The 57,671-nt window shown below is 66.6% G+C and carries 47 protein-coding genes and 2 pseudogenes (1 of these 49 running past the window's edge); 21 read left to right on the top strand and 28 right to left on the bottom strand.

The genetic code is table 11. From position 1 onward, the window contains the following. On the bottom strand, positions 1-860 hold the 5' portion of the coding sequence (locus tag RJ1_RS30015; RefSeq protein WP_073366147.1) for an ABC transporter permease. Its footprint begins 118 nt before the window's first position; 860 of the gene's 978 nt are visible here — the first part of the coding sequence; it begins with the start codon at positions 858-860; its stop codon lies beyond the left edge, outside the window. A gap of 136 nt (positions 861-996) precedes the next feature. Here RJ1_RS30015 and RJ1_RS30010 point away from each other — a divergent pair, with 136 nt between their 5' ends. Next, complete coding sequence (locus RJ1_RS30010) at positions 997-1,770, top strand: alpha/beta hydrolase family protein (RefSeq protein ID WP_073366146.1); 774 nt, start codon at positions 997-999, stop codon at positions 1,768-1,770. A gap of 40 nt (positions 1,771-1,810) precedes the next feature. Here the strand turns inward: RJ1_RS30010 and RJ1_RS47970 are convergent, their stop codons facing one another. Next, on the bottom strand, positions 1,811-1,936 hold the full coding sequence (locus RJ1_RS47970; RefSeq protein ID WP_255284908.1) for a hypothetical protein: 126 nt from the start codon (positions 1,934-1,936) through the stop codon (positions 1,811-1,813). Between the two features lie 138 nt (positions 1,937-2,074). Between RJ1_RS47970 and RJ1_RS30005 the strand changes: the two genes are divergently transcribed. Further along, the gene (locus tag RJ1_RS30005) at positions 2,075-2,371 is read left to right on the top strand and encodes an Rdx family protein (protein ID WP_073366145.1); all 297 of its coding nucleotides are present in this window, start codon (positions 2,075-2,077) and stop codon (positions 2,369-2,371) included. A 3-nt stretch (positions 2,372-2,374) separates the two neighbouring features. Here RJ1_RS30005 and RJ1_RS30000 read toward each other — a convergent pair whose 3' ends face one another. After that, positions 2,375-3,766: a WS/DGAT/MGAT family O-acyltransferase gene (locus RJ1_RS30000; RefSeq protein WP_073366144.1), complete on the bottom strand. Its 1,392-nt coding sequence runs from the start codon at positions 3,764-3,766 to the stop codon at positions 2,375-2,377. A gap of 336 nt (positions 3,767-4,102) precedes the next feature. On the opposite strand from RJ1_RS30000, the gene RJ1_RS29995 reads away from it, so the two are divergent. Next, a complete protein-coding gene (locus RJ1_RS29995; protein WP_073366143.1) occupies positions 4,103-4,774 on the top strand; it encodes a type 1 glutamine amidotransferase in 672 nt (223 codons plus the stop codon). Between the two features lie 97 nt (positions 4,775-4,871). After that, entirely contained in the window at positions 4,872-5,276 is a 405-nt protein-coding gene (locus RJ1_RS29990) for a VOC family protein (protein WP_073366159.1), read from the top strand. A gap of 4 nt (positions 5,277-5,280) precedes the next feature. Here the strand turns inward: RJ1_RS29990 and RJ1_RS29985 are convergent, their stop codons facing one another. The 3 genes from RJ1_RS29985 to RJ1_RS29975 all read right to left on the bottom strand — a co-directional run bounded on the left by RJ1_RS29985 (position 5,281) and on the right by RJ1_RS29975 (position 7,142). Next, positions 5,281-6,264: a sigma-70 family RNA polymerase sigma factor gene (locus RJ1_RS29985; protein WP_073366142.1), complete on the bottom strand. Its 984-nt coding sequence runs from the start codon at positions 6,262-6,264 to the stop codon at positions 5,281-5,283. A gap of 63 nt (positions 6,265-6,327) precedes the next feature. Then, on the bottom strand, positions 6,328-6,828 hold the full coding sequence (locus RJ1_RS29980) for an SRPBCC family protein (RefSeq protein WP_073366141.1): 501 nt from the start codon (positions 6,826-6,828) through the stop codon (positions 6,328-6,330). After that, positions 6,825-7,142, bottom strand: coding sequence for an ArsR/SmtB family transcription factor (locus tag RJ1_RS29975; protein WP_174695039.1), 318 nt, complete (start codon positions 7,140-7,142; stop codon positions 6,825-6,827). Before RJ1_RS29975 ends, RJ1_RS29980 begins: the two co-directional genes overlap by 4 nt. Before the next feature lie 192 nt (positions 7,143-7,334). Between RJ1_RS29975 and RJ1_RS29970 the strand changes: the two are divergent. Continuing rightward, positions 7,335-8,746 (top strand): annotated as a pseudogene (locus tag RJ1_RS29970) (alkaline phosphatase PhoX). Between the two features lie 32 nt (positions 8,747-8,778). Here the strand turns inward: RJ1_RS29970 and RJ1_RS29965 are convergent. From RJ1_RS29965 to RJ1_RS29955, 3 genes are read right to left on the bottom strand one after another with little or no spacing between them, the layout of a single operon-like run. Continuing rightward, a complete protein-coding gene (locus RJ1_RS29965; protein ID WP_073366139.1) occupies positions 8,779-9,234 on the bottom strand; it encodes a GtrA family protein in 456 nt (151 codons plus the stop codon). Positions 9,235-9,239: 5 nt separating this feature from the next. Beyond that, the gene (locus tag RJ1_RS29960) at positions 9,240-11,183 is read right to left on the bottom strand and encodes an MDR family MFS transporter (protein ID WP_073366138.1); all 1,944 of its coding nucleotides are present in this window, start codon (positions 11,181-11,183) and stop codon (positions 9,240-9,242) included. Next, positions 11,180-11,689, bottom strand: a complete 510-nt coding sequence (locus RJ1_RS29955; RefSeq protein ID WP_073366137.1) for a MarR family winged helix-turn-helix transcriptional regulator — start codon at positions 11,687-11,689, stop codon at positions 11,180-11,182. Before RJ1_RS29955 ends, RJ1_RS29960 begins: the two co-directional genes overlap by 4 nt. Before the next feature lie 117 nt (positions 11,690-11,806). Between RJ1_RS29955 and RJ1_RS29950 the strand changes: the two genes are divergently transcribed. Both RJ1_RS29950 and RJ1_RS29945 read left to right on the top strand, forming a co-directional pair. Further along, on the top strand, positions 11,807-12,214 hold the full coding sequence (locus tag RJ1_RS29950; RefSeq protein ID WP_073366136.1) for an ArsR/SmtB family transcription factor: 408 nt from the start codon (positions 11,807-11,809) through the stop codon (positions 12,212-12,214). Beyond that, positions 12,211-13,209, top strand: coding sequence for a cation diffusion facilitator family transporter (locus RJ1_RS29945; protein WP_073366135.1), 999 nt, complete (start codon positions 12,211-12,213; stop codon positions 13,207-13,209). Before RJ1_RS29950 ends, RJ1_RS29945 begins: the two co-directional genes overlap by 4 nt. On the opposite strand, the gene RJ1_RS29940 is transcribed toward RJ1_RS29945, so the two are convergent. Genes RJ1_RS29940 through RJ1_RS29895 form a run of 10 tightly spaced genes read right to left on the bottom strand, consistent with a single transcriptional unit; the run spans position 13,202 to position 23,091 of the window. Next, positions 13,202-14,563, bottom strand: coding sequence for an FAD-binding oxidoreductase (locus RJ1_RS29940; protein WP_073366157.1), 1,362 nt, complete (start codon positions 14,561-14,563; stop codon positions 13,202-13,204). The two genes, RJ1_RS29945 and RJ1_RS29940, sit on opposite strands and share 8 nt — an antisense overlap. Further along, a complete protein-coding gene (locus tag RJ1_RS29935; RefSeq protein WP_073366134.1) occupies positions 14,560-15,402 on the bottom strand; it encodes a sulfurtransferase in 843 nt (280 codons plus the stop codon). Before RJ1_RS29935 ends, RJ1_RS29940 begins: the two co-directional genes overlap by 4 nt. Next, the gene (locus RJ1_RS29930; RefSeq protein ID WP_073366158.1) at positions 15,399-16,118 is read right to left on the bottom strand and encodes an alpha/beta hydrolase; all 720 of its coding nucleotides are present in this window, start codon (positions 16,116-16,118) and stop codon (positions 15,399-15,401) included. The genes RJ1_RS29935 and RJ1_RS29930 overlap by 4 nt, the downstream gene beginning before the upstream one ends. Positions 16,119-16,146: 28 nt before the next feature. Then, the gene (locus RJ1_RS29925; RefSeq protein ID WP_083400654.1) at positions 16,147-17,316 is read right to left on the bottom strand and encodes an acyl-CoA dehydrogenase family protein; all 1,170 of its coding nucleotides are present in this window, start codon (positions 17,314-17,316) and stop codon (positions 16,147-16,149) included. A 6-nt stretch (positions 17,317-17,322) separates the two neighbouring features. Continuing rightward, positions 17,323-18,381 (bottom strand): ABC transporter substrate-binding protein, encoded by a 1,059-nt coding sequence (locus tag RJ1_RS29920; RefSeq protein WP_083400655.1) that lies wholly within the window; start codon positions 18,379-18,381, stop codon positions 17,323-17,325. A 25-nt stretch (positions 18,382-18,406) separates the two neighbouring features. Beyond that, positions 18,407-19,384: an ABC transporter substrate-binding protein gene (locus tag RJ1_RS29915; protein WP_073366133.1), complete on the bottom strand. Its 978-nt coding sequence runs from the start codon at positions 19,382-19,384 to the stop codon at positions 18,407-18,409. Position 19,385: 1 nt separating this feature from the next. Further along, positions 19,386-20,129 carry an ABC transporter ATP-binding protein gene (locus RJ1_RS29910; protein WP_073366132.1) on the bottom strand — a complete coding sequence of 248 codons (744 nt, stop codon included), beginning with the start codon at positions 20,127-20,129 and terminating at the stop codon, positions 19,386-19,388. Positions 20,130-20,135: 6 nt separating this feature from the next. Then, a complete protein-coding gene (locus tag RJ1_RS29905) occupies positions 20,136-21,008 on the bottom strand; it encodes an ABC transporter permease (protein WP_073366131.1) in 873 nt (290 codons plus the stop codon). Then, positions 21,005-22,015, bottom strand: a complete 1,011-nt coding sequence (locus tag RJ1_RS29900; protein WP_073366130.1) for a ketopantoate reductase family protein — start codon at positions 22,013-22,015, stop codon at positions 21,005-21,007. The genes RJ1_RS29905 and RJ1_RS29900 overlap by 4 nt, the downstream gene beginning before the upstream one ends. After that, positions 22,012-23,091 (bottom strand): LLM class flavin-dependent oxidoreductase, encoded by a 1,080-nt coding sequence (locus RJ1_RS29895; RefSeq protein WP_073366129.1) that lies wholly within the window; start codon positions 23,089-23,091, stop codon positions 22,012-22,014. Before RJ1_RS29895 ends, RJ1_RS29900 begins: the two co-directional genes overlap by 4 nt. Positions 23,092-23,509: 418 nt before the next feature. Between RJ1_RS29895 and RJ1_RS29890 the strand changes: the two genes are divergently transcribed. Beyond that, positions 23,510-24,088 (top strand): CGNR zinc finger domain-containing protein, encoded by a 579-nt coding sequence (locus RJ1_RS29890; RefSeq protein ID WP_073366128.1) that lies wholly within the window; start codon positions 23,510-23,512, stop codon positions 24,086-24,088. A gap of 125 nt (positions 24,089-24,213) precedes the next feature. Here the strand turns inward: RJ1_RS29890 and RJ1_RS29885 are convergent, their stop codons facing one another. Both RJ1_RS29885 and RJ1_RS29880 read right to left on the bottom strand, forming a co-directional pair. Next, positions 24,214-26,556, bottom strand: a complete 2,343-nt coding sequence (locus tag RJ1_RS29885; protein ID WP_073366127.1) for a glycoside hydrolase family 65 protein — start codon at positions 26,554-26,556, stop codon at positions 24,214-24,216. Positions 26,557-26,558: 2 nt separating this feature from the next. Continuing rightward, positions 26,559-27,284 carry an HAD family hydrolase gene (locus tag RJ1_RS29880; protein ID WP_083400760.1) on the bottom strand — a complete coding sequence of 242 codons (726 nt, stop codon included), beginning with the start codon at positions 27,282-27,284 and terminating at the stop codon, positions 26,559-26,561. A 145-nt stretch (positions 27,285-27,429) separates the two neighbouring features. On the opposite strand from RJ1_RS29880, the gene RJ1_RS29875 reads away from it, so the two are divergent. From RJ1_RS29875 to RJ1_RS29865, 3 genes are all read left to right on the top strand, one after another. Then, positions 27,430-27,966 (top strand): ester cyclase, encoded by a 537-nt coding sequence (locus RJ1_RS29875; RefSeq protein WP_073366126.1) that lies wholly within the window; start codon positions 27,430-27,432, stop codon positions 27,964-27,966. A gap of 110 nt (positions 27,967-28,076) precedes the next feature. Continuing rightward, entirely contained in the window at positions 28,077-28,568 is a 492-nt protein-coding gene (locus tag RJ1_RS29870; protein ID WP_073366125.1) for a chromosome condensation regulator RCC1, read from the top strand. Between the two features lie 170 nt (positions 28,569-28,738). Continuing rightward, on the top strand, positions 28,739-29,872 hold the full coding sequence (locus tag RJ1_RS29865) for a glycosyltransferase (protein WP_073366124.1): 1,134 nt from the start codon (positions 28,739-28,741) through the stop codon (positions 29,870-29,872). Positions 29,873-29,899: 27 nt separating this feature from the next. Here the strand turns inward: RJ1_RS29865 and RJ1_RS29860 are convergent, their stop codons facing one another. Next, positions 29,900-30,646: an alpha/beta hydrolase gene (locus RJ1_RS29860; protein ID WP_073366123.1), complete on the bottom strand. Its 747-nt coding sequence runs from the start codon at positions 30,644-30,646 to the stop codon at positions 29,900-29,902. Between the two features lie 190 nt (positions 30,647-30,836). On the opposite strand from RJ1_RS29860, the gene RJ1_RS29855 reads away from it, so the two are divergent. The 8 genes from RJ1_RS29855 to RJ1_RS29820 all read left to right on the top strand — a co-directional run bounded on the left by RJ1_RS29855 (position 30,837) and on the right by RJ1_RS29820 (position 40,448). Then, complete coding sequence (locus tag RJ1_RS29855) at positions 30,837-31,208, top strand: hypothetical protein (RefSeq protein ID WP_073366122.1); 372 nt, start codon at positions 30,837-30,839, stop codon at positions 31,206-31,208. Between the two features lie 526 nt (positions 31,209-31,734). Next, positions 31,735-33,249: a sugar transferase gene (locus tag RJ1_RS29850; protein ID WP_073366121.1), complete on the top strand. Its 1,515-nt coding sequence runs from the start codon at positions 31,735-31,737 to the stop codon at positions 33,247-33,249. Next, positions 33,239-34,357 (top strand): glycosyltransferase family 4 protein, encoded by a 1,119-nt coding sequence (locus RJ1_RS29845; RefSeq protein ID WP_240319932.1) that lies wholly within the window; start codon positions 33,239-33,241, stop codon positions 34,355-34,357. Before RJ1_RS29850 ends, RJ1_RS29845 begins: the two co-directional genes overlap by 11 nt. Then, on the top strand, positions 34,354-35,463 hold the full coding sequence (locus RJ1_RS29840; protein ID WP_240319933.1) for a glycosyltransferase family 2 protein: 1,110 nt from the start codon (positions 34,354-34,356) through the stop codon (positions 35,461-35,463). The genes RJ1_RS29845 and RJ1_RS29840 overlap by 4 nt, the downstream gene beginning before the upstream one ends. Then, the gene (locus RJ1_RS29835; protein ID WP_073366119.1) at positions 35,460-36,869 is read left to right on the top strand and encodes an O-antigen ligase family protein; all 1,410 of its coding nucleotides are present in this window, start codon (positions 35,460-35,462) and stop codon (positions 36,867-36,869) included. The genes RJ1_RS29840 and RJ1_RS29835 overlap by 4 nt, the downstream gene beginning before the upstream one ends. Next, positions 36,866-37,960 (top strand): glycosyltransferase, encoded by a 1,095-nt coding sequence (locus RJ1_RS29830; protein ID WP_073366118.1) that lies wholly within the window; start codon positions 36,866-36,868, stop codon positions 37,958-37,960. The genes RJ1_RS29835 and RJ1_RS29830 overlap by 4 nt, the downstream gene beginning before the upstream one ends. A gap of 72 nt (positions 37,961-38,032) precedes the next feature. After that, on the top strand, positions 38,033-39,190 hold the full coding sequence (locus RJ1_RS29825; RefSeq protein WP_143048943.1) for a polysaccharide pyruvyl transferase family protein: 1,158 nt from the start codon (positions 38,033-38,035) through the stop codon (positions 39,188-39,190). 7 nt (positions 39,191-39,197) lie between these two features. Continuing rightward, the gene (locus RJ1_RS29820; protein ID WP_170008910.1) at positions 39,198-40,448 is read left to right on the top strand and encodes a lipopolysaccharide biosynthesis protein; all 1,251 of its coding nucleotides are present in this window, start codon (positions 39,198-39,200) and stop codon (positions 40,446-40,448) included. A 9-nt stretch (positions 40,449-40,457) separates the two neighbouring features. Here the strand turns inward: RJ1_RS29820 and RJ1_RS29815 are convergent, their stop codons facing one another. Further along, entirely contained in the window at positions 40,458-42,290 is a 1,833-nt protein-coding gene (locus tag RJ1_RS29815; protein ID WP_073366115.1) for a DUF4012 domain-containing protein, read from the bottom strand. A gap of 410 nt (positions 42,291-42,700) precedes the next feature. Here RJ1_RS29815 and RJ1_RS29810 point away from each other — a divergent pair, with 410 nt between their 5' ends. Then, a complete protein-coding gene (locus RJ1_RS29810; RefSeq protein WP_073366152.1) occupies positions 42,701-53,470 on the top strand; it encodes a non-ribosomal peptide synthetase in 10,770 nt (3,589 codons plus the stop codon). A 5-nt stretch (positions 53,471-53,475) separates the two neighbouring features. Here the strand turns inward: RJ1_RS29810 and RJ1_RS29805 are convergent, their stop codons facing one another. Both RJ1_RS29805 and RJ1_RS46885 read right to left on the bottom strand, forming a co-directional pair. Further along, positions 53,476-53,787: a hypothetical protein gene (locus tag RJ1_RS29805; RefSeq protein WP_073366114.1), complete on the bottom strand. Its 312-nt coding sequence runs from the start codon at positions 53,785-53,787 to the stop codon at positions 53,476-53,478. Positions 53,788-53,833: 46 nt separating this feature from the next. Next, positions 53,834-53,992 carry a hypothetical protein gene (locus tag RJ1_RS46885; protein WP_162850369.1) on the bottom strand — a complete coding sequence of 53 codons (159 nt, stop codon included), beginning with the start codon at positions 53,990-53,992 and terminating at the stop codon, positions 53,834-53,836. Between the two features lie 186 nt (positions 53,993-54,178). On the opposite strand from RJ1_RS46885, the gene RJ1_RS29800 reads away from it, so the two are divergent. After that, entirely contained in the window at positions 54,179-54,628 is a 450-nt protein-coding gene (locus RJ1_RS29800) for an SPW repeat protein (RefSeq protein ID WP_073366113.1), read from the top strand. A gap of 79 nt (positions 54,629-54,707) precedes the next feature. Here the strand turns inward: RJ1_RS29800 and RJ1_RS29795 are convergent, their stop codons facing one another. From RJ1_RS29795 to RJ1_RS47965, 3 genes and pseudogenes are all read right to left on the bottom strand, one after another. Beyond that, positions 54,708-55,898: a TerC family protein gene (locus tag RJ1_RS29795; protein WP_073366112.1), complete on the bottom strand. Its 1,191-nt coding sequence runs from the start codon at positions 55,896-55,898 to the stop codon at positions 54,708-54,710. 125 nt (positions 55,899-56,023) lie between these two features. Then, a complete protein-coding gene (locus RJ1_RS29790) occupies positions 56,024-57,517 on the bottom strand; it encodes a gamma-aminobutyraldehyde dehydrogenase (protein ID WP_073366111.1) in 1,494 nt (497 codons plus the stop codon). Continuing rightward, positions 57,514-57,671: pseudogene (locus RJ1_RS47965) on the bottom strand (aspartate aminotransferase family protein); the annotation flags it as partial. The pseudogene RJ1_RS47965 and the gene RJ1_RS29790, both read right to left, overlap by 4 nt.

Here is a 57,671-nt window from a genome sequence, read left to right as displayed (position 1 = left end):
GTGTCGATGCCGATCACGATCCACTCGCCGATCCCGTGCCAGCCGAAGATCGTCTCGGTGAACGTGGCACCCACCACCAGGGCCCCGAATCCGTAGGCGAACAGCGTCGCCATCGGGATCAGCGCCGTCCGGAGCCCGTGCTTGAGCAGCGCCGCCCGACGGGTCAATCCCTTCGCCCTGGCGGTCCGGATGAAGTCGCTTCCCAGAACATCGAGCATCGCGTTGCGCTGATACCGGCTGTAGCCGGCGATGCTGCCCAACGCCAGCGCGAACGTCGGCAGCACCAGGTGCTGCACCCGGTCGACCAGCTGCGGCCAGAAACCGGTGATCGTGCTGGCCGAGGATTCGCCGGTGTACAGGAAGATCTGGCTGCCGGTGGCCGAGTTGATCTGGAGAGCACCGTATTTCAGGAGGGTGGCGACGAGGAACACGGGTGCGCTGAGAATCAGCAAAGACACGACGGTGCTGAAATAGTCGCTGAACTTGTACTGCCGGATCGCACCGGCGGCGCCGATCAGCACCCCCAGCACGGCGCCGATGACGGAGCCGAGGATCAGCAACCGCATGCTCACCAGGATCCGGCGGCCCAGCTCGTCCGACACCGGCTGTCCGGTGATGGTGGTGCCGAAGTCGCCGTGGACGACCCCGCGGAGCCAGCTCGCGTACCGCACCGGAATCGGCTCGTCCAGATTCAGTTCGGCGGCTTTCGCGTCGATCACCGACTGCGGTGGCCGGGGGTTGCGCTGTTCCAGGCTGTCGAGCGGACGGAACGTGAGCGAGGCGAGACTGAACGTCAGGAACGAGGCCAGCAGCAACAGCACAAGGTAGTTGAGCGCTCGTCGGAGCAGGAAGCCGGTCATCGGTCCCCCTCGCAGGTAGGGCTCAACCCACGAATTATAGGAGCGCGCCGCCGGGGTTCTGCTCGACTCGGCGAAACCGGTGCCGGGCCCGGTTCGTTGCCACGCGCGTCCCGTCGCCGCTTGTTAGCGTGACGGGGTGACAGTTCGTGACCAGCCGGGCGAACCGCTGACGCGGCACACGGCGCAGCTCACGAGGTACGACGAGTACGCGGTGACGGTCCCTCGCTCGGGTGATCCCGCGCTGGTGGCGGTGCCGCAGGGGGTGACGCCGTCGGCTGTCGTGTACTACCTGCACGGTCGTACGGGCGACCAGCGGTCGATCGACGACCGCGCCGGTCTGCGGGACGGACTGCTCGACGCCGGCTACGTCGTCGCCGCGCCCTACCTGCACGGTGACCTGTGGGGAAACCGGCGCGCGCAGGATGCCGTCGTCGCGCTGGACGAGTGGGTCTCACGCCGGTGGCCGGTGTCAGTTCGGTTCGTGATCGGAGAATCGATGGGCGGCAACGCCGCCGCCAACGCCGTGCGCCTGCGGGAGGCCGCGTGGGACGGGGCGGTGCTGATCGCCCCGTCCCTGTCGCTGCGGGCGGTGTGGGAACGGGGTGAACACGGACGCGACACCGTGCGGGACGCGTTCCGGTTGTCGGCGGACGGTCACGACCTTGAACCGAAGACCGCGGGCTGGGACGCCGTCCGGCACGAGCCGAGAGATTATGCCGGAGTGCCGATTCGGGTGTACGCGTCGAGGGAGGACGAAGTGGCGAACATCGCCGGCGTCACGGGACCGTGGGTCGAGATGCTGCGGCGCGGCGCGGGCGCGGTCGAGTTAGTCGAGGTGAGCGGCGCACACGTCTCCGAAGACCACTTCCGGGCCGCGGAGGTCGTGGAGTTCTTCGGTGCCCTCCGGTGAACCCGGGGGAGACCTTCGCGGAGAAGGCCTCCCCGGCCGTTCAGACCTTGGTCTGGTGCGTGGTGTCGAGGCGGAAGATGTTGGTGAAGAAATCCTTGACGGCCTGGATCTTCTCGTTGGTCAGTTCGATGGCGTGGCGACGCGATTCTTCGAGCGCGGTGGACATGGCGGCTTCCTTTCGTCGAGGGGGCACAGCATGGCGATCGACAGTGTGCCTCAGGATCCTGACGTCCGCATGACGAACAGGTGTCGCGCGTGCAACTCGAACAGCAAGCGGCGGAGTGCGTTCGGTTAACCTGGCACGATGACGACGAGCAGCGCGCACGGCCGGGTCGCGATCACCTACTGCACTCAGTGCCAATGGCTGTTGCGTGCAGCGTGGATGGCGCAAGAACTACTCGGCACCTTCGGGCAGGAACTCGGCGAGGTCGCGCTCGTCCCCGGCACCGGAGGAATCTTCCGGATCACCGTGGACGACGAGCTGATCTGGGACCGCAAGGAGCAGGGCGGCTTCCCCGACATCACCGTGCTCAAGCAACTGGTGCGCGACCGCGTAGCGCCCGAGCGCGATCTCGGGCACAGCGATCGCAAGAGTCCCTGAGGGTCAGATTCCGACCGCGCGCTCGAGGGCGCGCAGTTCGTGTCCCAGCCGGGCGGGGATCGACTTCAGGTCGGGCACCGCGCTCCGGCACCCGGTGACCCCGAACGAGATGATGTCGTCGTTGCTGGTGCAGGTGATGTTCAGGCCCTGACCGTCGACGGGCACCGACAGGGGGTAGATCGCGTCGAGCCGTGCGCCGTTCCAGTACAGCGGGGAACTCGGGCCGGGGACATTGGAGATGATCAGGTTGAACGGCGGACGCACCCGCGAGTTGTGGCCGAAGAGCATGCTCGCGCCGATCGGGGCGGCACCCAGAGCGCTCATGGCGAGGATCTGCGTGGCGCTCATCGAGCCGTACGCCTCCTTGCCTTCGCGCATGGACGTGCGGATGGTGTCGAGTCGATCCGCCGGGTCGGGCAGGTGCGTGCCCAGGTTGCACATGAGCACCCCGATGTTGTTGCCGTTCGACGCGTCGCGCTGAGCCTTCAGCGACACCGGGACCATCGCGATCAGCGGATCCGAAGGCAGGGCCTCCTGATCCTCCAGGTAGCTGCGCAGAGCTCCCGAGGACATCGCGAGGACGACGTCGTTGATGGTGGCGTCGGACAGCTTGGCGACGAGCCGGAGACGTTCGAGCGGCCACGACTGCGCCGCGAACTGGCGGGCGCCGGTGATCGGCACGTTGAACGGGGTCTTCGGCGCGGACAGGGCGAGCGGACCACCCTGGTCGCGGAACGCGCGGGACACGGTTCCGGCGAGCGCGGGCACGAGTCCGGCCACCTCGCCGACGGTGTCGCGGGCGGTGCGGAAAGTGGAACCGGCCAGGCCGGACAGGCTGAAGCCCTTCGACGGCGTCCGCTCCGGGCGCGGGCCCCGCGGCTGCCACGGCGCCGGCATGTCCCGGTCGTCCGAGTTCTCGCTGAGTGCCTGCCGCAGCATCTTCATCGCGGTGACGCCGTCGGCGACCGCGTGGTGGATCTTGGTGTAGACGGCGAACCGGCCGTCGCTCAGTCCCTCGATCAGGTGCATCTCCCACAGCGGGCGGCTGCGGTCGAGAAGCGACCCGTGCAGCCGGGAGCACAGCGCCATCAGCTCGGCCTCGCCACCGGGGGCGGGGAGGGCGTCGTGCCGGATGTGGTGACCGAGGTCGAGATCGTCCACGGTCTCCCAGCTCCACTGACCGAGCGAGGAGAAGGAGCGGTGCGCCCGCTTGGCGAGCCGGGGGGTGACGATGCCGTCGCCGTCGGCCAGCGCGCGGTCGAGCATCGCGCGCATGTCGTAGGTGTCGGCGCCTTCCGGAAGCTGGAAGATCTCCACGCCGCCGACATGCATCGGATGCTCGCGGGACTCACCGAGCAGGAACATCGAGTCGAGGGGTGACATGGGGAGCGGCATCTAAGGCCCTTTCCATCCCGAAGACGTCTTCCCGGATCGCGGGAGGGGTCGTCTGTGGTCTGAGGTAACGGGAGATGGTGACGTTCCGTTTGTCAGGGACCACCACCGGATAACTAATTGATATGGGACGGGTCACGAAAGAGTGACGCTCGTATTTCTACAGGTTTCGGGTGAGCCATGCCACTAGACAAGCGTCCAGTTGAGGGGGTGTCATTCGGGTGACCTACACCGAAAATGAACTCCGTGTGAACATCCCAATTTTGTGCACTCAGTGCGGAATTCGTCGACTGTAAAGGAGGATAGGGCCGAAAGTCCCTTGTTGGTAAGAATTGTCCCATGAACAAGCCATGGGCAGTCGTCAAACACGTGTCGTTCGAAGGGCCGGCGCTCGTCGGTACTCTGCTGGCAGAGCGGGGAATTCGGTACATCGAGTACCCCATGTACCGAGCGTCGGAGCTTCCGGCCGTTCACGACATCGGTGGCCTCGTGGTGATGGGCGGTCCGATGGGCGCACTCGATGACGTTACCCACCCGCAACTTCCGCGAGAGCGAAACTTCATCAAAGAATTTGTGGAAGCCGGACTCCCGATGCTGGGAATCTGCCTCGGCGCGCAACTTCTCGCCGCCTCGTTCGGTAGCGCGATCCGCCGGGGGCCGAGCCCGGAGAACGGTGCCGGGACGGTGACGGTGACCGAGGACGGAACGCGCGACCCCGTCTTCGGTTCGGTCGGAGCCGAGGTGCCCGTCGTCCACTGGCACGGCGACACCTTCGATCTCCCGGACGGCGCCGTCCGGCTCGCGGGCACTCGCCTCTACGAGAATCAGGGCTTCGCCATCGGCCACCGAGCGTACGGCTTGCAGTTCCACGTCGAACTGACCCGCAGGCAACTGTCGGTGATGCAGGACCACATGCCGCCGGGCACCGCGCCGTCGGGGGAGCACATGGACGACGTGGAGGCCGCCGGGCGAATCATGATCGGCTCGTTCCTCGACCTCGCGACGAGCTGAGGAGAATGCGGGAGCGATCGCCGATGAGTTTCGCGCGCCGCCGCGGTCTGTATCGATGACCTTCCGCACCGAGCGGAACCCGAGAAGGAGAATGCACATGTCCCGGATGCTCTTCGTGAACCTGCCGATCAAGAACCTCGACGCGACCAAGACGTTCTTCGGTGGACTTGGCTTCGAATTCGACTCCACCTTCAGTGACGATTCCTGCACCGCGATGGTGATCAACGACTCCACCTCGGTGATGCTCCTCGTCGAGTCCCGGTTCAAGGACTTCATCGAAGGCGGCATCTGCGACACCTCGAAGGCCGTCGAGGCCCTGATGTGTATCTCGGCCGACAGTCGCGAAGAGGTGGACACCCTCGTCGACACGGCGCTCGCGTCCGGCGGGACGTCGTGGGGCAAGCTTCAGGACGAAGGCTTCATGTACGGACGCGCGTTCCGTGACCTGGACGGCCACGTCTGGGAGGTCATGTGGATGGATCCCACCGCCGTCCCAGCGTAGGGGATCAGGCGGGCGGGGTCTCCGGCAGTCCGAACTTCTCGAACAGATCGACGTCGAAGAAGCAGACGACGTGGGAGACCCCGTCGGCCGTCACGTCCAGGACGTGGAGCTGAAACGGCCGGTGGACACCGTCCTCGCCGCGCATGTACAGGCCGAGCGCCGGCTGTCCGTTGGCGGCGGTGGGCACCAGACGCATGTCGCCCGGCCCCTTGGCCGGACAGTTTCCTCTGATCAGGGTGCCGATCGAGGCTCCGCCGCGGTACCAGCCGTCGAACGGGGGCATCTCCCAGACCGCCTCCTTGGTGAAGAGGTCGACGATCGCGTCGATGTCGTAGTCCTCGAACGCGGCGACGTACCGGTCGAGCAGCTCGCGCTCCTCCGGGGACTCCGGTTCGACCAGGGTGTCGGCGGTCGGTGTGGCCAGTTCGAGCTGCGCGCGAGCCCGCTGCAGCAGGCTGTTGACCGCCGTCGTGGTGGTGCCGAGTGCCGTCGCGACCTCCGACGCCTTCCACTGCAGCACGTCGCGCAGGACGAGCACGGCGCGCTGACGTGCGGGAAGATGCTGGAGGGCGGCGATGAACGCCAGCCGCACCGATTCGCGCGACGTCACGACGGTGGCCGGATCGCTCGCGTCGTCGTCGATGAGCCGGTTGGGGAGCGGTCCGAGCCACGGCACCTCGTGCCGCTCGACGAGGTCGGCGGAGGGGTCGGAGTCCGGAGCGCCCAGCCCGCTGGGCAGCGGACGCTTGGACTTGCTCTGCAACGCCGTCAGGCACGTGTTGGTGGCGATCTTGTACAACCACGTCCGCAGTGACGCCTGATGCTGATACCCGTCGTAGCCGCGCCAGGCGCGGATGAACGTCTCCTGCATCTGGTCTTCGGCGTCGTGAAGCGAACCCATCATGCGATAACAGTGGGCAAGCAACTCGCGCCGGTAAGGGTCGGCGAGTGCGAGGAAATCATTGTCGAGCGACTGCGCAGCCGTCATGGTTGGAGCTTACTGCTGCCGTCCGACAGATGTCGGTCCTCGCGCCCCGCCGACCCGGGCGGCTCAGCCCCAGTTCACCATCGGCTGCCCCGTCTCGAGGAGCGACTTCATTCCGCTGAGAACCTCGTTCCAGCCGCCGCCCGCACCCTCGGACTCCCGCCTGCCCGCGACCATTTCGGCCAGGCCCGGTGCGTTGGTGAGGTCGTGGGTGACAGTCAGTTTCGCGACTCCCGGCCGGCTCGACTGCACGATCTCGTAGGTGAGGGTGGTGAAGCCCTCCACGTTGTCGGCGTCCATCAGCATGCGCCACGTCTGGACCAGCTTCTTCGGCGGATCGGATTCGATCACCTCGCCGTCGATGATCACGTCCGGCACCCCCGGGTAGGCCTTCATCGCGTCGTCGGCGCGGGATTGGAACGCACCGCCCGATCGGAGGTCGTAGTCGACCAGGCCGCCGTAACCGTATTGCTGCGACCACTCGGGTTTGGTGATGGCGTCCCAGATCGCCTCCGGCGTCGCCTTGATGTACACCGCGTAGATCTGGATTGTGTCGGCGGTAGTCATTTCTCTTCCTCCAGTTCGGATTTCAGCTGAGCGAGCGCACTGGTGTGACGCTCGGTGTACTTGTCGATCCACCGGTTGTGGATCAGCTGTATCGGCACGGGGTTGAGATAGTGCAGCTTCTCCCGGCCGGAGCGGCGCGTGACGACGAGCCCCGCGTCCTCGAGCACGCGCAGATGTTTCATGACCCCGAATCGCGTCATCTCGACCTGCGACTCGAGCTCGGTGAGCGTCTGACCGTCGTGGGCGAACAATCGGTCGAGAATCAGGCGGCGGGTCGAATCGGCCAGCGCCTTGAAGACGTGATCGTCGTCCATGAATCGAGAATAGGTGACCATTTAGTCACATGTCAACGCCTGTGAGTACTTGTCAACCGCGGGCGGTTATCAAGTACTCACAGGCGGAAGTTCGCACGCGGTTCACGTGCGGGCCACGGTGTGTCCACGATGCAGGGGATTGCGATACCTACCGTCCGGAGGTCCCGGTCAGTCACATGGAGGTTTCAGACAGTGTCCACTGCACCACTCAACCGCCGCGATTCCTCGGTCGCACTGCGCTCACCGGGCTCGGTGTGGCACTCGCGGGCAGCGTCGACGCCCTCGTCCGTCCGGCGTTCGCGTCCGCGGCGCCGGGGCAGGCGATCGGCTACGGACCGCTCGTGCCGGATCCGAACCGCATTCTCTCGCTGCCGGTGGGTTTTTCGTACACCGTCGTGTCCCGTTCGGGTGAGACGCAGTTGGACGGGGGCGTCCCCGTGCCGAGTGATCCCGACGCCATCGGGGTGTTCGCGCGACCCGGCGGTTCCACACTCGTCACCAATCACGAGATCGGCAGTGACGAACCGTTTGGCGTGCCCGCGCTCGACGGATTGACCTACGACTCGGGTGCGCGCGGCGGCACGACCACGACCGCGGTCGGCTCGGACGGGACACGGCAGGGCCAGTACGTCAGCGTCGCGGGCACCGTGAACAACTGCGCGGGTGGCATCACCCCGTGGGGTACGTGGTTGACCTGCGAGGAGACGGAGGCTCGCGCGGGGGAGGACGGGTTCCTGCTCGACCACGGTTACGTCTTCGAGGTGGACCCGGCGAGCCAGGAGGCGAACAAGGGCAAAAGCCCTGTGCCCCTGAAGTTCCTGGGACGGTACGCACACGAGGCCGTGGCGGTGGATCCGTCGTCGAGCACGATCTACCTCACGGAGGACGCGTCGGGGCCGAACGGGCTGTACTACCGGTGGACGCCGCCGCAGGGTTTCCGTGGCGGGCCGAACGCGCTGCGCGAGCTCGCACAGTCGTCGGGCGGCGACACCGCGGGCGCTCTCCAGGCGATGGCATGCTTCCAGGGCGGAACGCACGTGCCCGACCTGTCGCAGGCCACCGAGCCGGGCACCGTGTACTCCGTGCAGTGGGTCGGTGTGCCGGACCGTGACGCGACGAGCACGTCGGTGCGCAAGCAGTTCGGGAACGACGCCGTCACCCGGAGCCGCAAGCTGGAGGGACAGTGGTGGGGCGACGGCGGCGTCTACTTCGTCGCGAGCTACGCACGGACCAGCGACGGCAGCGTCGCCGAGCACGACGGCCAGGTGTGGTTCTTCGACCCGGCGAAGCAGACGGTCACGCTGAAGCTCCTGTTCGGTGTCAATCCCGATCCCGCTGTCGACACCGGACAGTACGACGGACCAGACAACATCACCGTCTCGCCGTACGGCGGCGTGATCCTCGCGGAGGACGGTGAAGGAATCAGCCACCTCGTGGGCGTCACGGCGGAGGGTGAGCCGTTCGCGATGGCTCGGAACGAGTTGAACGACAGCGAGTTCTGCGGTCCGGCATTCAGCGCGGACGGGAAGATCCTGTTCGCGAACATTCAGTTGCCGGGGCTGACCCTGGCGATCAGGGGTCCGTGGCACCGTCCCCTGCCGTGAGTACTTGTTAACCGCGGGCGGTTAACAAGTACTCACGGGCCGGAGGCAAAGACCCAACCGCGGAGCGCGAGGAAGCGCAGGCCCCCGACGAGGGCGCTGACGGCGACGACGAGGGCGACCTGCACCAGTCCGTCGGTGCCGGGGAAGAGTGTGCCCAGGAGGGCGAGTGCGATCGTGCTGACGGCCAGGCCGAGCAGTGCGAGCGTTCCGCCTTCCCACTGGGCGACGAACCAGCGGACGCGGTCAGCCGCCCGGAAGGTGAGCCGACGGTGGAGTTCGTTGGCCAACATCGAACTGGTCACCACGCCGACCAGGTTGGCGACGAACGACCCGTACACGTCGAGGGTGAAGAACGCGAGAGCGTAGAGCACATTGCTCGACGTGCCCACCAGGGTGAACCGGGTCAACTGAGCGAGCACGCCGCCGGCCCGCCCACGTAGAGGGGGATACGTGGACGAGCCGACGGCGTCGTGGAACTGGACGATCATCTCATTCAGCGGATGAGGGCGCCGTTGCCGGTGTCCGTCATCTGCCCGCCGCCGAGGACGCCGGCCACTTGATCTTCGCTCAGTCCCAGCTCGCGCAGGCGATCCCAGACCGCGTCGAATTCGACGAGCTTGGCATTGAGATCGTTGCGCAGGCGATTGACCTCGTCGCGGATCTTCTCGGCCTCGTCGATCGCCTCCAGCGTCTGCTCCGGCTGGGGCAGGAGCATGGAGAGGAGACGGTCGCGGGCGTCGGCGCTCAACCCGGCGAAGGGCTGGTGCTGATCCGCCGGTGCCTCGTGCCTGCCGCCGCGGATGTCGGATGACTGGATCGGCGCCGTGTCGGGTTCGAGTGCGTAGTCCGGGATGGGGGCGTACTCGGGTTCCTGGACGGGCTCCTGCTCGCTCGACAGGTCGATGGTGCGACGCAGGGGGCGGTTGGGCAGCAGGATGACGGCGATCAGGGTGATGACGGCGACGACGGCGGCGATCAGGAAGATCCGGCCGGTCGCGTCTCCGTATGCGGCGCGGATGACGCCCTGGACGGGAGCGGGCATGGACGTCAGGTCCAGGCTTCCGCCACCGCTGCCCGACCCGCTCTTGATGCCGATCTTCGCGAAGCCGTCGGCCGACAGGTCGGCGACACGGGTGGCCAGCACCGAACCGAGAACCGAGACGCCGATCGCGCCACCGAAGGTCCGGAAGAAGGCGACCGAGCTGGAGGCTGCACCGATGTTCTGGACGCTGACGGTGTTCTGCACGGCGAGCACCAGGTTCTGCATCAGCATGCCCATGCCGAGGCCGATGATCGCGATGTAGGTGCCGACCAGGGTCAGGCTGGTTTCGTGATCGATGGTGCCGAGCAGTCCGAAGCCGATGATCATCAGCACGGCGCCGCCGACGACGAACGGCTTCCACTTGCCGAAGCGGGTGATGAGCTGTCCGGATCCGACCGTGCCGACGAGCATGCCGGCAACCATCGGGATGGTGAGCACGCCGGCCATGGTGGGGGTGTAGCCGCGTGAGGTCTGGAAGTACTGACCGAGGAACGTGGTGGAACCGAACATGCCGACACCGACGGCGATGGACGCGATGATGGCGAGGCCGGTGGTCTTCTCGGTGACGATCTTCAGCGGGATGATCGGCGACTTGGCCTTGGCTTCGACGAGGATCGTCGCGGCCAGCAGGAGCACACCGGCTCCGACGTACATGACCGTCTCGCGGGAGAACCACTCGTAGTAGCCAGCCTTGCCGGCGAACGAGACCCAGATGAGCAGGATGGACACACCGGCGGTCAGCAGCAGGGCGCCGAGCCAGTCGATGGAGACGTCGTCCTTCTTCTCGGTGGCGAGGTGCAGCGTGCGCTGCAGCAGGATCAGTGCGATGACGGCGAGCGGCACACACACGAAGAAGCACCAGCGCCAGCCGAGGGGGCTGTCGACGATGACGCCGCCGAGGATCGGGCCGCCCGACATCGACACGGCCATGACGGCACCCATGTAGCCGGAGTAGCGACCGCGCTCACGGGGCGAGACGATGGTGCCGATGATGGCGACGACGAGGGCCGTCAGACCACCCATGCCGATGCCCTGGATGACACGTGCGGTCAGCAGGATCGGGACGTTGTGCGCGAAGCCGGCGATCACCGAACCGATGACGAAGATGACGATCGCACTTTGGACGAGGACCTTCTTGTTGAACAGGTCCGCGAGCTTGCCCCAGATCGGGGTGGAGGCGGCGTTGGCGAGCAACGCGCTGGTGATGACCCAGGCGTACGCGGTCTGCGTGCCCTTCAGGTCACCGATGATCGTCGGAAGAGCGGTGGCGACGATCGTGCTGCTCAGCAGTGCGGTGAACAGCGCCGCGAGCAGGCCCGTGAGGGCTTCGAGGATTTGTCGGTGCGTCATGGCCGTCGTCTCTTCAACCGGCGGCCGAGTCTGTGTTTCGGTCATACGCTGTGTGTTCCAATCGGGTTCGAGCTCGTGACGATCCGGTGTTCTGGATCGAAGAGTGTTTCCTTCAGGTGCCGGATGGACTCGAGGGCAATCGCTGCCTCGGTCTCGTTCCACCCGGTCATCAATTTCTGCATTCGTTCGGCCCGCTGTGTTCTCACGTGCTTCACGTACGCCATTCCCTCCGGCGATACGCGTATTCGAAACGCGCGTCCGTCGGCGGGGTCCGAGTGGCGGGTGACGTAGCCGACGTCCACCAGATCGGTGATCTGGCGACTGAGTGAGGACTGGCTGACACACAGCTCGGTGGCGAGTTCGTTCTGCCGGCATTCCCCCCGAGCCGCGAGGACGAGGAGGACCCCCGTCAATGCGCGCGGGATGTGACCGTCGCCTTCCGACACCAGGGCATCGCGAAGCACGCGGCCGAAGAGGAAGACCTCGTCGATGAGCGCTTCGGTGGTGCCCAGGGATACGGACGACACGGAAGGCACTGACGAGACGGACATGGCAACCCCTGAAGGACGACTTACTTGATGCAAGCAACTATATACATCGTTAGTGCAAGCAAGTAAGTCATTTCGGTGTCTGATGCATCACAAAACGAAGTGACCTATTATCTGCGTATGAATGCAGATAAGCGTGCTTGTCGGCGCCGGCTCGACGAAGACCAAGTAGGGCTGGTGGTCGAAGTGTTCCGCATGCTGGCTGACGCCACCCGGGTGCAGGTGCTCTGGCAACTCGTGGGCGGCGAACTGTCGGTGAACGAGCTCGCCGAACGGGTGGGGAAGCCGGCGCCATCCGTCTCGCAGCACCTCGCGAAGCTTCGGATGGCTCGGTTGGTGCACACGCGCAGGGAGGGCACCTCCATCTATTACAGCGTCGCCAACGAGCACGTGCAGCAGCTGGTCACCGACGCCGTGTTCAACGCCGAGCACGCGGGCCCCGGCATCCCCGGGCACCACCGCGCCACCAGCGACCTGCAGGTCATCCACGAGAGCACGGGCCTCGCCGCGGGAGGAGAAGGCTCGTGAACGGTCACGACCATCCGCATAGCCACGGCCACGGCCATCCCGGCGGGGTGCGCGGGGCGTTCCGTGAGATCTTCGCCCCGCACAGCCACGACTCCGCCGACAGCGTCGACGACGCACTCGAGGCGAGTGAGATCGGTATCCGGGCGGTGAAGATCAGCCTCGTGGCGCTGGGCGTCACGGCCCTCGCCCAGGTGATCGTGGTGGTGCTGTCCGGTTCCGTCGCACTCGCCGCCGACACAGTCCACAACTTCTCGGACGCGCTGACGGCGGTCCCGCTGTGGATCGCGTTCGCCCTCGGCCGGCGGGCGGCCACCCGGCGGTTCACGTACGGGTACGGCCGGTCGGAGGACCTCGCCGGCCTGTTCGTCGTCGCGATGATCGCGTTGTCCGCGGTCGTTGCGGGTGTGGAGGCGACCCGGCGCCTTCTCGACCCCGTGCCCATCCACCATCTCGGCTGGGTGGCTGTCGCCGGTGTCATCGGTTTCGCAGGCAACGAATGGGTGGCGCTGTACCGCATCCGGATCGGACGGCGGATCGGTTCCGCCGCCCTCGTGGCCGACGGACTGCACGCGCGGACCGACGGATTCACCTCTCTCGCCGTGGTATTGGGCGCCGGCGGCGTCGCCGTCGGAATTCCGCTCGCCGATCCCGTGGTGGGCCTGATGATCACGGCCGCGATCCTGCTCGTGCTGAGGACCGCCGCCCGCGACGTGTTCCGGCGGCTGATGGACGGCGTCGACCCCGGACTCGTCGACGCCGCCGAACGGGCACTCGCCGCCGAACCGGGCGTCGTCGGTGTGCGGAGCGTGAAGATGCGCTGGATCGGGCACCGCCTGCACGCCGACGCCGAACTCGACGTCGACCCCTCGACCAGCCTGCGCGACGCGCACCGCGTCGCGCACACCGCGGAACACACCCTCACCCACGCGGTCCCGAAGCTGAGCACCGCCCTCATCCACGCCTACCCGGCGCACGACGTGGAGCCTGTCAGATAGCTTTGCCCGGGTTCAGGATGCCCAATGGGTCGAACACTGTCTTGATGCCGTGGAGCAGCCCGCCGACGTTCTCGTCGATCTCCTGGCCGAGCCACTGCTTCTTGAGCAGTCCGACTCCGTGCTCTCCCGTGAGGGTGCCACCGAGACGCAGCGCCGCCTGGAACACGTCGCCGGCCGCTGCCCAAACGTGCGGCGGGACCACCGATCCGGAGTCGACGACGAAGATCGGGTGCAGGTTGCCGTCTCCGGCATGCGCCATCGTGGCGACGGTCGCGTCGTGGTCGGCGGCGATACGGCCGATCTCGTCGGTCATGGCACTGAGTTGCGAGCGGGGAACGGCCACGTCCTCGATGAGTACCCGGCCGAGCCGTTCGAGGGCGGGGAGCGCGCCCCGGCGCACCCGGACGAGGGCATCGGCTGTCGCCGCGTCCTCGCTGATCTCGACGTCCCCGGACAGCGGACGCAGGATCTTCTCGATCAACCGCGCCTCGCTCGACGATCCGGGACCGTCCGTCTGCACGAGCAGGAACGCTTCGCCACGCGCGGACAGGCGGGTGCCCTCGGCGGCGTCGAGGGCCCGCAGGCACACCCCGTCCAGGAGTTCGCAGACCGCCGGTTGCAGCCCGGCGGCGGTGATGGCGGACGCCGCGGCAGCAGCCGCCGTGATCGAGGGGAAGTACGCGGAGACGGTATCGGTGGACGCCGGCGCGGGGCGAAGCCGGAGAGTGGCCTCGGTGATCACGCCGAGGGTTCCCTCCGACCCGACCAGCAGGGATGTCAGATCGTATCCGGCCACGCCCTTCACGGTGCGTCGCCCGGTGCGGACCACCCGGCCGTCGGCGAGCACCACCTCGAGGCCGAGCACGGAATCCTTCGTGACGCCGTACTTGGCGCAGCGGAGACCGCCCGCATTGGTTGCGATATTGCCGCCGATGGTCGAGATGCCCACGCTGCCCGGGTCGGGGGCGTACCGCAGGCCGACCCGGGCAGCGGCGTCGTCGATCTCGGCGGTGACCACACCGGCCTGCGCCCGGGCCACCTGGTCGAGTTCGGAGATCTCGAGGATCGCGTTCATCCGTTCGAGGCTGAGCACCACCTCGCCGTTGCGGGCAACCGCCCCACCCGACAGGCCGGTGCCCGCACCGCGCGTCACCACCGGAACCCGGTGCCGTGTCGCGAGAGCCAGCAGTTCCGACACCTGCTCGGTGCTTTCGGCGAACACGAGGGCGGTTGGGGCGCCGTCGGGTTCCCAGCCCGAGCGGTCGATGCTGTGTGCTGCCAGTGCTCCGGGATCGAAGACCGCGGACGAGCCGAACAGTGCGTCGAGTTCCTTCTCGAAGACGGTGTCGGTCATCGCGGGTCGGGACCGGTGGAGACCGGACGGCCGGGGTCGGAGGACCACTGCGACCACGAGCCCGGGTAGAGGACGGCGTCGACACCGGCCAAGGCGAGGGCAGCGACCTGGTGGGCGGCCGTCACTCCCGATCCGCAGTACACGCCGACCGTCGTGCCCGGCTCGGCGCCGACCGCGGTGAACCGCGCACGCAGCGCGTCGACACTCGCGAAACGCCCGTCGGGACCGAGGTTCTCCGACGTGGGGGCGCTGCGGGCACCGGGAATGTGTCCGGCCTTCGGGTCGACCGGCTCGGTCTCGCCCGAATACCGTTCGGCGGCGCGGGCATCGAGGAGAACGCCCTCCGTCGCGAGGGCGGCAGCTTCGTCGGCGGTCAGGGTGGGGAGCTGACCCTCGGTCAGGATGATGTCGCCGGGTGCGGCGGGGTGCTCGTCTCCGGACCGCGTCGGGAGTTCGGCTGCGGTCCAGGCGGCGAGCCCGCCGTCGAGAAGCCGCACATCCGCAACGCCGGCCCAGCGGAGCAGCCACCACGCGCGGGCCGCGGCCAGGTTGCCCGTGTTGTCGTAGGCCACGACCGGCGTGCCGGCGGTGAGTCCCCAGCGGCGGGCTGCGGCCTGCAGGTCGGCGACCGCGGGCAACGGGTGACGACCGAGCGCGGGTTCCCCGTGTGCGGCCAGTTCGGTGTCGAGGTCGACGAACACCGCACCCGGGATGTGGGCGGCCAGATAGTGCTGACGACCCTCGGTGTCACCGAGGGCCCACCGCACGTCGAGGACGGCGGGGGGAGTGTCGCCGTGCAGGGCAGCATTCAGTTCCTCGGCGGTCACGACAGTGGTCATCGCACATTTTCCTTCCTGATCAGTTCCGGAAGCTCGGAACCGACCTTGAGTGACTCGAGGAACACTACGACCGACGCCGCGACACTGCGATGGTTCAGCGAGTTCAGTACGTCGTGCCGGCCCTGCGTCACCGACAGCAGCCGGACGGCGGGGGCGTCGGCGTACCGTGCGCGGGCGTCGGCGAGGGGACTCACCGCGTCGTCGGCGCCGTGCAGCGCGAGAACGGGAAGCCCCGTCCGCGGGGTGACGCTGCGCAGTTCCGGGGGAATCCGGTCGGCCGTCAGCAGCCCGGGGGTCAGCAGGTCCGGGTCGGTGAGGCGTGCCTGCTGGGTGGGGCAGCTGGCGCGGGCGTCGATCTCGTCGTCCCAGGTCCGGGACCCGTCGCCGGCGGGCAACCCCACGAGAATCAGTGCGTCGGCTTCGACCGCGGCGTCCTGCACCAGGTGCAGAGCGCGGAGCGCGCCGACGTCGATGCCGACGAGGATCCGCGGTGACACGGCGGCCGGCGAATCGAGCTGCGCCCGCGCGTCGGCGTGCGCGTCCTCTCCGACGATTCGTACTCTGTAGCCGTCGGCGGCGAGGCGCTTCCCGAAACGCTCATACACCATCGGGCTTTCGCCGCGTCCGGGGAGGACGACGAGTGTGCCGCGAGGGCCGATTCCCTCGGGCTCGTCGAATTGTGCGACCGCCTGGTGGTAGCCGAGATCTGTACTCACTGTCACTTCGCTTTCTTCTGCAGGAAAGTCATGGTCGTTCGGTCCGGAAGTCGAGCGCGGCGCGCCCGAGAATGGAGAGTGTCGTATCTTCCTGGGGTGCATGGACACCTGCCGACTGCGCGTTCCGGAAATGGCGTTCGAGCGCATTGTCGCGGCTGAGTCCCGGGTTGCCGAGGGCACGAACGGCGATTCCGACGGCATCGGTGAGGTGACGCACGGCGAGCACGCGGGCGCCGAGGAGTTGCGTGGCGGGGACGTTCTCGCCCGCGTCGACCCGGCGGAGCATGCCGAGCACCAGGTTCTCGGCGCCACTGAGCAACAGGTCGATCTCGCCGGCGAGATCGCGGAATCGGTCTGTGGTCGCGAGGGGCCGTCCGAGGTTGGACGGGACCCGCTCGTGGGCGAATCGGTGAAACTCCTGCTGCGCCGCACGGGCGACGCCCAGATACAGTGCCGCCAGAGTGGTGTTCAGGGTTGCGTGGGCCTGGTTGTCCTGGGCGCCGGCGGACGCGTCGGTCAGCCCGATCACGTTGCCTAGTGGAACCGCGACGTCCCGGAACTCCACATCCACCGACCCACTGGCGCGGAGGCCGAGCATGTTCCAGTTGTCGCCGATCACGATGCCCTCGCTCGACGCGGGCACCACGAACGTGCCCACCCGGGTCTCCGCCTCGTCGGTGCGTGCCCACACCAGGAAGTAGCTCAGGCCGTGGGCGCCGGTCACGAACCGCTTGGTCCCGGAGAGTGCCCACCTGGACGCGGTGCGGCGGGCGGTCGTGGCGGGCAGGCCGCCGCGAGCTGGAGAGCCCAGTTCGGGTTCGACGCGGGCGGCGTTGAGAAGTGTTGCTTTCCCGTGTGATTCGCCCAGCACCTGCGCATAGAGATCCTCGGGCCACACCGGGCGTGCCGCCTGACCTGCGTGGGTGAACAGCGTCATCGCGGAGATCAGCGCGACGGACGGATCGCCTTCCCCGAGCGCCCGGAGGATGCGCGCGGTGTCGGTGGCTCCGATGTTCGCTCCGCCGTAGCGCTCACCGACAGTGGTCGTCAGTAGCCCGGCCCGGTGGACGGCGTCGATACCGTCGGCGGGGAATGCGCCGGCACGATCCGCCTCTGCCGCGAATCCCGCCAGTTCCGCCGCCACCTCGGCGAGGTCGGCGTCGGCGAGCCCGGGGTGGACGCTCTCGGCTGTCGCCATCACGCGTTACTTTCCGGCGGCAGCGGCGGGCTGCCTGTCCAGCGCTGCCGACAACTCCGCGTCGAGACCGTCCGACCACAGTTCGGCAACGTCCACCCTGCCGGGCAGCGCACCGATCTCCTGCAGTGAGTCCGCGACCCGCTGCTGGTTGGCGCGGACCTCCGCGTCCGCGACCCGGATCCCGGTGGGGCGCTGCGCCTCACCGTCGGTGATCTGCTGCAACGCGCTGTCCACGGGTTGCTTGGTGGCCGTGGCCGTGCGCTCGGCGAACTCCTGCTGGTGGCCGTCGCGGATGTACGCATACGCATCGTTCACCCGGCTCATCAGATCGGCGACCGCGGCGCGTTGGCTGGCGTTGTCGAGAAGGGCGTCGCGGACGCTCCACGGGAAGTTCCCGGACAGGATGTCCCGACCCGAGCCGATGGTCTTCGACCCGCCCTGGTGGGCGTTGATGATCGTGTTGCCATAGCTGGCGAACGCGTCGACCGAACCACCGTTGAGCGCCGCGAGGCCATCGTTGGGGAGTAGGGGCTGGGCCTGGATGTCGTTCCAGCTCAACCCGTTCTGCTTCAGCAACTCGTTGAGGAAATAGGCGGCGGTGGTGTTCTTTACATACCCGACCTTCTTGCCCTTCAGGTCGGCGACCGAGCCGAGTGGCGAATCCGGGCCCACCACCACTTCCTGCAGCAGGGTGGTGCCCGTCTGCACCGCGACCTGCTCGAACTTCACGGTGCCGCCCGCTGCGGCGAAGAGCGGCGGAATCTCACTGGACTGGGCCACGTCCAACGCGCCCGACTGCAGGGCCTGCAGTTGCTGGTCGCCGCCGGAGAAGACGGCCCACTCCACCTTGTACGGGGTGTCGGCGAGGCCCGCCACCTCGAGCGCCGACTCGATGGTGTTCCACCCGGTGGCTCCCACCTTGATCGACACGGTGGACAGGTCGACGGTGTCGGCGGATCCGGTGCTTCCGGTGTCGTTTCCGCTGGTGCAGCCGGTGAGGGCCGCCACGGTCACCATGGTGGCGGCGAGCGCAGGCCACACCCGTCCCCTACGTATGGTTCTCATGATGCTGCTCCGTTTCGGTCGGCGATCACGCCGGATACAGGTCGGTGACGGTCGTGGCGGCGACGTCGACGTTGGGATTCAATGCTCCGACGGCGTTCATGGTGTCGGCCACCTGCTGCACCGACGCGATGACGTCGGGGGTGAGCGGGGTCGTGGATCGCACACCCTGGTCGACGAGAATCCGGGCGGTCTCGAGCGGAATATTGTTCGCCTTGGCGATGGCGGCAGCCCAGTCGTCGGGGTTCTCCTGCGCCCATCGGACGGCGGTGCCGAGGCGCCCGATCAGATCGTGCAGGGCTTCCCGCTTCGCCGTGTCGGCGAGGGCTGCGTCCGTAGCACTGAGAATGCCGACGCCCGAGGTTCTTCCGTCGGTGCCGTCCACCAGCAGCTTGCCGCCGCGGGAGAGCCCGACGTTGCCGAAGATGCCGAACGTGGCCCACACGTCGATGTTTCCGCTGACGAAGGCGGCCTGCGCATCGGTGGGCAGCAGGTACTGCACGGTGACGTCGGAGTACTTCAGCCCGGCGTCCTCGAGTGCGCGCACCAACAGGTATTCGGCGATGCTGCCCCGTGCGGACGACACGGTGACGGTCTTGCCCTTCAGGTCCGCGACGGACTTCACGGAAGAATCGCCCTGCGCGATGATCACGGTGCCGGTGCCGTCGCTCTGCAGTCCGGCGACGGACTTGATCGGGACGCCGCCGCTGATCGCCTGCAGGGTGGGTACGTCGGCCGCGTACCCGGTGTCGACCGACCCGCCCTTGACCGCCTCGAACAGCGGTGCAGCGCCCTGGAACTGGGCCCACTCGATGCCGTACGGCGCGCCGTCGAGCGCGCCCGACGCCTCGGCCAGCACCTGCAGGCCCTTCACCTGGTCGCCGAGCTTCAGGGTGACACCGGAACTGTTGCTCGCGGTGTTGCCCTCGGAGCTGCACGCGCCCAGGGCGAAGACCGCCGTAGCCGCGACGAGGGCCGCGGTGATCTTTCGGATGGAGTGTGTCATGTCAGCCTGTCTTTTCGAGAGGAGTGTCGATGTCGGCGGTCACGTCGACGCCGAGCCAGCCCAGTAGACGACGCCGGTTCTGCACGAACTCGGCCGAGCCGATGTCGCGGGGGCGAGGAGTCTCCAGCCGGACTTCGTGCGCGATGTGACCGTTGTCCATCACCAGCACCCGGTCGGCGAGAAGGAGCGCCTCTTCCACGTCGTGGGTGACCATCAGTACCGCGCAGCCGTGCTTGATCCACAGGTCCGCGACCAGCGCCTGAGCCTTCGTCCGGGTCAGGGCGTCCAGTGCCCCGAACGGCTCGTCGAGCAGAAGCAACTGTGGTTCCCGGACCAGCGCACGCGCGAGGGAGACGCGCTGCGCCTCGCCGCCGGACAGCGTCTTGGGCCACTTGCCCGCGCGGTCCTCCAGCCCGACCTCCGCGAGGTAGCGGGTGGCCAGGGCCCGGTCGGGTCGTCCGGGCAGGCCGAGCACCACGTTGCGCCACACCCGTTTCCACGGCATCAGACGCGGGGCCTGGAAGCCGACGGCGCGGCGCTTCGGCACCAGGACTTCGCCCTCGATGTCGACGTCGAGGCCGGCGAGAATGCGGAGAAGGGTGCTCTTGCCGCAACCGCTGTGCCCGAGAAGAACAACGAATTCGCCTGCACTGATGTCGGTATCGAGGTTTTCGAGCACGGTGCGGTCGCCGAAACGCCGGGTGAGGCCGCGGATGCGGACCGCGTGGGTGGTGTCAGTGCTCATGGCCCGTCACTTTCCGTCGAACGAGGCTTGCCAGGACAGGAGGACCTTCGACAGCAGGCGCACCACCTGGTCGGAGATCAGACCGAGCACCGCGTAGACCACGAGGCACACCACGATGACATCGGTCTGGAAGAAGTCGCGTCCCGTGTTCATGAGGTAGCCGATTCCCGCGCTCGCGTTGACCTGTTCGGCGAAGACGAGCGCCAGCCAGGCGGTCCCGAGCGCGTAGCGCAGTCCCACGAGCGCACCCGGCAGTGCGGCGGGAAGGATGACGTGCCGGATCAGCCCCAGACGTCCGAGCCCCAGTGTTTCGCCCGCCTCGATCAGCTGGGAGTCGACGGTGCGGATGGCGCCGTAGATGTTGAAGTACAGCGGGAAGCACACGCCCAGTGCGACGAGGGCGATCTTGGGGGTCTCGTCGATGCCGAACCAGATGATGAACAGCGGGATCAGACCGACCCACGGCACCATCCGGATCATCCCGAGCGTCGAGTCGAGGAGGTCCTCGCCCAGCCGGAACAGTCCGGCGAGCAGGGACAGCACCAGTGCGACGGCGCCGCCGATGACGAACCCGACCACGACCCGCTTCGCCGACGCGAGGATGGCGTCGGGAAGCTGACCGTCCGACCACAGCGACGTTCCCCGGGAGAGCACGTCGAGCGGGGCGGCGAGGACATCGGGATGAAGCAGCCCGGTGACGGAGAAGAGATGCCACGCCACCACCACGAGGACCGGGCCGACGGCCCGCCGCACGGCACGCGGTGGGCTCCAACTGCGGCGCGGCTTGCGCGGGGTGATGGACACGAGATCCGACTCGGTGCTCGCGGTCGGACCCTCGCCCCGAACCCGTTCGGGGACGTCGGCCAGTTGCTGGGTCATGGGACGGATCCTTCGAGTCGGGCAGTTCCCACGACATCGGCGAGACGACGGCTTCCGGGTGCCTCGCGGTCGAGCGAGGCCCGGCCGAGGGCTTCCTGCAGGCGGTCGTTGACGGGGGTGGGCACGCCGTGCAGACGTCCCAGCAGCGAGATCTCACCGTTGAGGTAATCGGTCTCGACGGTGTCGGACCCGCGAGCCAGGCTCTGCCAGGTGGACTTTCGTTCGACACTGTGACCGTCGATCGGGGCGATACTCAGCCCGCTGCGGTCCTGGGTGGCCTCGGTAGCGTGGTCGGCGAGCGTGATCCCGGCGGCGGCGAGGACGGCGAAGGCCTCGGATTCGAGTGCCCCCGTGGTGGCCTCGATCTCGGTGTCGTCGGCTTCGAAGATGTCCACGGCATTCAGGAGGTTGCCGATCAGCTTGGTCGCCTTCCACCTCTGGATGTCGTCGACGACCTGGGTAGTGACGTCGACCCGGCGAAGGTCGGCGGCGATCGACTCGGCGCGGTCGTCGGCGCCGGACGGATAACGTCCGAGCCACACGAGTGCGACGGCGGGGGTGCCCGCCGCGATGACACGACCCGGCTCCACGTGGGTGCCCGGAATCCAGATGGACGCCCCATAGACGTGGTGGAACCTGCGCAGCGCGGTCCGTTCGCTCTCGATGCCGTTCTGCAGCGTGACGACCGGGACCACCCGGGCGGCGGCCTCGTCGGAACCCTCGACCGGGCGCCACGCCCAGTCGTGCAGGGCCTGATCCGCCTGCTGCGCCTTGACGGCCAGCACCAGGACGTCGCCGCGGCGCAGCGTCACTGCCTCGGGCCCGTCCACCACGTCGACGGGCACCCGGATCTCGCCTTCGGGCCGCACGTAGCGCAGACCCTCGGACTTCAGTGCCCGGTAGGTGTCGCCGCGGGCCACCAGAACGTAGTCGATTCCGTTGAGATGAAATTGTGCGGCGAGGGTGGCTCCGACGGCACCGGCGCCGACCACCACGTACCGGGTCATGCTGCACGCTCCCGGGATTCGAGCTCCTGACGCACCAGCGGCAGCACGTAGCGACCGTAGTCGATGGCGTCGTTGATGTTGTCGTAGCCGCGGATCGAGATCAGTTCGGCGCCGAGGTCGACATAGTCGAGGATCGCGGCAGCCACAGTCTCGGGTGTTCCGACCAGTGCCGTCGACGCGCCGCGGGCTCCGGTCGCAGTGGCGGTCGGAGTCCACAGTGCACGATCGTGGAGTTCGCCGCGGGCCGCGATGTCCAGAAGTCGCTGCGAACCGACGTTCTGCACTCCGCCGTCGGCCCGGACCGCGGCCGCAGCGCCGTTTCCTTCGAGCCTCGACAGAACGCGGTGCGCCTTCTCCCAGGCCAGTTCCTCGGTGGGTGCGATGATCGGGCGGAAGGTGACCCAGATGCGGGGGCGGTCGGTGCGTCCGGCCAGCCTGGCCTGCTCGAACACGGCGTCCATCTGCTCCTTCGTCTCGGCTAGAGGCTCGCCCCACAGGCCGAAGATGTCACCGAGCGCACCGCCGACGCGGTAGGCGTCGGGGGACGATCCGCCGACGGAGACGGGGATCGTGCCTGCGAGCGGGCGGATGGCGGACTGGAAGTTCTCGAAGCTGTAGTACTTGCCGCTGTGATCGAAGGGTTCCGCGGACGACCACACCTTCCGGAGGATGTCGACGTATTCCGCCGACCGCTCGTATCGTCCTGCCTTGTCGAGTCGATCGCCTTCGCGGGCCTGTTCAGCGGTGTTGCCGCCGGAGATGATGTGCACGGCGGCGCGTCCGGAGCTGAGCTGGTCGAGCGTGGCGAGGGCCTTCGCCGCGACCGTCGGGTACATGGTGTTGGGGCGCAGCGCGACCAGCGGCCGGACACGTTCGGTGTGCTGGCTGACGGCGGCGGCGACACCGAACGGATCCCAGCCCGAGGAGCCGTAGGGCAGCAGCGTGTAGTCGAAACCCGCCTCGTCGAGGGTGCGGGCGTAGCGGGCCAGGAACTTCGGATCGATGCCGGTGCTGGACGTGGGGTTCAGCTCGGTGGAGTCGTTGACGTAGCTCGCACTGATGAATTCGACAGGCAATGGACTTTCCTCAGCAGTAGTTCGCGGTGAGTGGTTCGGGGACCGCGCAGCGTAGTGCCGCGCGTGACGGGACGCGCGGCGACCAGCGGGCAGGTGTGGAATCGGTGGCCGGAAAGGCCGAGACGGAACGTGTCAGCGACAGCGACAAGCAGCGCCGACGAACGTCATGAAGTCCACGACGCGTCGGCGGGTGAGGGCGGTTCCTGCTGTCTGCACAGCCAGTACCTAACGGGATTCCAGAGTGACCTGTCAAGGGACTCACGCACTTGTGATGTGCTCAACATGATTTTAAGTCGGGCGTCCCTTCCGTTGCGGCGCATAGTTGCTCAGGGGAGTTGACTCGGCCGCAGTGGCCGGACATTGTGGGATTCTCCGAAGACCAGCGAAAGGGGAGGTCCGAGTGTCGAGACCGCCGGTGATGGAAACGAAAGATCAACGAAGACTGGGATTTCCGTTCCGATCGGGAAGCCTGTGTCTCGATTTCGTCGCAACGGTCGCCAAGCGGGACATGAACGACCGCGAGATGCTGGTGGATGCGGAGAGTCTGCAGACGTGGTTCTACGTGGCCGGACTTCCCGCGGCGCAGGAGCCGCTGGACGAGTCGCGGCTCGTCGACGCGCGTGATCTGCGTGAGGCCCTGAACACCCTGACGCGCGCGCGAGTGGACGGATTGCGGCCCGCACCGGCGGCCGTCGACATCCTCAACAGCGCAGCCTCTATCGCCACCCCCGCGCCGGTGCTCGCCTACGACGCCGGCACCGTCCGACCTGTCGATCCGGTTCCGGTGGAGTCGGTGCTGTCGGTCGTGGCGCGGGACGCCATCGACCTCTTCTCGGGCGAGTACAAGAACAGGATCAGGCGCTGCCTGGGCCACGAGTGCTCACTCTATTTCGTGGACCGGTCCAGGCAGGGCGCCCGACGCTGGTGCTCGATGGCGGCGTGCGGAGAGAAAGCGAGTTCGGCCGCCTATCGGAGACGCCACGGCGCCACAAGGTAACCGCACCGGCGCCGGGCCGGGTTCCGCGTGCCGCGGAGGCGAGAGATCGTACTGACGCTCCACTCGTTTCATCGACAGGGCTGTTTCGGCCCTGAGGAGTGGAAGAGTGACGGGTCAGTGCACTCTCAGCCCCCGCGACGCACGGGTGCCCGGCCGTACGGTTGCCGTACGGCCGGGGTGCTCGGCACTTCCGGGATCGGCCGTGTCACCGGGAAAGAGTTGAGTGTGAAGGAGTTCCCGTGGTGGGTGAGCTGAACCGGTTCGCCGGACAGCAGGCGGTAGGTGGCGGTGTTGGCGCGGATGTCCACGTGGATCTGGCTGCCCCGCACTGTTATCCGGAACGAGAGATTGACCAGCTGAGGGGGAATTCTGGGGGCGAAGGAAATCTCGCCGCTGTGGTCGCGCATTCCGCCGAATCCTGCGACACACGCCATCCACGTCCCGGCGAGTGACGCGATGTGCAGCCCGTTCTCGACGTTGGCGTGGAGGTCGTGGAGATCGGTCAGCGCGGCCTCGGCGAGGTAGTCGTAGGCGAGTTGGAGTTGCCCGACCTCGGCGGCCATCACGGACTGCACACACGCGGAGAGGGACGAGTCCCGCACCGTGAGGGCCTCGTAGTAGGCGAAATTCGCGACCTTCTCTTCGTCGGTGAAGGCATCGCCGCGCAGGTACATCGCCAGCACCAGGTCGGCCTGCTTCACCACCTGCTTGCGGTAGAGGTCGAAATACGGGTAGTTGAGCAGCAGCGGATAGTTTTCGGGCGGTGTCCCTTCGAAATCCCATTCGGCGTGGTGGGTGAACGAGTCGGATTGCTGATGCACGCCGAGGGCGAGATCGAAGGGAATTCGCATGTGCTCGGCGGCATCTCGCCAGAGCGCTGCTTCCTCGTCGTCCACATCGAGTTCGCGCGCCAGTCCGGGTCGTCTCTCGCAGGCGGCCGCCGCGTCGCGCAGATTCTTCTGTGCCATCAGATTGGTGAACACGTTGTTGTCGGAGACGGCGGTGTACTCGTCGGGTCCGGTGACACCGTCGATCCGGAACTCGCCCTGCGCATCGTGGTGGCCGAGAGACGTCCACAGCCGGGCGGTCTCCACGAGCAGTTCGACGCCGCACTCGGCTTCGAACTCCTCGTCCCCGGTCGCGGCCAGGTACCGGGACGTGGCGGCGGCGACGTCGGCCCCCACGTGGAACGCCGCGGTTCCCGCAGGCCAATATCCGGAGCACTCTTCGCCGTTGATCGACCGCCATGGGAACACGGCGCCGGCCTGCCCCAACTGGACGGCGCGGTTCTTCGCTTTGTCCAACGTCGAGTGCCGCCACCGCAGTGCGTCGCGCGCCGAATCCGGCACCGTATACGTGAGGAGGGGGAGTACAAACGTCTCGGTGTCCCAGAACGCGTGTCCGTCGTACCCCGGTCCGGTCAGACCTTTCGCGGGGATCGCGCGGGACTCACCGCGAGCACCGGCCTGCAGCACGTGGAACAGCGCGAATCGCACCGCCTGCTGTAGTTCCGCGTCGCCGTCGATCTCGACGTCCGCCGTTTCCCAGAAGGCGTCGAGGTACTCGCGCTGTCTTTTCAGCAGCGTTTCCCAGCCGGTTTCGAGCGCGCCGGCCAGCGCTCCCTCGACCTGGCCGCGCAGGGCCGGCGTCGATCGCCGCGCCGACCACCCGTAGGCCAGGTATTTCGTCACCTTCAGCCGTTCACCTTGCGGAACGTCGACGGCCACGGTGAGCCGGGCCAGGTCCTCCTCGGTCTCGATACTGCACCGCCCGCCGGCGGGGTAGTCGATCTCGTGGTCCATGCCCGCGGCCATCCGAAGTCCCGATGCCCGGGTGTGGTGTGCGAGGACGGCCCGGAAGTCGTGGGCAGCAGCGAAATCGGAGATCAGCGGGCTGTCCAGTGCGGCGGCGACTCGCGGGTCGTCGGTACGCACCGGGATGGCCTCGTTGGCGAGCAGGTCGGACTGCAGGACGAGTTCGATGTCGCCGTCGAGCGGCTCGACCTCGTAGTGGATGGCGGCGACTGCGCGTGACGTGAACGAGACGAGTCGCTCCGAATGGATCCGCACCCGGCGGCCGGTCGGGGACGTCCACTCGGTGGTGCGGCGCAGGGTGCCCGAACGGAAGTCGAGGACGCGCTCGTGGGCGGGTGCGCTCCCGTATCGCATGTCCATGGGCTCGTCCTCCACCAGGAGGCGGATGATGCTGCCGTCGGTCACGTTCACGACCGTCTGGCCGTCCTCCGGGTAGCCGTAGCCCGCCTCGGCGTAGGGGAGGGGGCGTTGCTCGTAGAACCCGTTGAGATAGGTGCCGGGGAGGCCTCGCGGTTCACCCTCTTCGAACGTGCCACGAATCCCGATGTGTCCGTTGGACAGTGCGAAGGTGGACTCGGTGGCGTGCAGTGCCTGCAGATCCAGTCCGCGCCATTTCAGCTGCCACGGTGAGATCTCGTAGCCCTTGTCGTCCATGCTCACCTCTCGAGGAGTTCGGCCAGGTCGTTCACCACCACGTCGGCGCCGTGCTCGCGAAGCGCATCTGCCTGATCGCCCCGATTGACCCCGACGACGTAGCCGAATTCACCGGCCCGTCCCGCTTCCACCCCGGACAGCGCGTCTTCGAACACCGCCGCCTGATCGGGATGGACGTTGAGTGCGCGGGCGGCTGCGAGGAACGAATCGGGTGCGGGCTTTCCGCGCAGGTTCTGCTCTCTGATGACTATCCCGTCGATGCGGACGTGGACGTAGCGACTGAGGTCGGCAGCGTCGAGTACGGACTTTCCGTTCGCCGACGATGTGACCACGGCGATCTTCAGGCCGGCGTCGTATGCGGCGCTGATGTAGCGGACCGAACCGGGGTAAGGGCTGACGCCCTCCTCCTCGATGATTGCGAGTAGCAGCCTGTTCTTGCGGTTTCCGACTCCGTTCACCGTCTCGGCGCTGGGCGGATCGTCGGGCGTTCCCTCCGGCAGTGTGATGCTGCGGGACGTGAGGAAGGTCCGGACGCCGTCGGCGCGCGGGCGTCCGTCGACGTAGTCGTAGTAGTCCTCGTCGGTGAACTCCCGGAAGTTCGGGCCCTCGCGATGCTTCAGGAACTCGTCGAACGTGCGTTTCCACGCCTTCCGGTGAAGCACGGCCGTTCCGGTGAGTACGCCGTCGAGATCGAACAAGCAGGCCGAGATCGCATCAGGCAGTCCCATCACCTCCCCGACGGTACCGACGTTGACCGCGGTTTTGCTGAGGCGCGCGCAAATCCTGTACCCGATCGACATGGGACCGGTCGTTGACTTCGGGCTGGGGGCGGTCGAATACTGAGAGTTCCCACCGACTGTTGCGGGGTGCACCGTGGACATCGAGGAACCGGCTTCGTCGGCGCAGGTGAAGTCTCTTGCCGTTCGCTCGATCGAGATCATGGCGACGGGAAGCCGCGCCGATTTCGACTCCATCGTGCATCCGAGCGCGTTCAATCGGGAGAGCGAATCCGAGCCGCCGTCGACGCGAGGGCGTGGACCCGAAGCCTTCTATGCGTCCGCGCTGTGGCTGCGTTCCGCTTTCGCCGAACTGCGATTCGACGTCGAACACGTCGTCGTCGAGGATGACCTCGCCGTCGTCCACACGATCATGCGGGGCAGGCAGATGGGGCCGTTCGTCGTCTACGACGAGCGGGGAGCGGTCACCCAGGTGTTCGCGCCCACGGGCAGGACGTTCGCCGTCAAGCAGTCGCATTGGTTGCGCGTCGAAGAGGGCCGGGTCATCGAGCACTGGGCCAACCGCGACGATCTCGGTCAGGCGGTCCAGCTGGGCTGGGTGCCGCCGACGCCGCTGTCCCTGGTGCGCAATGCGTGGGCCAAGCGGGCAGCCCGCAGGAACGCGCCGCGCTGATTCGCAGAGCGTGTCGGACGGGAGACGATTCCTCTCGATTACGCAAAAACATACCAAACGGACCGTATGTTTTGTTCGATCGATAGATACTCGAACGAAGGAGACCGTCCTTGAAACGCTCGGTGGTTATCGCCGCAAGTTGTGCACTCCTGACCCTGTCGGCCTGCGGGTCCGACACCGAACCGACGCCCACATCGGACACGTCCAGCTCGACGACCAAGGCGACAACCACCGCCGCCGCGACCACTCCGCCGACGTCGGAGGTCGCACCGCCGGTCGTCGAACCCGAGTCGAACGGTGGTGGCGGTTCGTCGGGAACCGGACAGGGCAGCTCCGGCGGGGGCGGGCAGGCTCCGGTCGCAGGTCAGCAGCAGGCGCCGGTGGTGCAGCCGCCGGCGGTGGTACCTCCGGTGGTCGAGCAGCCCGTGGTGTCGGAGCAGCCCGTCGCGGAGCAGCCTCCCGCAGGTGAGGAGACCGGCGGTGGTGAGGAGACCGGTGGTGGAGATGAAACCGGCGGTGGTGAGGAGACCGGCGGTGGAGATGAAACCGGCGGTGGGACAGGCGACGGAGCCGGCGACGGAACAGGTGACGGCACGGGGTAGGACGGATCGCCGACTGGCGGGGCGCGTCGAGCATTGCGGCGCCCCGCCAGCTGGCGCTGTACCGCCGCTGTTGACGGCCGATAGTTCGACGACAATCGTTGTGGACATGAATGTCGGGTCGCCCGCCCGAACGACACCGACGGGCTCGACCCCAGCCCAGTGGAGGCTCCATGGCACGCATCCTGATCGTCACGTGGGACGGCGGCGGCAACGTGCCACCCGCGCTCGGCATCGCGGCGGAGGCACGCAACCGCGGTCACCAGGTCCGATTTCTCGGACACGCCCAGCAACGCGAGCGGATCGAAAAACACGGTTTCCGGTTCACGCCCTACACCCATGCGCGACCCTGGCAGTCGACGACCAGACATCCCGGTATCGCGGGTGTGTACCAATCGCTCGCTGTCTTCACCGACGCCGGGCCCGGAATCGATCTACTCGAGACCGTCGCGCGCGAGCCGACTGACGTGGTGGTGATCGATTGCTTTCTGTATGGGGCCCTGCAGGCCGCCGCCGACGCGCACCTGACGCGTGTGACGCTGGTGCACACCTACTACGAGTTCATGTATCGAGGCGCGACACGTGGTACGACGCCCGTGATGGCCCGTCTGAAAGGCCAGCGGCCACTGAGGCTGTGGAAAACATCGGACCTTGCGCTGGTGACGACCGACAAGGACCTCGATCCGGCCTCCCGCCGAAGCCTGCCCGCCTGCGTCCACTACACCGGGGTGGTGCGACATCCGATGCCGTCCACGTTGACCCCGCTGTCCGAACGCGATCCGCTGATCCTGGTCAGCCTCAGCAGCCTCAACTTCGACGGACAACAGCGGGCCCTGCAGAACATCCTCGAGGCTGTCGCCGGACTGCCCGCCCATACCGTTGTCACTACCGGACCATCGGTCGACCCGGCATCCTTCACGGCGGGACCGAACACAGAAATACACGGCTACGTTCCGCACGAACAGATCCTGCCGACCGCCACGCTCGTGATCGGGCACGGCGGCCACGACACCACTATGCGCGCCCTTGCGCACGACCTGCCCCTGGTCATCATGCCGATTCACCCGGCGCTCGATCAGAAGATGATCGGCCGCAGTCTGGAGCAGCGCGGCGTCGCCCGGTGCCTCCGCAAGACGGCCGCGCCCGAACGCATCCGATCGGTGGTCGGCGAGCTGCTCGTCGCCGGACCGCACCGGGTGACCGCGGCAACTCTGGGAGCGCGGATCCGGGCTCATGACGGTGCCGTTCATGCCGCGGACCTCATCGATCGCCTGCCGATCCGAGAACGGCGCCGGGGAGTGCGATGACGCAGTAGCGATCACTGTGCCCGGGCATCAGTCCGGCAGGCTGGCGACGCGATCCGCGAGCAGCGCGCAGTACGTCCGGTCGGTGCCCGGCGCGAGCCGCGCCCAGTAGCTCGTGTGGTCGCCCCGGAACAGGTAACCGTCGACGTCGTCGATGGCCTCGGAGTACTGCTGCCAGACCGTCCACGGTCGCCACCAGTTCAGGATTACCGCCTGCCATCGGCGGGTGCGGAGCCGATCGAGGAGGTCCACCACCCACGCTGCCGGGTCGGCGAGTGAGAAGGCGGCCGATTGGTCCGCGAACGTGCGGAGCGGAGAGTTGCCCGGGCAGCAGCAGATGGCGTCCAGCGGGTCGGCGATCTGCCACACGGGCATCCCCGTGATCGGGCGTTCCCCCGCGATGCCCCAACCGGGCAGGCCCGGGGACGCCGGCCGCAGGGGGTCGGCGATCAGTCCGGCCCCGCGCACGTCCAGGGTGGGGTGCTGCCCCCGTCCCACCTCCGCCGCGACATTGCCGGCGAGTGCGGCTCCACCCGAGTAGCCGAGCAGAACAACGGGATTCGGATCCTCGTCGATCATCCGTAACAGGAGCGCGCGTCCTTCGGACAGTGCCTTGTCGAACGCCGATCCACCCGGATCGGGCACCGGGCCGTAGCTCGCCTCCCACGGCACCTGCTTGACGACGAACCGGGCGGGGTCGAGGAGTTGCGTCGTGTTGGTGAGCATGGTGACGTCGAGATCCTCGCCGATACCTCGGCAGCACAGAACGGTGATCATCCAACCTCCCACGTGAGTGGCGATGCGTGCCCGAGCACACTTTCCCACTCACCTGCGGGGGTGTCCCCTGATCGGGGGAGACGAGATTCATCCGATGCACTGCCTGATCAGGGGACAGACGTGGTCGCCTGCTCACGACAGAGTTGTCCTGTACCGGGACCAGCCGTTCACATGGACAGGAATATTCGTGATGTCACCCATCTCCAGCATCGAGGTCGCCCGAGCCCGCCGGTCTCGTCGCGTGTTGTTCGTCGGCAATCCGATTCGCTACAACGACGTGTCGCAGTGGGCGATGGTCAGGCAATGGGTGGCGCTCCACGGGCTGGAGCCGATCCGCGAACTCGACGGAGACGTGCTCTGCGTGATCGTCACGGAGGACATTCTGGACGGACGGTGTTCCGCGAAGGAAACGGACGCCGTCGAGCACGCCCGCGCGCTGGGCGTGCCATGCATCAGCGTCCACGACACCACGCTGATCTGGCAGGCCACCGCCCGAGTGCGGGCGAAGATCGGACGGTCGCCGGTAGGTGCGTCGGCGAAGCCACATCGCGACGGGGCGTGAGCTGCGCGATCTACGCCGGACCGCTCGAATTCTCGAGGTGCTCACGGAATTTCGGTGCTCGCTCCCGTTAACCGTCTCCGATTCGGTGCCGGGATCGAATACGTCGCGTAATCACGAACTTCAGGTATGAATTTCGACTGCTGGCAAGTCCCCGAGTGTGCCCAGGCGTCTTGATGCGGACTTGATCGGGTGAAAATCGTTCTGTCCGAACACCTGTGGTCAGTTTGCCGAAAATGATTGCCTCAGAACCAATTGCAGGAGGGGATAACCGCTGCTCAGTGCACCTTTAGTGCATACCGCACGGTCTCATGTCACCGGTGATGATGAGACAGGACGGAATCGCGCTGATAGCGTCCTCACTCGTTGTGAATGTTCGATGTCGCTAGTACATGGCGGTGTTCGGGGCACTTCTGGTTTTGCTCGTTGGTGACGACGGCACTGTCCGCGTCCCGAAATCCGCTGTCGTGAAACGACCGACTCGACCGTCACACTCTGCCGGCGAACGGTTCGACAGTGGAGGGGATGCATGGCGACGTTCAACTCGACTGTGGACAGGACTTCCGCTACTCATCGCGTTGCGGCAGTTCCGACGCAACGGGGGGTCGCACGCCGAGACTGGTTGGCCGTGTACATCAGGCACATTCTGCTCACCGACACACTCGTCGTGGTGGTCGCCGTGGCACTCGCGCAGTGGGTGCGCTTCGGAGGCTCCGGCACCCTCGTCGATTCGCGCACTCTGAGCAACGTGAGCTACGGCCTCATCTCGGTCGCTCTGGTGAGTTCCTGGCTCGGAATACTTGCCGTCTTCCACGTGCGTTCCCCGCGAGTGGTGGGAAGTGGCCCCGAGGAGTATCGACGCATCGCGACTGCGACGTTGCGGCTGTTCGGGCTCATCGCGATCGCAGCGTTGCTGTTGCAGTTGGAATTGGCGCGGTTGTACCTGGCCATCGCATTCCCCACCGGCTTGCTCGGTCTCCTGCTCACCCGGTGGATGTGGCGTCGCGTCCTCGCCCGCAAGCGCATCCGCGGACTGTGCCAGACATCCGTCCTCGTCGTCGGAGCCGAACACTCGGTGCGGAGTCTCGCGATGACGTTCGACCGTGGAACAGCAGACGGGTACAACGTGGTCGGGGTGTGCATCCCAGCGCACTTCCGGTCGTCCGACGACACGATCACCGTCGACGGGCGGTCGATTCCCGTACTCGGCGACGAACACGACGTCGTCGATGCCGTCGAGCGATCCGGAGCCGACACCGTCGCGGTCACGGCGACCGAGCACCTCGGCCATCGCGGGCTTCGTGAAATGGTCTGGGACCTCGAGCAGTTGGACGTCGACATGGTGGTGGCTCCCGGAATGATGGACATCTCGGGGCCTCGCCTCGAGATGCGTCCTGTCGCGGGTCTGCCCCTGATCCACGTGGAGAAGCCGCGCTATCACGGAGCCAAGCGATTCGGGAAGACCTCGTTCGATCTCATCTTTGCGATTCTCGCGTTGATCCTGGTCAGTCCGGTGATGGTGGTCGCCGCCGTGGCGGTCAAGCTGACGAGTCGAGGGCCCGTGTTCTACAAATCGGAACGAATGGGCATGGATGGCACACCGTTCCCGATGCTGAAGTTCCGGTCGATGGTCGACGAGGCCGACAAGCACAGTTCCACGCTGAGTGGGTGCAACGACGGCGCCGGAGTGCTGTTCAAACTGCGCGAGGATCCGCGTGTCACCCGTGTCGGCCGCTTCATGCGCAAGTTCAGCATCGACGAGTTGCCGCAGTTCATCAACGTGTTACGACGCGAAATGAGTGTGGTGGGGCCGCGACCTCCCCTGCGCGTCGAGGTCGAGTCCTACGAGAGCGAGGTGCATCGCCGGCTTCTGGTGAAGCCCGGCGTCACCGGCCTGTGGCAGGTGAGCGGCCGCTCGGACCTGTCGTGGGAGGACTCGGTGCGTCTCGACCTGTCCTACGTCGAGAACTGGTCGATGGTCGGCGACATGCTCATCATCGCCAAGACCCTGAAGGCTGTGGTGGCGGGTGAAGGTGCGTACTGATGGTGTGTGGTCGGGCGGCAGCGGGAAACGTCCGAAGAAGCTCATCGCCGTGCATCCCTCCGACGAGATGTACGGCGCCGACCGAGTCTTTCTCGAGGCCCTGACCGACATTCCGAGTGACTGGGACGTGGAGGTGTGGCTACCGACCGACGTCGAGTATCCCGGTAGTGAGTTGTCGACCGCCCTGGCCGAGCTGGGCCATACGGTGCGCAGGGTCCCCCTTCCGGTGATCCGGCGTTCGTACCTTCGTCTCGGAGCGTTGCCCGGCCTGCTCGGCCGCTTCCTCCGGACGGCAGGCGCGGTTGTGCGTGCTCGGCCGTCGAAGATGTACGTCAACACATCGGCGTTGGTTCTCCTGCTGCCGCTGGCGCGACTCAGCGGTGCAGCGACCATCCTGCATCTCCACGAGTTCTTGGATCGCAAGACGGCGCCCTTCGTGACTCCGTTCATGTCGTTTGCGCAACGGATCGTGTGCGTGAGCAACGCCGTCCGTCGTCCGCTTCCCGCGAAGTTCGACGAACGATCGGTCGTGGTCTACAACGGCTTCGAGTTGCCCGTGCCGACGCCCTTCGCAGGCGACGAGCGGCTCGTGTGCGTGGTGGCGAGCAGGTGGAACACGTGGAAGGGCCACGACGTTCTCCTCGATGCGTGGGACGGCCTCGAGCGGTCGGACATCGAGCTGATCGTCCTGGGCGCGCCACCACTGAACGGCGCGTCTGTGGACGTGGTCGATCGCGTGGAGAAGCTCAAACGCCCCCACAGTGTGTCGATCGTCGGTCAGACCGACGACGTCCGTTCGTATCTCGATGCGGCACACCTGGTGTTGGTGCCGAGCATCAAACCTGATCCGTTGCCGACCATCGCCATCGAGGCGATGGCGGCCGGACGTGCTGTCATGGCCAGCGACAGTGGCGGTCTGCCCGAGATCATCGGTGACGACGTGGGATGTCTGGTGCGCACGGGTGACGTGGCGGCGTGGACGCAGGCGCTCGAGGAGTTTTCGCTCGAGGACGCAACGGAACGCGCTGACCAGGCACGCCGGAGATTCGAGGCGCAGTTCGGTGTACATCGATTCCGAGACGAGATCGGTAAGGAGATATGGACATGAGCGCACCTGATGAGGCGCGCGGTGACAAGTGCACGATCTCGGTCGTGATCGTGACGTACAACAGCGCTGCCGTCATCGAACACTGCCTGGCGGCGCTCGGATCGGACCCCGCGTTGGACATCATTGTCGTCGACAACGATTCGATCGACGACACGATCGTCAGGGTATCCGACGTGTGTCCGCATGCGAGGGTGATTCGCAGTGAAGCGAACGTCGGATTCGCCGGCGGTGTCAACCGAGGCGTGTCGGAGGCGCGTGGCGATCACGTGCTCTTGTTGAACCCCGACGCGGTTGTGGACGCGGAGAGCGTCTTTGCGCTGAGTCGGGTTCTCGATTCGGATGACAGCATCGGTGTCGTCGCCCCGTTGCTCGACAAACCGGGGGAACGACTCGCGATCAGAGAATGCGGTCGGCAGCCGGACCTCTGGCGGGTGCTCTGCCACTATTCAGGCCTTTCACGATTCGCCGGGTACTCGCCGTCGGTCGAGGGTTTGTACCTTCTCAAACGGCACTCGTCCGCGGATTCGAGGGACGTCGACTGGGTATCGGGTGCGTGCATGCTGGTGCGGCGTGACACCTGGATGCGATTGGACGGGCTGAGCCGTCGGTGGTTCATGTACGCGGAAGATATCGAGTTCTGTCTGCGCGTCAAGGAATCAGGTGAACGGGTCGTCACCGTGCCCGCGGTGACCGGAGTTCATCTGATCGGCGAGAGTTCGACGACGCCCACGGTGTCGCAGGCACCCAACTCCACGGTGTCGCGGGCACCCAACTCCACGGTGTCGCGGGCACCCAACTCCACGGTGTCGCAGGCACCCAACTCCACGGTGTCGCAGGCACCCAACTCCGCCTGGGTGGTCAACATGTACGACCTGTACAAGTGGCGCATCTCCCGTACGCGATTGCAGAACATCGGCTGGAAATGGGCGGTTGCGGGTGGGTTGTTCGCGCGTTCCGCCGCCTACAGGCTACGAGCGACCCAGAGTACCGACCAGGAGAACGACTGGGGTGCAGAGTCAGTGAAGTTTCGCGTCTTCGCCAGGGATCTGCTGGCCGTCTCTTCCGCTCGGGTGACATCCGCCGGTGAGAGCAGAGGGTCACGGTGACGAGCGAGCTGGATCGGAAAGTGGTGCCCCCGGACGTATCCGCGGCACCTCGCAGCCGCAACGACCGCGTCACATTTCTGCTGGTAGCCGCGGTCGTCGCGGCGTCGTTTCTGGGTCGCTACGCGTTCGATGTGGCCGGGTTCACCGTGCGATGGGAACAAGTTGCGCCCGTTGCCTTCGTGGGGTGGTTGATCGTTCAGCCACGTTCTCGACTCGACCTTCTTCGCACACTTCGGCACCCTGTGGTACTGACCTTCTTCGCGTTCATCGTGTGGAATGCGGCGTCGAGTGTTCTGTTCTCGCCCAGTCTCGGTAAGAGTGTGGCGATCCTGGGTTGGCTCACGATCGATCTGCTGTTGCTGGCCGGTCTGATGTCGCTCGGCGCCCGCGCGGTGTGGGCGGAGAACGTCGGCATCCGGTTCGTGGTTCCCTGGGCTCTCGCCGGTTTCGCGATGTATCTCGTCGCCAACCGAACCGCGGGCGACGTGTCGTGGGGAACCAATCTCGATTCGCTCTACCACGTCTACGTCACCCGGCTGTCCGCCACGGAAGCGAACATCTATGCGGCGATACTCGTGTTCTGGACCCTGATGCTGGTTGCCAGGAAGGGGACCGATCAACGGTGGATGATCGCGGCAGCGGTGACCGTGCCGTTGGGGCTCATCGCATCCCAGACCCGCACAGCCGTGTTCTGCATGGTCATGGGACTGGCCGTCTACGTTGCCTACGAACTTGTCCGGCGCCGCCGGAACCCGACTCCGCTGAGGGGTTTCGCCTTCGGTCCTGCCGCCGTCGTCGTGGGCGTTCTCCTCGCATACGGAGCCACGACCGTACTTCCGGACATCGAGCGGCACCAGCCGGCATCGCCGAGCAGTCAAGACAGCAGGACTGACGGCTCCGACGACTCCTCCCGTCCGGCCCCGGACAAGCTGGGGGACATCGACTTCACGGGAGGCACCGTCGGATTTCGCATGGCGGTCGCGAGAGAAGCAGCCGAGGAAATACAGGGAGTCAACCTCTGGTTGGGCAACGGCACCAATACGTTCGGTCTTCGCCATGAACAGCCCGGGTCTCCGGGCGTGTCCGGGCACATCATCATGCTGCCCGTCCAGATCTTGTACGACGCCGGAATTGTCGGCCTCGGGATCCTGTGCGCATTCGGGGTGGTGGTGTGGCGTCACGTGCCGGGGCGGCGACGCCCGATCGCCGCTGCCATCGCTGCGACGTTCGTCGCGGCGGCGACTCTCACGAGCATGTTCTGGTTCAGCGTCGTCTGGATCATTGTCGCGTCACTGCTTCGTCCGTTGTCTCGGGGCGAGGACGCGGGAGAAGGGGGAGCACGGCAGAACGAGGCCGCCGAACATCAGTCCGAACTCGAGACGACAGAAATCGAGGAAAGAACATGACCAACTCAGTCGCGATCATCGGAACCCGTGGCTATCCCAGCTATTACGGAGGATTCGAAACCCTGGTACGGAGGTTGGCCCCGTACTTGGCCGACGAAGGTTGGAACGTCACCGTGTACGGGCGAGCGGGGAGCACCGAACCGGATGATCCGTTCAGGGACTTCCGAGTCGAACGTGTGACGACGCGGGGTGTCGAGTCCAAGTCGCTGAGCACACTGTCCTACGGTCTGACGTCGTGTTTGGATGCATCCAGACGCCGTCCCGACGTCGCTTTGGTGATGAATGTGGCGAACGGATACTGGCTGCCACTTCTGAAAGCGCGGGGAATTCCGACGGTGGTGAACGTGGACGGGATCGAGTGGGAGCGCGAGAAGTGGGGGCGAGCAGCGAAGTCCGCCTTCAGGACCGGTGCCCGACTCACCGCCAAGTTCGGCGACCACCTCGTGTGCGACTCCCACGAAATCGCGAGGCGGTGGCGTGACGGGTTCGGCCGCACCGGAGAATTCATTCCGTACGGCGGCACATTGCCCGACGACCTGGATCCCGTCGAGGGGTTTCCGCACCGTTCCTACGCATTGATGGTGGCGCGCTTCGTGCCCGAGAACACCGTGGGCGAGTTCTTCGATGCGGCACGGGAGTTGAGTGAACGCTGGGACGTCGTGATCGTCGGATCCTCCGGTTATGGCGGCGACTTCGACCTCAGGGCCGAAAGTCTGGCCGCGACCAACGAGCGAATCCATTGGTTGGGCCACGTCAGTGACGACGACAAGCTGTTCGCGCTGTGGCAACACGCCGGCGCCTACTTTCACGGGCACAGCGTCGGGGGCACCAACCCGGCCCTGGTTCAGGCGATGGCGTGCGGTTCACCGATCGTTGCGCGGGACACCGTGTACAACCGTGAAGTGCTTCAGGATTCTGCGACCTTCGTCGAGCCGGATTCCCGTGAGATAGCGTACGAGCTGGACCGAGTACTCTCGGACAATGCCTTGATGGATGAACTGAGTGTCGCCGCCGAACGTCGGCAGCGATCCCACTACACGTGGGATCAGGTATGCCAGAGCTATTCCAAGGTGTTGTACGGTGCCATGTGATGTGAAAGCTCGTGTGCACGAGTGACGCAGAATCAGCCCCCGCTGCGGGTCCAGGAAGCTGTGGGGAGAACAGTGACATCACCGAACGTGATCAGTGTCGGCGCATTCGACCGATTCAATTATGGTGACCTGCTGTTCCCGTTGGTGTTGGAGAGCCGTTGGCCGGCTCGGAGCAACAGCACATTGTCGCACTACGCGCTGTGGGGCGCACGGGGAAACGACTGGGGTACAGCCCGCTCCGGAAGTGCGAGGGATCTGCGGCGGTGCCTGACCGAACAGCCCCCGGCAGGGTGCATCGTCGCCGGGGGAGAGGTACTGAGCGCCACCTGGTACGACCTGACCCGGCACTCGATCCCCAGCGGATTCGACCTCGCAGTCGCCGCGCTCCATCGGACTGTCCCACGACGGCATCTCTCGGCCGCCTGTCGCGCGCTGGCGGGTGGAATGTGGCCCCTGCCGTTGGTCCCGGACGCATCGACGAGCAACCAGATGCCCGTGGTGTACAACGCCGTCGGGGCAACGAGTGTCGATACCTTGTCCGGCGGTGATCGGGCACGGGTTCTCGGCTCACTCAGGGCCGGCAAGTACCTCAGTGTGCGGGACAACTCCAGCGTCGACATCCTGCGGTCTCACGGGATCGACGCCGATCTGGCGCCCGATTCGGCGGCCATCATCGACCAGCTGTTCCCTGCACCGCCGAAACGTCCGGGAACACTGGTCTTCCAGTGCTCACGACATTGGTTGCGCGGTCACGAGGACGAGGTCGTGTCGCAACTCCGCGCCCTGTCGGAGCGGTACGAGATCAGCCTGCTGGCGATCGGTCTGGCAGGGGGCCATTCGGATCTCACCGCTCTGCGGCGCCTGTTCCGGAGGCTGTCGAAGACGACGAAGCGGGTGCGACTCGTCGAACCGGTGAACGTTCGGGACGTGGCCGCGGAGATCGCCTCCGCGGACGGCTATGTGGGCACCAGCCTGCATGGAAGTATCACCGCGATCGCCTACGGAACGCCGGTGGTGGGTCTGGATCGTATTCCCAAACTCACCGAGTACTTGGCCACCTGGGCTCCCGATTCGGCACTGCGCGACGTGGCCGCGTCGACGATCGTAGAGAGCGTGGACAAGACCCGACTCTTCGATCGCCACGAGTTGGCCGAGGTGGGACGACGTCTCAGTCGAGCCAGCGCGGCGTCGACCGACAGCATGCTCCGCACGTTGCTCGAGGCCGGCTGAGGTGAAGGTGTTCGCCGACAGGCGGCTTGCCGTTCTCGTGGCCGGCCAGTATTCGCCGCTGCTCGTTCAGTTGGTGACCGGGCCCATCCTGGCGCGCGCGCTCGGACCCGCCGACCGCGGATACCTGGGGGTGGCACTGATCCTGGTCTCGGTCATCCCGGTGTTCGCGTCGGTAGGGACACCGGCCGCCGCGAGAAGACTGATCGCGGAGGGATCCGACGTGGCGACGGCGAGGTACGCGGCGGCGCGGTCCAACCCGGTGATCTTCGTGGTGACGGTCGTCATGAGTGTTGTCGCCGTATACGTGTGGTTCAGTGGGCTCGACTCCGTCGAGAAGCTTGCGATCTTCGTCCTGCTCGGACTGTCATATTTCGGCGCAGTACGAATGACGATCCTCTCCCTCGCGGTGAGCGAAGGCAGTACGAATATCATCGCCAGATATCAGATCGTCGGCGCGTGCCTGTCGGGAATCGGGATCTGCGGTCTGGCGGTGGCCGGGCGGATCGACATCGTCAGTGTGTGCATCGTCTACGCGGTGAGTCAGCTCGGTCAGTTCGCGGCGATCTGTCGCTTTGGGCGAGGGGGTCATCGCGACCGGAAGATCGATCGGAAGTATGCGCTGAAATCCCTTCCGGGACAGATTTCGGATGTGTTGCTCATCCGGGTGGACCAACTACTGTGCTCACTTTTCCTCGGGGCGCATGCCACCGGAATCTACGTCGTTGCGTTCAGCTATGCGTTTGTGGCCTTTCCCCTGGTCCACTCTGTCGGTCTGCGGATCAGCGGGGGAAAGGGCCGCGAGGAACTGGTGAAGAACTCGGTTCGCATTCCGCTCACGGTCCTGTTCGGCGCACTGTGCTTCGGCGTCGTGTGGAGCGCTGCCGCCGTCTGGGTCGTGCCCCTGCTGTTCGGGAGTGACTATTCCGAATCAGTTCACGTGGCGGCAATACTCACGTTCGGGGTTGTTCTCTTCTCCTCGGCCACGGTGAATGTTCAGGCTGCCCTGTCGCTCGGGCGTGCACATCTGATCAGTGTGATCGGGCTTGCCGCAGTGTGCCTGGAGGTCGTGGCCGTCGTCGTCCTGGGGGACGCCAGGACGGTCACGACGATCGCCGTCGTGGGTGTCCTGGCGTCCGGTGTCTACTACGTGCTCTCGCTCCTGGTTCGGCAGCGCACCGTTCTCGGTGCACGGAACGAGGATTCGATCGAGCGGGATGGGTCCGTCGTCCCCGCCTCGGGCGGCGCCGAGCGGGGATGAGGCCCCACTTCACCCCCCGCAGTTCGGCACGTGCGTGGTCACTTTCGGATCATCGACGAGCGGCTGGACCGGCACTCGGGCTTCGCCCGGTGCGGTCGGCTCGTTCAGTTCGTATCGCAGTTCGACCGTCGCGCCCTTGGGGACGGTGACGGGAACGGTGAAGACGGGGTGTCCCAGTTCATTTCCGTGAATGGCGAACGACTGCTTGCCGTCGATGCTTGCCTTCGTCAGGGTCGCGCCGTTGGTCGAAAGCAGCGACACCATGGCGAGGTTGGTTCCGTACGGCAGGGGCTTCTCCTTGAACGTGCCTGCGACGATGCGCGGAAAGTCGGTGTCCGGTGTGTTGTTCGTGAGGCGCACGGTCACCGTCGATGTCCGTGTGTCATCTGTGCAGTCACCGGCGGTGTAGTCGATTTCGCGGTCGAGGTAGTAGTCCAGTTTGTTGCCGCCGTTGTTGTTGATCACCACGCCGGCGTACGGTGCGGGATCCTGGGGCACTGTGTATCCCAGCGTGGTGTCGGCGAGTATTGCCTGCTCTTCGGGATGTGCACTCCATACTGCGATGCGTCGCTCCCCGGCGGCCCGCCCGACGGCGTCGAGCAGGCGCTGGGGTGACTCGATCTTCCCGGTCATCTTCTCGACGACCTTGCCGGCGATGGTCTGCAGGTATTCCTTGCGGTCGGCGTTGTCGGCGGTGTAGTTGGCCTCGTCGGTGATGAATCGGGTGTAGGCGGTGGATTCGGTGAGTTCCACGACGTTGTCGGCGTCGACGACCTCCCCGTCGGGCAAGGTGACCGGGCCGACGGCCGCGAGCACGTAGCTGAGTGCCACCGGGTCGGTCGCGATCGCCCCGTCCACCCGCTGGCCCGACTCCTGCGCCCACATCGACTGCCAGATCTGGCCCGCGTACGGGAAGTGGGAGCTCAGGTTACTGTTTCGGATGTCGACGGAAGGGTTGTAGTTGCCGTACATGCTCTTGTAGTCGGCACCGAGGTCGAGAGGTCGTTTGTCGTAGGACACCTCGGTGTTCTTTCCGAGCTTCTCGATGCCCAGTTTTCCGTTGCTGGCATGGATGACGCTGTAGCCGCCGACGAGTCCGCCGGTGGCGCGGGCCTCCGCGTTGGTCTGAAAGGCCAGGAAGTAGCTGCGGGGACCGTCGAGACCGAGCATCGCCGGAAGGACGTCGGCGCCGATCGACGTGTTCTCCAGCAGTTTTGCCACGTCGTCGGTCTGATTCTGAAGTTCGGTTCGTGCGTCGTCCACGAGCCCGAGGTATCGGGCACCCCGAATGCCCTGGGCCTGAGTTGCCAGGTTTCGCGCGGCGATCGACGTCTCGTGCAGCGCGGGGGCCGCATCGCGTAGCGGCTGGAGTTGCACGCTGCCGCCCTCTCCGATCAGATCTTTCGGCGACAACGCGACGCCGGCGTCGACCGCGGGTGTGAGTACGTCACGTGTGAGCCCGACCACAACGTCGGACATCTGTTGCGCCGACTCGAACGGTGCGCCGAGCCCGGGAACGGCGGCAAGGGCACTCCACGGGGCCGAATGCAGGTTGTCCTGTGCGCCTGCGGCTCGTTCTCGAGCCTCGGACGCGGCGCGCTGAGCGCCCTCGGTGTCGCCGCCCAGCAGTGAGTCCTTGGCGAGCTGAGCATTGTCGCGCGCACCGGTGAGGTTGTGCTGGACTTGCCATGCCGAGTACCCGAACCAGGCGACGACAGCGACGGCCGCAACGCCCACACCGGTGAGTATCCGCCGTCGTCCGCTCCAGCGGCGCGGATCTTTCGGTGCCTCAGCGGGTGTCGAATCTTCGCTGTGGGAGTTGTTGGGCGACTTCGCGTCCATTCGGGTCTGCTCCTAGCTATCGCGGATGAGGTTTTTGGTCGCGTAGTTGAACTGGCGGTAGCGGTACGACGACGAGGGACGACTGCGCGACGTGTCACAGCGGCAGTTACCGCTGGCGCATTCCCGTTTCGCGCGTAGTTCGTAGACCTGCGGCACTGTCGTATTCACCTCTGTCCGTGTCTGTTCCGGTCGTCGAATCCTAAGCGTAAGTGCCGTCACGTTCCTGTTCTGCAGGTGGCAGGGGTATCCGCCTCCCGCGCGCTGCGAACGGCCTGGGACTGCGAGTAGGGTCACGGTAACGATTTGCTCTGCAACACTTATACGTAAACGACCCGTGTCGGGTTGTTCGTCACGTTGTAGATCGGGGGCAGGTAGTGGGCTCGGGGTTCCCGCGCAAGACCGCAGGTGACGTGGATTCACGTGCTTTCCCGCTCTCGCACGCCCAAAAGGGGCTGTGGTTCGCGCAGCAGTTGGACCCGAACGTCCCCATCCTCGTCGCACAATACGTCGAGCTGCGGGGACCGGTGGACGTCGGCGCGTTGAAGTGGGCGTCCGAGCAGGGGTCGTTCGACATCGAGTCACCCGGGGTCCGTCTCGTCGACTATGCGGGTGAGCCGTACCAGCTGGCGGACGAGACGATCGAGGACGAGCTCGCCTACGTCGATCTGCGGTCCCGCGAAAATCCTGTGGCCGAGGCACACCGGTGGATGGACGAGCGCCGCCGCCGGCCCATGTCGGTGTATCGGGATCGCCTGATCTCGGCGACATTGCTGCATCTCGGTCGCGACCACTACTTCCTCACCACATTCGCGCACCATCTGATCCTCGACGGCTACGGCGCCATGGTGCTGATGAACCGGGTGGCCGAGCTCTACACGCACGCCGTCGAGCGCACGGAAGCACCCCCGTCGAAGGCGTTGCCGCTGCGCGAACTGTACGAGGCCGAGGATGCGTACCCGAAGTCCCGCCGATTCGAGATCGACCGCACGTACTGGGCCGAACGGACGCAGAATCTGCCGGAACCCTCCCGGTTGACCGACCGGCAGAGCACCCCGTCGGCCGTATCGTTGCTCGCCAGCCGGGTGATGGATCCCGTCGTCGTCGACGAGATGGGTGCGCTCGCCCGAGAATGGAATTCGTTCGAGGTTCCGATAGTGGTCGCGGCCTTTGCCGGTTATCTCTCGCGAATGACGGGCAATGCGGAGGTGGTGTTGAGTCTTCCGGTATCCGCTCGGACCACCGCGGGGGCGCGTCGTTCGGGTGGCAGTGTTGCCAATGTGGTTCCGCTCCGGATTGCGGTGGATCCCCATGGACGTACCCAGGACCTGGTGCGGCGGGTGCAACTGGAATTGACGGGTGCACTTCGGCACCAGCGGTACCGGTACGAGGACATCCTTCACGACATGCGGTCGACGTCGCAGGTCAGCCGCGGCTTCGGGCCGATGGTCAACATCATGATGTTCCACACCGAGACGTGGTGGGGCGAAGTGCTCGGCGAATTGAACGTTCTCACCGCCGGTCCGGTCGACGACCTCGCGGTGGCGATCTACCCGGGAGCGGCTGGTCAGAACGTCCGCGTGGACTTCGAGGGCAACCCGGCGGTGTACGAACGCGACGAACTTGCCGGCCACCACGCCAGATTTCTGGATTACCTGGGCGGATTCGTGGGCGCGGACGCCCAGATGACGGTCGGCAGCCTGCCGTTGCTCACCCACGACGAACTCGACGCGCTCGCCCCTCTCACCGGCCCGCCTGCGGTGGCACCGCTGACGCTTCCGGACCTGTTAGACCTGACCGTGGACTCCGATTCGGTGGCGCTGCGCTGTGGCGACGCGGAGATGACGTACCGCGCTCTGCACGAGCGATCGAACCGGCTCGCACGCAGACTGCTCGCCCACGGTGTGGGTGTCGGCAACCGGGTGGCATTGATGCTGCCGCGTTCGATCGAGCAGGTGGTGGCGGTATGGGCGGTCGCGCGTTGCGGTGCGGCATTCGTTCCCGTGGACCCGGGCTACCCGGCCGAACGCGTCGCGCACATGATCGACGAATCCGACGTCACCCTCGCGGTCGCCGCAGAACCCGACGTGGTGCCTCCGGGCGTCGCATGGGTGGATGTGGCCGATGCGCCGGGAGATGGCACACCCATCGCCGATGCAGAACTGGCACACCCGATCCGGCTGGACAACGCCGCGTACGTCATCTACACCTCCGGTTCGGTGGGGCCGCCCCGCGGTATCACCATGCCCCATCGGGGGCTCGCCAATCACGCCGCCGCCTTGCGTCGTCTCTACGCAGCGAATTCGCGATCGCGGGTGCTGATGGGCGCGTCGCCTTCCTACGACGCCTCGATTCACGAACTGTTGGTCGCCGTCACCGCCGGGGCGACGTTGGTGATCGCGTCGCCGACGGTGCGCGGCGGGAAGGCGCTGGTCGAACTGCTGCGGCGGGAGCGAATCACTCACTGGACCACGACGCCGGCGGTCCCGGCGCAGATGGATCCGACCGGATTGACCGACCTCGAGATGCTCGCGGTCGCGGGCGAGGTCTGCCCGCCGGAACTGGTGGCACGGTGGGGCGCCGGCCGCACCGTTCTGAACTTGTACGGTCCGACGGAGGTCACCATCTGGGCCACCGCAACCGAACCCCTCGATCCTGGTTCCCGCCCCACGATCGGACGACCGATCGAGGGTGTCTCGGCAGTGGTGTTGGATCGCTTCCTGCAGCCGGTTCCGGCGGGGGTGGTGGGTGAGCTGTACCTGTCCGGTCCCGGGGTGGGCCGCGGATACCTGGAGCGGCCGGGCGTGAGCGCGACCCGATTCGTGGCCAACCCGTTCGCCACCGACTTGCAACGCATGTATCGGACCGGCGACCTCGTGCGGTGGTCGCAGGACCATGAGCTGGAATTCGTCGACCGTGCCGACGATCAGGTGAAGATTCGTGGATTCCGGGTCGAACTGGGCGAGGTCACCGCGGTCCTCGGTCGGCACCCCGGCGTCGACACCGCGATCGCCGTGGCACACGACCGGAACGGCGAATTGACGGTGGACGGCTACGTCCACGGGGCAGGCCTCGATTCCGAGGAGGTTCTCGCGGGGGTGGCGGAGCGGCTGCCCGGGTACATGGTGCCCTCGACGGTCACAGTTCTCGATGCTGTGCCGCTCACCCCGAGCGGCAAGGTGGATCGCTCCGCGCTGCCGATCCCGGCGCCGTACGAACGCGAGTTGCGTTATTGGGCACGGAAGCTCAGAGGTCTTCCGTCGGCTATTGCATTGCCCGCGGATCGCGACGTGTCGGTGACCGCGGGGACACCCACCGGTGCGGTTCCGTTCGCAGTGGAGCCCGGCCTGTGCCGAGTTCTGCGCAACTTGGCGGCCGAGCGCGAGGTTCCGCTCTTCACGGCCGTCCACGCGGCCATCGCGGTGATGTTGTCCGTCGTGAGCGGTGAGGACGATCTCGCCATCGGCGCGGTCCTGTCCGGCGGACCCGACGCAGTGGTCGGCCCGGAATCGGAGCCGCTGGTGCTGCGCAGCACACTCGATCCACGTCTCACATTCGAGGAGTTCCTGGCGGTCACCCACCGGACCGAGCAGGCGGCCCGTGTGCACGGCGCCATTCCGTTCGATCAGGTGGTCGACGCTGTGGGGCAAGATCTTTCGTCGTCTCGTCATCCACTCTTCCAGGTCCTGCTCACGATGGACGCCGAGGAAGGCAGGGAGTTCGACGGCCTGGATCTGGCGGTGTCGCTGCGTGGTTGCGTCGGCGGTGACGGTGACGAGCTCGCGGGGGTATTGCGCTATACGGCAGATCGTTTCGATCGATCGACCGTGGAGCGGTGGGGCCAGCGGCTGCACCGACTGCTCGAGGTGGTCGCCGACTACCCGCGCGTGACGCTGGGTTCGATCGACCTGCTGACGACGGAAGAGCGCGCCGCAGCCCTCGCGGGGCCGAGAGGTTCTGCACATCAAGCGAAGTCGTTGCCCGCGGTCTTCCGTCGACGGGTCGCTGACAGCCCCGGCGCCATCGCCGTCGATTGCGGCGAGGAGACGTTCTCCTATGAGGAGATCGACCGTCGCTCCGATCGTCTGGCGCGAGCACTGCGGTCCTCCGGGGTCGGACCGGAAACCATTGTCGCCGTCGGGCTCTCGAAACCGGTCGACAGAGTCGTTGCGCATGTTGCCGTGCTGCGGTCGGGCGCAACCTGCCTGCCGCTGTGCCCCGACCATCCCACCGAACGCATTCGGTACATGTTGGCCGACGTGGTGCCGGCGATTCTGGTCACCAGTCGCCTCGACGCCGCGGCGATTCCGCACGGTGGGCACCCGACCGTCATTCTCGACGACCTCGAACTGCACGACGATCTCGGGCCGGCGGTGTCGGAGTCGATTCACCCGGATCGGATCGCCTACGTGCTGTGCCCCGTGGGCTCCGCGCCCGTGGCGGTGACCCACGCGAATGTGGTGGCCGGTCTGCGATCGGGCGACGACAGCGACCGCGTGGTGGCGGACATCTGGGATCCTCTCGTCGGCGGCGAGGCTGTGGGGTGCGAATCCGCGCAACCCCTCCACTCGGATGCCCGGTCCCGCATCTACGTGTTGGACCGCGCGTTGCGGCCCGTCCCGCCCGGCACGGTGGGGGAACTGTATGTGGGCGGGCAGCAGGTCGCCCGCGGAGTACACCGTCGCCCTATGGCAACGGCCGAACGTTTCGTGGCGGACCCGTTCGTGCGCGATGCGACGGGGAGGGCCGCGGGAGCGCGTATGTGCCGGACCGGGTACCGGGGCCGGTACGTCGACGGGCGACTGGAGCGGCTCACCCGGGCCGGCGGCGACAACAGCCTCGCTCGGTGGCAGCGCGCGTTGCACGGGGTCGGCTCGTCGTCACCGGTGCCGACCGACCGGGCAGTCGGGGCAGGCGTCTCCCCGTCGGTCTGCGTTCACGAGTTCTCGATCGGCTCCGACCACCACGACGCCGCCGTCCGGTTGGCGCGTGGGCAGGGCGCGACGCTGTTCACGGTGTTGCGGGCGACTCTCGCGATCCTGCTCGCCCGTATCGGAGTTCACCGCGACGTCGTCGTCGGCGGCGAGGCGGGGTTGGCGGGAGATCGGGCGAACACGGTGGCGTTACGTGCCCGGATCACGCCCACGATGTCGTTTCTCGAGGTTCTCGAGCAGGTGCGTCGTTTCGATGTTGCCGCGTTCCAGCATGCGGACGTGCCGTTCGAGGCCCTCGCAGACCTCCTCGGCGGAGAACGTCCGCAGGTGTCGCTCGCTCTCGCGCCGACGTCGGATAAGGACACGACCCGGGCGCCGTTCGATCTGGCATTCACCTACGCGGAGCGCTGGTCCGATCACGCACCGGCGGGAGTGGACGGTGTCGTCACCTACACGCCGTCACTGTTCGACGCCGCGACCGTTCGTTCGCTTGCCGCGTTGTTCGTGGATGTGCTGGCCGTCGTCACCGACCGCCCCGAGATCGACGTCGGCAGTATCGGCCTCGCCGCCGCTGCGGTCCTGGACGGTGGCGAGCCCTGCGTACCGAGAACACTTGCGGAGATACTGACCGGCACTGCCCGCGACTTCCCGGAGGCGCCGGCGCTCACCGACGGCGGCGTGACCCTCACCTACCGTGACCTCGACGGGCGGTCCGACTCGCTGGCGCACGTCCTGATCGACGCGGGGGCGCGACCGGGAGCTGTGATCGCGCTCGCCCTGCCGAGGTCCGTCGATTTCATGATCGCGCTGTGGGCCATCACCAAGACCGGCGCGGCGTTCGTGCCGGTCGATCCGACGCATCCGGCGGAGCGCCTGGAGAGGGTGCTGACCGAGGCCGATGTGCGCGTCGGAGTCGGGGCGATGTCGGTGGGTGGCTCCCGGATCGAGTGGTTGCCGGTGACCGCCGGTGGACATCTGAAAGACGATGGCCCGGTGCGTGTTCCGGTGCGCCCGGACGAGGTGGCGTACATCATCTACACGTCCGGTTCCACCGGCACACCCAAGGGTGTGATGGTGCCGCACCGGGGTTTGTCTTCGCTGACCGAGGAGGCGGTGCGTCGCTACCGGGTCACGTCGCGGTCGCGGGTGCTCCACGCGTACAACCCCACGTTCGACGCCGCGCTTCTCGAGGCGCTTCTCGCGTTCGGCTCGGGTGCGTGCCTGGTGGTCGCTCCCGCGGAAGTGTACGCAGGACCGGATCTGCACCGGGTGCTGGTGGAACACCAGGTGAGTCACTATCTTTCGACGCCCGCCGTTCTGACGTCGCTGAGTACCGACGGCCTCGAGCACGTGGAGGTCGTGGCGGTGGGCGGCGAGGCTCTGCACCCGGATCTCGCCGCGGCGTGGAGCGACGGCCGCAGGATGCTCAACGCCTACGGGCCGACGGAGTCGACCGTCGTCGCGACCCTTGCCGCCGTCGACGGCCACGTGACCATCGGAGGTCCGATTGCCGGCACCACAGGCTTGGTGCTCGACGACCGGTTGCGCCGGGTCCCCGTCGGTGCGATCGGCGAGCTGTATCTGTCCGGGGCCGGTCTCGCCCGCGGGTATGTCGGTGATCCGGGACGGACCGCGGTGCGATTCGTCGCGGGCTTCGGTGGTGCCCGGCTGTACCGGACCGGTGACCTGGTGCATCGACGCGCCGACGGCAACCTGCAGTTCATCGCCCGCGTGGATCGGCAGGTGAAGATTCGTGGCGTCCGCATCGAACCAGGGGAGGTCGACGCGGTGATCACCCGGGTCGCCGACGTCGACGGCGCGATCACGGTGGCCCGCCGCAACGCGGCCGGTGCCGATGCGTTGGTCTCGTACGTGGTGCCCCGCGGTTCCCTCGATGTGGAGTTGCTACGCAAGAGACTCGAAGACGTCCTGCCGTCGTACCTGGTGCCGTCCGCGATCGTGGTGCTCGAGGCGTTTCCCCTCAACCCGTCGGGCAAGATCGACGTGAAGGCGTTGCCGGCGCCGGCACTCGAGTCGCACGTCTTTCGGGCACCCGTTTCGGCGGTGCAGGAGGCCGTCGTCGCCGTCTTCGCCGAGGTGCTCGCGGTGGAGCAGGTGGGGCTCGACGACGAGTTCTTCGCGCTGGGCGGAAATTCCCTGATCGCGACGCAGGCGGCCGCCCGGTTGGGCGAGGCGTTGGATGCACACGTCCCCGTCCGGATGCTGTTCGAGGCGTCGACGGTGGAAGCGCTGGCCGAGCAGGTGTCGTCGCTGCTGGGGACGGGCAACCGTCCCGTCCTGTCACCACGCCCGCGACCGGAGCGAGTTCCCCTGTCGCCGGCACAGCGGCGCATGTGGTTCCTGAGTCGTTTCGATCCGGCATCGCCTGCGTACAACATGCCGCTCGCCGTTCGATTGACCGGCGAACTGAACGTGCCCGCATTGCAGCAAGCGGTGCGCGACGTGCTGGAACGGCACGAGTCGCTCCGGACGGTGTTCCCGGAACACGACGGCGAACCGGTGCAGACGGTGCTGCCCGCCGAACGAGTGGAATTGGATCTGTCCCCGGCAACCGTGCCGGCGGACGCCGTGGACGCCCACGTCCTCGCCGTCGTCGCAGCCGGTTTCGACGTCTCGGCGTCGGTCCCGATCCGTGGACGACTCCTGCGCGTGAACGAGAACGAACTGGTCCTGGTCGTGGTGGTTCACCACATCAGTGCCGACGGCTTCTCCATGGCGCCGCTCGCCCGGGACGTGGCGACCGCGTACCTGGCGCGGGCGAGAGGTGACAGTCCGGTGTGGGCGGCGCCGCTGTCGGTTCAGTATGCCGATTTCACGCTGTGGCAGCGCGAGGTGCTCGGCGACGAAGACGACCCGGAGTCGCTGGCGGCGAAGCAGTTCGAGTACTGGACGCGCACACTCGCGGGTATTCCCGAGTTCCTCGAGCTACCGACGGATCGCCCCCGACCTGCGGTGCGCACCCACCGGGGTGCCGTGGTGCCCGTGACCATCGGTGCCGCAACCCATGGCCGTCTCGGCGCGGTCGCGCACCAGCACAACGCGACGCTGTTCATGGCGGTGCACGCCGCGTTGGCCGTGCTGCTGGCGCGGGTGACGGCGACCTCGGACATCGTGATCGGCACGCCGGTGGCGGGGCGCGGCGAGCGGGCGCTCGACGACGTGGTCGGTATGTTCGTCAATACCCTGGTGCTGCGGACCGAGGTCGATACCGACGCGTCGCTCCTCGACGTGCTGGACCGGGCGCGGCAGACGGATCTCGGAGCGATGGCCCACGCGGAGGCCCCGTTCGAGCGGCTGGTCGAGATTCTGAATCCGGTTCGTTCACAATCGCATTCGTCCTTGTTTCAGGTCATGCTGGCGTTTCAGAACCAGGCGCCGGCCTCGCTGGAGCTGCCGGGCCTGACCATCGCGCCGCTCGCGATCGACGCGCGGGTCACCAAGTTCGACCTCGATTTCTCGCTGTCGGACAGCTATGACGAGGACGGCGACCCTGCCGGCATCTCCGGAACTCTCACGTACTCCACCGAACTGTTCGACTCCGAGACGGCGCACCGGTTCGTGCGGGGTCTGGTGCGCGTCGTCGAAGCGTTCGCGTCGCAACCGGACGGCCGGGTCGGCGAGGTGTCGCTGCTGACCGCCGACGAGACGGTCCAGATGCTGGACACCTGGAACTCGACGGACGTCGAACTGGGCGGCGAGACGCTGGTCGATCTCCTCGATGCTCAGGTGGCCCGTACCCCCGGCGAGGTCGCGGTCGTCTTCGGCGGCGGTTCGTGGACGTACGGAGAACTCGACGCACGGGTCAACCGCCTGGCGAGGCTGCTCGTCGACCGGGGAATCGGCCCGGACTGCCTCGTCGCGCTGGCCCTCGAGCGGTCGCCCGACATGATCGCCGGAATGTGCGCGGTCCTTCGCGCCGGCGGCGGCTACGTGCCGCTCGACCCCGAACACCCGGCAGAGCGTATCGAAGACGTGCTGACCTCCGCGGCAGCGAATCTCGTGCTCACCACATCGCGGACCCGTACGCCTCTGCCCGCCGGCATCGCGCACATCGACATCGACACCGTCGACCTGTCCGGGTTCGATCCCGGCCCGGTTCGCGACGCCGACCGGGTGCGTCCGCTGCGGCCGCAGAACACGGCCTACGTCCTGTTCACTTCGGGATCTACGGGTCGGCCCAAGGGTGTCGTCGTCAGCCACGCCGCGATCGTGAATCAGCTGCGCTGGCTTGCCGACGAATACGAGGTCACCGCCGACGACCGCGGAATGCTGAAGGCGCCGTACACCTTCGACGTGTCGGTGTGGGAAGTGTTCCTGCCCCTGACCGTGGGCGCGCGGCTCGTGGTGACCCGGCCCGGCGGGCATCGCGAACTCGATTATCTGGCGGCCGTGATCCGGGAGCACCGGATCACGATGATGCATCTCGTGCCGTCGGTGTTGTCCGCGTTCCTCGCGGCGGGCGAAGGCGAGGCGCTGACGTCGCTGCGGCATCTGTATGTGGGCGGCGAGGAGGTGTCGCCGGAGTTGGCGGAGGACGCGATGGCGCTCCGGCCGGAAGCATTCCACAATACGTATGGTCCGACCGAGGCGGCGATCACCACCGCCGCGTTCACGCTGGGTGCGTCGGCCGATGCGCGGGTGCCGATCGGTGCGCCGGTGTGGAACACCCGGGCGTACGTGCTGGACGCGCGGCTTCGCCCGGTCCCCGTGGGTGTTGCCGGTGAGCTCTATCTCGGCGGCGACCAATTGGCCCGTGGGTATGTGGGGCGGAGCGAGCTCACCGCGGAACGATTCGTGGCCGACCCCTTCGCGGCGCGCGGTGAGCGCCTGTACCGCACGGGTGACCTCGTGAAGTGGACCCCTGCCGGTCAGCTGGTGTATCTGGGGCGGACCGACCTCCAAGTGAAGATGCGCGGACTGCGAATCGAACTGCGGGAGGTCGAGTCGGTGCTGGAGGCGGCTGCCGGGGTGTCGCAGGCCGCCGCCGCGCTGGTCTCGGACGACCGCGGAGGTGACCGTCTCGTCGGTTACGTCGTGGCCGAACCGGGACGGCAGATCGACAGTCACGCCCTGACCGTGTCGGCGCGGGAACGGCTTCCGTCGTACATGGTGCCGTCCCAGATCATGCTCCTGGACCAGCTGCCCCTGGCGTCGGCCGGCAAGCTCGACAGGCGTGCCCTCCCGCAGCCGCGGTTCGAACCACGGGCATTCCGCGCCCCCGTGACGGACACCGAGATCGCGGTGGCCACCGTCTTCGGTCAGCTGCTGGGGATCGACGAGGTGGGTGCGGACGACAACTTCTTCGAACTGGGCGGCAATTCCCTGATGGCTGTGCGCGTGGTGAGCGCCGTCCAGGCGTCCACGGGCGTCGCGGTTCCGCTGCACACGGTGATGACGGATCCGACGCCGAGTTCGATAGCGGCCCGGATGAATTCGGCCGGTCGGGAACGGGACGCGGCCCTCGACGTGGTCTTCCCCATCAGAACGGCAGGGGAGGGACGCCCACTGTTCTGCATCCACCCTGTCGTGGGTCTGGCGTGGTGCTATGCCGGTCTGGCCTCCCGGATCGATCCCGATCGGCCGGTCTACGGGCTCCAGTCCCCGGCGATCACCGGCGTCGATTCGCTGCCCGCGTCGATCGACGCACTGGCGGCGAGGTACGTGACGGAGATCCGCCGCATCCAGGCAGAGGGCCCGTACGACCTTCTGGGCTGGTCGCTCGGCGGTGTCCTCGCGCATGCGGTCGCGGTGCAACTCCAAGACGCGGGCGACGAGGTGACGACTCTCGTGATGCTCGACAGCTACGCGCATCAACCGCACTCGACCGAGACCGATGTTCCGGTGAGCGTAGGTGATCTGCTCGCGGGAATTGGTGTCGAGGGCGATGTGCCGGCGGCCGTCGTGGACATGACACCGGAATCGGCACTGGACCTGCTGACGGCCACAGGCGGACCCATGACCGTTCTCACCCGGGAACAATTCCGGGCACTGATCGCGAGCGCCGCACACAACTGCGCGTTGCTCGATGACCACCGCCCGGGTGTCTTTCGCGGTGACATCGCCTTCTTCACCGCGGGCCGGGACGATCCCACGGGATCGACGGCGGCAGCGACGTGGCAGCCGTACGTGGCAGGCGCTGTCCGGAACCGCACCGTCGACAGTGCGCACTGGCACATGACGTCGCCGAAGGTGTCGAGGGTGGTCGGGTCGGCCCTGCGGGTCGAATAGGGCGCTCAGTACCGGGTACGAAGCAGCTTTCTGCGGCGCCGCGACGGTCGTCGCCCCCACGGGCGGTCACCGGTGGTCGCGAACGTCCACACGGCGATCGTGAGCGCGGCGACGGACAGGAGATCGGACACCGTGAGGCCGTGCGTGGCGTCGAACTCCCAGAGGACCTGGCCCTCGAGCGGACCGTTGCCGACGATCCAGAGGACGGCGGCAACGACCGTGGCGGCCGCGGACACGCGGGAGGGTCGGGCCAGGCACAGTGTGGTCGCCGCGAACAACAGGTTCATGAACACGAGTGGATAGAAGGGCAGCGCCATCCGGCCATTCTTCCAAGCTGACGCGCGAACACGCCCGGTGGGGCGGTCAGGCCACCGTCCGGTCGGGAGGGTCGTTCTCGCGTGTCGCGTTCTGCTGGGCGGGCCGCTCGTGCAGGTCTTTCTGCCGCATCGCCCTCCCGATGAGGATCGCGAGCGGCACCGACAGCGCTATCCACGCGAGCACGACCCAGGCAATCCACCACACACTTCGAGTATGCCTGCTCCTGGACGCTCGCCCAAGGACGGCTGGTCGAGGTCGGGTGCATTATGGTCCGTGGGTACCGGTCGGTAGTGGAAAATCGGAAAATTTACCTGGTCAACGTTGGTTTGCCGTCCTCAGTTTCGGGCACCCCCACCGTAGGGAATGGTTCTCTTTTCAAGGAGGTGGGTGATGACGACACCGGGTATGTCGATCGACAGACACCCTGATATCGCCGAGTTGCGGGCTCGCTACGACCGAGTCTCGGAACAGCCGATGACGCAGGTCACCGAGGGCCTGATGTTTATGGCGGGCCTCTACATGGCGGCGTCGCCGTGGGTGGTCGGATTCGCCAGCCAGACGGGCCTGGCGATGTGCAATCTGTTGTCGGGTATTGCGGTCGCACTGCTTGCGGTCGGTTTCACGTCGGCCTACTCCCGCACGCACGGCATGGCGTTCGTGGCGCCGCTGCTGGGTCTGTGGATGATCGTCAGCCCGTGGCTGGTCGTCGGAGTGACCACCACGGCGGGAATGATCTGGTCGAACGTGATCTGCGGCATCGTCGTATGCCTGTTGGGTCTCGGTATCACCGCCATGGGAATGGCGGACGGCGGGATGAGGATGCGGATGAGGAGAAGGTAATGACGGCGCGTGCCCGCATGGGGATGGGGCACGCGGTGAGAAGCGCCCGCCGATCAGGTGGGCGCTTCTTTGTGTGTAGCTAACTTTGTTTGAGGAACGCGTCGTGTTCCCCGTGCGCACGTTTGATGAGGTCCATGAGTGCGGTTTCCTCGCGGACCATCTTCTTGAACTTCGGGTCGAGTTTCTTGAGTTGCTGCTCCTCGTTGATCAGCTTGTCGTACATGCGTTCGCGCTCCGCCTTGTCGGCGGTGTAGTCGAGGTCCAGGTAGTTGATCGCGTGCCGGCGGGCACCGGCGATCGCGGACTGCGCCCTGCCCTTCTTGCTGGTGAGCGACGCGATGACGGTGATCACGAGAATGCCGATGATGACTCCGAGCGACACGAAGGTACTGATTTCGATGACGTTCACGGGTTCGCCGTCGTTCACGAACGGCAGGTTGTTCTCGTGCAGCGCGTGCAGGATCAGCTTGACCCCGATGAACGCAAGGATCGCGGCCAGTCCGAACGACAGGTAGATGAGGCGGTCGAGGAGTCCGTCGAGCAGGAAGTACAGCTGCCGAAGACCCATCAGCGAGAACACGGTGGCCGTGAAGACGACGAAGACGTTCTGGGTGAGGCCGAAGATCGCGGGAATGGAATCGAGCGCGAACAGGATGTCGGTGCCACCGATCGCGACCATCACCAGCAGCATCGGCGTCATCGCCCGCTTGCCGTTCTCGATGGTGAAGAGTTTGTCACCGTCGTAGTGCTCGGTGGTGTGCATGAACTTCTTCGCGATCCGGATGATGAAGTTGTCGGCCGAGTGCGAATCCTCGGTCTCGGGTCGCAGCAGGTTGCCCGCGGTGATCAGCAGGATGAGGCCGAAGAAATAGAAGATCCACGCGAACGAGTTGATGAGAGCGGCGCCGAGGAAGATGAACGCCGTCCGGGCGAATATCGAGAACACGATGCCGAACAACAGGACCTTCTGCTGATCTTCGCGTGGCACCCGGAAGCTGGACATGATGATGAGGAAGACGAAGAGGTTGTCTACGGACAGCGCCTTCTCCGTGACGTAGCCGGCGAAGTACTCCGTGCCCATGTCGACGCCGCCGAAGATCAGGACCGCGACCCCGAACAGCAGCGCGAGCCCGACGTAGATCGACGACCAGATCGCCGCTTCCTTCAGCGTCGGGATGTGCGCGTGGCGCACGTGGAAGAAGTAGTCGAACGCGAGCAGGGCGACGATCACCACGATCGTCACCACCCACGCGAGCGGGGTTACGTGCATCGTCTCTGCCTTTCAGCTGAAGCGAACGCGCTTGTTCGTCAGCGTAGTCCCGCGCAGGGCGGGACTTGGCAGAACTGCCGCGGTCGCCGGGACGGCAGCAACGTCTGCCGTCCCGGCGACCCCGACTATCGCCGGTCTCCGAACACCGTCCGGTGCCAGTCCTTGCGCGCGATACCGGTGATGTCGGACATGACGTGCTTGACGTTGGTGTACTCGTCGAGCGAATACGACGACATGTCCTTGCCGTACCCGGACGCCTTGTACCCGCCGTGCGGCATCTCGCTGATGATCGGGATGTGATCGTTGATCCAGACGCAGCCCGCGGCGATCTCTCGGGACGCGGTTTGTGCCCGGTACAGGTCCCGGGTCCACGCCGACGCTGCCAGCCCGAAGTCGGTGTCGTTGGCGAGTGCGATTCCGTCGTTCTCGTCGTCGAACGGCAGGACGACGAGAACCGGGCCGAAGATCTCCCGCTGCACGATCTCACTGGACTGGTCGGCACCCACGACGAGCGTCGGCTCGTAGTAGAAGCCGGAGGCCAGGTCGCCGCCGGGGATCGAACCGCCGCGGACGATCTTGGCTCCGGTGTCGCGGGCCCGGTCGACGAACCCCGCGACGTGCTGCTGCTGTCGCCGCGACACCAGCGGTCCCATGTCGGTACCGGGATCGGACGGATGGCCGAGGCGGACGGTGTCCATCAACGCCGCCACCCCGGCGACGAAGTCGTCGTACAGCGGACGCTGGACGTATGCGCGGGTGGCTGCGGTGCAGTCCTGACCCGAGTTGATGAGGGCACCGGCGACGGCTCCGTTGATCGCCGCCTCGAGGTCGGCGTCGTCGAACACCACGAAGGGTGCCTTGCCACCCAGTTCCAGATGGAGTCGCTTACCCGCCGCCGCTGCGGCGATCTGTTGTCCGACGGGTGTCGATCCGGTGAAACTCACCATGCTGACGTCCCGGTGCGACACGAGCGCCGAACCGGTGGTCGCCCCGTGGCCGGTGATCACGTTGACGACACCGTCCGGCATTCCGGCGCGGGTCGCGGCCTCGGCGAACAGCAGCGAGGTGAGGGGAGTGATCTCCGCGGGTTTGAGCACGATCGTGTTGCCGGCGGCAACAGCGGGAAGGATCTTCCACGCCGCCATCTGCAGTGGGTAATTCCACGGCGCGATCGACCCGATCACCCCGACCGGTTCACGGCGGATGCTGGACGTGTGGTCGGGCGAGTACTCACCCGACGCCTTGCCCTCCAGATTGCGGGCCGCACCGGCGAAGAACGACACGTTGTCGATCGATCCGGGAACGTCGAACTCGGTCGACAGCTTGATCGGCTTGCCCGCCTGCCGGGTCTCGGTCGACGCGAGATCGTCCGACATCGCCGTCAACTCCCCGGCCCACTGCGTCAGGACGGCGGAGCGCTCGCCCGGGCTCGTCGTCGACCACTCCGCGTACGCGGCCTTCGCTGTGGCGACCGCGTCGTCGACGTCCTCGACGGACGCGTCGGGGCGGGACGACATCACCTCGCCCGTGGCGGGATCGAGCACCTCGTACCGCTCCGCCGAGCGGCCGTCCCGGTAGCGGCCGCCGACATACGAACCGGGCAGATCCTGGTGGTTCACAGCAGGGTCCACGCTTCGGTGAGGACGCTGCGCAGGATGCGTTCCATTTCGTCGAATTCGGCCTGCCCGCAGATCAGTGGGGGTGCGAGTTGGATGACGGGGTCGCCGCGGTCGTCGGCGCGGCAGTACAGGCCCGCGTCGAACAGGGCGGTGG

This window comes from Rhodococcus jostii NBRC 16295, from assembly GCF_001894825.1.
Classification (GTDB): Bacteria; Actinomycetota; Actinomycetes; order Mycobacteriales; family Mycobacteriaceae; genus Rhodococcus_F; species Rhodococcus_F jostii.
This window is presented reverse-complemented; position numbering and strand designations above follow the sequence as displayed.

Excerpts from the sequence above, each read along its gene's own strand:
- RJ1_RS47970 (WP_255284908.1), bottom strand. The coding sequence starts at position 1,936 with ATGTCCACCGCGCTCGAAGAATCGCGTCGCCACGCCATCGAACTGACC.
- RJ1_RS30005 (WP_073366145.1), top strand. The coding sequence starts at position 2,075 with ATGACGACGAGCAGCGCGCACGGCCGGGTCGCGATCACCTACTGCACT.
- RJ1_RS30000 (WP_073366144.1), bottom strand. The coding sequence starts at position 3,766 with ATGCCGCTCCCCATGTCACCCCTCGACTCGATGTTCCTGCTCGGTGAG.
- RJ1_RS29995 (WP_073366143.1), top strand. The coding sequence starts at position 4,103 with ATGAACAAGCCATGGGCAGTCGTCAAACACGTGTCGTTCGAAGGGCCG.
- RJ1_RS29990 (WP_073366159.1), top strand. The coding sequence starts at position 4,872 with ATGTCCCGGATGCTCTTCGTGAACCTGCCGATCAAGAACCTCGACGCG.
- RJ1_RS29985 (WP_073366142.1), bottom strand. The coding sequence starts at position 6,264 with ATGACGGCTGCGCAGTCGCTCGACAATGATTTCCTCGCACTCGCCGAC.
- RJ1_RS29980 (WP_073366141.1), bottom strand. The coding sequence starts at position 6,828 with ATGACTACCGCCGACACAATCCAGATCTACGCGGTGTACATCAAGGCG.
- RJ1_RS29975 (WP_174695039.1), bottom strand. The coding sequence starts at position 7,142 with ATGGACGACGATCACGTCTTCAAGGCGCTGGCCGATTCGACCCGCCGC.
- RJ1_RS29965 (WP_073366139.1), bottom strand. The coding sequence starts at position 9,234 with ATGATCGTCCAGTTCCACGACGCCGTCGGCTCGTCCACGTATCCCCCT.
- RJ1_RS29960 (WP_073366138.1), bottom strand. The coding sequence starts at position 11,183 with ATGACCGAAACACAGACTCGGCCGCCGGTTGAAGAGACGACGGCCATG.
- RJ1_RS29955 (WP_073366137.1), bottom strand. The coding sequence starts at position 11,689 with ATGTCCGTCTCGTCAGTGCCTTCCGTGTCGTCCGTATCCCTGGGCACC.
- RJ1_RS29950 (WP_073366136.1), top strand. The coding sequence starts at position 11,807 with ATGAATGCAGATAAGCGTGCTTGTCGGCGCCGGCTCGACGAAGACCAA.
- RJ1_RS29940 (WP_073366157.1), bottom strand. The coding sequence starts at position 14,563 with ATGACCGACACCGTCTTCGAGAAGGAACTCGACGCACTGTTCGGCTCG.
- RJ1_RS29935 (WP_073366134.1), bottom strand. The coding sequence starts at position 15,402 with ATGACCACTGTCGTGACCGCCGAGGAACTGAATGCTGCCCTGCACGGC.
- RJ1_RS29925 (WP_083400654.1), bottom strand. The coding sequence starts at position 17,316 with ATGGCGACAGCCGAGAGCGTCCACCCCGGGCTCGCCGACGCCGACCTC.
- RJ1_RS29920 (WP_083400655.1), bottom strand. The coding sequence starts at position 18,381 with ATGAGAACCATACGTAGGGGACGGGTGTGGCCTGCGCTCGCCGCCACC.
- RJ1_RS29915 (WP_073366133.1), bottom strand. The coding sequence starts at position 19,384 with ATGACACACTCCATCCGAAAGATCACCGCGGCCCTCGTCGCGGCTACG.
- RJ1_RS29910 (WP_073366132.1), bottom strand. The coding sequence starts at position 20,129 with ATGAGCACTGACACCACCCACGCGGTCCGCATCCGCGGCCTCACCCGG.
- RJ1_RS29905 (WP_073366131.1), bottom strand. The coding sequence starts at position 21,008 with ATGACCCAGCAACTGGCCGACGTCCCCGAACGGGTTCGGGGCGAGGGT.
- RJ1_RS29900 (WP_073366130.1), bottom strand. The coding sequence starts at position 22,015 with ATGACCCGGTACGTGGTGGTCGGCGCCGGTGCCGTCGGAGCCACCCTC.
- RJ1_RS29890 (WP_073366128.1), top strand. The coding sequence starts at position 23,510 with ATGGAAACGAAAGATCAACGAAGACTGGGATTTCCGTTCCGATCGGGA.
- RJ1_RS29885 (WP_073366127.1), bottom strand. The coding sequence starts at position 26,556 with ATGGACGACAAGGGCTACGAGATCTCACCGTGGCAGCTGAAATGGCGC.
- RJ1_RS29880 (WP_083400760.1), bottom strand. The coding sequence starts at position 27,284 with ATGGGACTGCCTGATGCGATCTCGGCCTGCTTGTTCGATCTCGACGGC.
- RJ1_RS29865 (WP_073366124.1), top strand. The coding sequence starts at position 28,739 with ATGGCACGCATCCTGATCGTCACGTGGGACGGCGGCGGCAACGTGCCA.
- RJ1_RS29860 (WP_073366123.1), bottom strand. The coding sequence starts at position 30,646 with ATGATCACCGTTCTGTGCTGCCGAGGTATCGGCGAGGATCTCGACGTC.
- RJ1_RS29855 (WP_073366122.1), top strand. The coding sequence starts at position 30,837 with ATGTCACCCATCTCCAGCATCGAGGTCGCCCGAGCCCGCCGGTCTCGT.
- RJ1_RS29850 (WP_073366121.1), top strand. The coding sequence starts at position 31,735 with ATGGCGACGTTCAACTCGACTGTGGACAGGACTTCCGCTACTCATCGC.
- RJ1_RS29840 (WP_240319933.1), top strand. The coding sequence starts at position 34,354 with ATGAGCGCACCTGATGAGGCGCGCGGTGACAAGTGCACGATCTCGGTC.
- RJ1_RS29830 (WP_073366118.1), top strand. The coding sequence starts at position 36,866 with ATGACCAACTCAGTCGCGATCATCGGAACCCGTGGCTATCCCAGCTAT.
- RJ1_RS29815 (WP_073366115.1), bottom strand. The coding sequence starts at position 42,290 with ATGGACGCGAAGTCGCCCAACAACTCCCACAGCGAAGATTCGACACCC.
- RJ1_RS29805 (WP_073366114.1), bottom strand. The coding sequence starts at position 53,787 with ATGGCGCTGCCCTTCTATCCACTCGTGTTCATGAACCTGTTGTTCGCG.
- RJ1_RS29800 (WP_073366113.1), top strand. The coding sequence starts at position 54,179 with ATGACGACACCGGGTATGTCGATCGACAGACACCCTGATATCGCCGAG.
- RJ1_RS29795 (WP_073366112.1), bottom strand. The coding sequence starts at position 55,898 with ATGCACGTAACCCCGCTCGCGTGGGTGGTGACGATCGTGGTGATCGTC.